Annotated in this window: 60 protein-coding genes (1 of these 60 running past the window's edge); 7 read left to right on the forward strand and 53 right to left on the reverse strand. The window is 37.1% G+C overall.

Annotation, left to right across the window (positions count from 1 at the left end; translation table 11 throughout):
* The first annotated feature begins 106 nt into the window (after positions 1-106).
* The 4 genes from FVQ77_03605 (at position 107) to FVQ77_03620 (ending at position 3415) form a co-directional block, all read left to right on the forward strand.
* Positions 107-670, forward strand: coding sequence for a guanylate kinase (locus tag FVQ77_03605; GenBank protein MBW8049423.1), 564 nt, complete (start codon positions 107-109; stop codon positions 668-670).
* Positions 671-762: 92 nt separating this feature from the next.
* Entirely contained in the window at positions 763-1383 is a 621-nt protein-coding gene (locus FVQ77_03610) for a nicotinate-nucleotide adenylyltransferase (protein ID MBW8049424.1), read from the forward strand.
* Positions 1384-1584: 201 nt separating this feature from the next.
* Positions 1585-2067 (forward strand): hypothetical protein, encoded by a 483-nt coding sequence (locus FVQ77_03615; protein ID MBW8049425.1) that lies wholly within the window; start codon positions 1585-1587, stop codon positions 2065-2067.
* Between the two features lie 142 nt (positions 2068-2209).
* A complete protein-coding gene (locus FVQ77_03620) occupies positions 2210-3415 on the forward strand; it encodes a T9SS type A sorting domain-containing protein (protein ID MBW8049426.1) in 1206 nt (401 codons plus the stop codon).
* Positions 3416-3453: 38 nt separating this feature from the next.
* On the opposite strand, the gene FVQ77_03625 is transcribed toward FVQ77_03620, so the two are convergent.
* From FVQ77_03625 to FVQ77_03635, 3 genes are all read right to left on the reverse strand, one after another.
* Positions 3454-4017 carry a ribosome recycling factor gene (locus FVQ77_03625; protein ID MBW8049427.1) on the reverse strand — a complete coding sequence of 188 codons (564 nt, stop codon included), beginning with the start codon at positions 4015-4017 and terminating at the stop codon, positions 3454-3456.
* 77 nt (positions 4018-4094) lie between these two features.
* Entirely contained in the window at positions 4095-4805 is a 711-nt protein-coding gene (locus FVQ77_03630) for a UMP kinase (protein ID MBW8049428.1), read from the reverse strand.
* 331 nt (positions 4806-5136) lie between these two features.
* Positions 5137-5637, reverse strand: a complete 501-nt coding sequence (locus FVQ77_03635; protein ID MBW8049429.1) for an acetyl-CoA carboxylase biotin carboxyl carrier protein subunit — start codon at positions 5635-5637, stop codon at positions 5137-5139.
* 648 nt (positions 5638-6285) lie between these two features.
* Between FVQ77_03635 and FVQ77_03640 the strand changes: the two genes are divergently transcribed.
* Positions 6286-9042, forward strand: a complete 2757-nt coding sequence (locus tag FVQ77_03640; protein ID MBW8049430.1) for a M1 family metallopeptidase — start codon at positions 6286-6288, stop codon at positions 9040-9042.
* A 182-nt stretch (positions 9043-9224) separates the two neighbouring features.
* Here FVQ77_03640 and FVQ77_03645 read toward each other — a convergent pair whose 3' ends face one another.
* The 5 genes from FVQ77_03645 to FVQ77_03665 all read right to left on the reverse strand — a co-directional run bounded on the left by FVQ77_03645 (position 9225) and on the right by FVQ77_03665 (position 15700).
* Complete coding sequence (locus FVQ77_03645; protein MBW8049431.1) at positions 9225-9611, reverse strand: DUF1987 domain-containing protein; 387 nt, start codon at positions 9609-9611, stop codon at positions 9225-9227.
* A 65-nt stretch (positions 9612-9676) separates the two neighbouring features.
* The gene (locus FVQ77_03650) at positions 9677-12955 is read right to left on the reverse strand and encodes a SpoIIE family protein phosphatase (GenBank protein ID MBW8049432.1); all 3279 of its coding nucleotides are present in this window, start codon (positions 12953-12955) and stop codon (positions 9677-9679) included.
* A gap of 75 nt (positions 12956-13030) precedes the next feature.
* On the reverse strand, positions 13031-13417 hold the full coding sequence (locus FVQ77_03655; GenBank protein ID MBW8049433.1) for a hypothetical protein: 387 nt from the start codon (positions 13415-13417) through the stop codon (positions 13031-13033).
* Positions 13417-13728 carry a hypothetical protein gene (locus tag FVQ77_03660; protein MBW8049434.1) on the reverse strand — a complete coding sequence of 104 codons (312 nt, stop codon included), beginning with the start codon at positions 13726-13728 and terminating at the stop codon, positions 13417-13419. The genes FVQ77_03655 and FVQ77_03660 overlap by 1 nt, the downstream gene beginning before the upstream one ends.
* A 43-nt stretch (positions 13729-13771) precedes the next feature.
* The gene (locus FVQ77_03665) at positions 13772-15700 is read right to left on the reverse strand and encodes a hypothetical protein (protein ID MBW8049435.1); all 1929 of its coding nucleotides are present in this window, start codon (positions 15698-15700) and stop codon (positions 13772-13774) included.
* Positions 15701-16037: 337 nt separating this feature from the next.
* Here FVQ77_03665 and FVQ77_03670 point away from each other — a divergent pair, with 337 nt between their 5' ends.
* Positions 16038-17555, forward strand: coding sequence for a cysteine--tRNA ligase (locus tag FVQ77_03670; GenBank protein MBW8049436.1), 1518 nt, complete (start codon positions 16038-16040; stop codon positions 17553-17555).
* A 143-nt stretch (positions 17556-17698) separates the two neighbouring features.
* The gene (locus tag FVQ77_03675; GenBank protein MBW8049437.1) at positions 17699-18715 is read left to right on the forward strand and encodes a M28 family peptidase; all 1017 of its coding nucleotides are present in this window, start codon (positions 17699-17701) and stop codon (positions 18713-18715) included.
* A 262-nt stretch (positions 18716-18977) separates the two neighbouring features.
* On the opposite strand, the gene FVQ77_03680 is transcribed toward FVQ77_03675, so the two are convergent.
* The 45 genes from FVQ77_03680 to rpoB all read right to left on the reverse strand — a co-directional run.
* Positions 18978-24575, reverse strand: coding sequence for a T9SS type A sorting domain-containing protein (locus FVQ77_03680; GenBank protein ID MBW8049438.1), 5598 nt, complete (start codon positions 24573-24575; stop codon positions 18978-18980).
* Between the two features lie 29 nt (positions 24576-24604).
* Positions 24605-25036 (reverse strand): hypothetical protein, encoded by a 432-nt coding sequence (locus FVQ77_03685; GenBank protein MBW8049439.1) that lies wholly within the window; start codon positions 25034-25036, stop codon positions 24605-24607.
* 171 nt (positions 25037-25207) lie between these two features.
* Complete coding sequence (locus FVQ77_03690; GenBank protein ID MBW8049440.1) at positions 25208-25498, reverse strand: septum formation initiator family protein; 291 nt, start codon at positions 25496-25498, stop codon at positions 25208-25210.
* A gap of 79 nt (positions 25499-25577) precedes the next feature.
* Positions 25578-26855, reverse strand: a complete 1278-nt coding sequence (locus FVQ77_03695; GenBank protein ID MBW8049441.1) for a phosphopyruvate hydratase — start codon at positions 26853-26855, stop codon at positions 25578-25580.
* Positions 26852-27751, reverse strand: a complete 900-nt coding sequence (locus tag FVQ77_03700) for a hypothetical protein (GenBank protein MBW8049442.1) — start codon at positions 27749-27751, stop codon at positions 26852-26854. The genes FVQ77_03695 and FVQ77_03700 overlap by 4 nt, the downstream gene beginning before the upstream one ends.
* Positions 27752-27870: 119 nt before the next feature.
* Positions 27871-28260, reverse strand: coding sequence for a type II toxin-antitoxin system VapC family toxin (locus FVQ77_03705; GenBank protein ID MBW8049443.1), 390 nt, complete (start codon positions 28258-28260; stop codon positions 27871-27873).
* Positions 28250-28474: a hypothetical protein gene (locus FVQ77_03710; protein ID MBW8049444.1), complete on the reverse strand. Its 225-nt coding sequence runs from the start codon at positions 28472-28474 to the stop codon at positions 28250-28252. The genes FVQ77_03705 and FVQ77_03710 overlap by 11 nt, the downstream gene beginning before the upstream one ends.
* A gap of 74 nt (positions 28475-28548) precedes the next feature.
* Positions 28549-28899, reverse strand: coding sequence for a hypothetical protein (locus tag FVQ77_03715; protein MBW8049445.1), 351 nt, complete (start codon positions 28897-28899; stop codon positions 28549-28551).
* A 14-nt stretch (positions 28900-28913) separates the two neighbouring features.
* The gene (locus FVQ77_03720) at positions 28914-29279 is read right to left on the reverse strand and encodes a hypothetical protein (GenBank protein ID MBW8049446.1); all 366 of its coding nucleotides are present in this window, start codon (positions 29277-29279) and stop codon (positions 28914-28916) included.
* Between the two features lie 2 nt (positions 29280-29281).
* Complete coding sequence (locus FVQ77_03725; protein MBW8049447.1) at positions 29282-29782, reverse strand: 50S ribosomal protein L17; 501 nt, start codon at positions 29780-29782, stop codon at positions 29282-29284.
* Positions 29783-29864: 82 nt separating this feature from the next.
* Positions 29865-30854 carry a DNA-directed RNA polymerase subunit alpha gene (locus tag FVQ77_03730; protein ID MBW8049448.1) on the reverse strand — a complete coding sequence of 330 codons (990 nt, stop codon included), beginning with the start codon at positions 30852-30854 and terminating at the stop codon, positions 29865-29867.
* Positions 30855-30873: 19 nt separating this feature from the next.
* The gene (gene rpsD / locus FVQ77_03735) at positions 30874-31479 is read right to left on the reverse strand and encodes a 30S ribosomal protein S4 (GenBank protein ID MBW8049449.1); all 606 of its coding nucleotides are present in this window, start codon (positions 31477-31479) and stop codon (positions 30874-30876) included.
* Between the two features lie 72 nt (positions 31480-31551).
* The gene (gene rpsK, locus FVQ77_03740; protein ID MBW8049450.1) at positions 31552-31944 is read right to left on the reverse strand and encodes a 30S ribosomal protein S11; all 393 of its coding nucleotides are present in this window, start codon (positions 31942-31944) and stop codon (positions 31552-31554) included.
* Positions 31945-32196: 252 nt separating this feature from the next.
* A complete protein-coding gene (gene rpsM / locus FVQ77_03745) occupies positions 32197-32580 on the reverse strand; it encodes a 30S ribosomal protein S13 (protein MBW8049451.1) in 384 nt (127 codons plus the stop codon).
* Between the two features lie 80 nt (positions 32581-32660).
* Positions 32661-32777, reverse strand: coding sequence for a 50S ribosomal protein L36 (locus FVQ77_03750; protein ID MBW8049452.1), 117 nt, complete (start codon positions 32775-32777; stop codon positions 32661-32663).
* Between the two features lie 109 nt (positions 32778-32886).
* The gene (gene infA / locus FVQ77_03755) at positions 32887-33108 is read right to left on the reverse strand and encodes a translation initiation factor IF-1 (GenBank protein ID MBW8049453.1); all 222 of its coding nucleotides are present in this window, start codon (positions 33106-33108) and stop codon (positions 32887-32889) included.
* Between the two features lie 101 nt (positions 33109-33209).
* The gene (map, locus tag FVQ77_03760; GenBank protein ID MBW8049454.1) at positions 33210-34022 is read right to left on the reverse strand and encodes a type I methionyl aminopeptidase; all 813 of its coding nucleotides are present in this window, start codon (positions 34020-34022) and stop codon (positions 33210-33212) included.
* Between the two features lie 81 nt (positions 34023-34103).
* Positions 34104-35429 carry a preprotein translocase subunit SecY gene (secY, locus tag FVQ77_03765; protein MBW8049455.1) on the reverse strand — a complete coding sequence of 442 codons (1326 nt, stop codon included), beginning with the start codon at positions 35427-35429 and terminating at the stop codon, positions 34104-34106.
* Positions 35430-35719: 290 nt separating this feature from the next.
* On the reverse strand, positions 35720-36175 hold the full coding sequence (locus FVQ77_03770; GenBank protein ID MBW8049456.1) for a 50S ribosomal protein L15: 456 nt from the start codon (positions 36173-36175) through the stop codon (positions 35720-35722).
* Between the two features lie 12 nt (positions 36176-36187).
* Positions 36188-36367, reverse strand: coding sequence for a 50S ribosomal protein L30 (rpmD, locus tag FVQ77_03775; GenBank protein MBW8049457.1), 180 nt, complete (start codon positions 36365-36367; stop codon positions 36188-36190).
* 164 nt (positions 36368-36531) lie between these two features.
* On the reverse strand, positions 36532-37050 hold the full coding sequence (locus FVQ77_03780; protein ID MBW8049458.1) for a 30S ribosomal protein S5: 519 nt from the start codon (positions 37048-37050) through the stop codon (positions 36532-36534).
* An 11-nt stretch (positions 37051-37061) separates the two neighbouring features.
* Entirely contained in the window at positions 37062-37412 is a 351-nt protein-coding gene (locus tag FVQ77_03785; GenBank protein ID MBW8049459.1) for a 50S ribosomal protein L18, read from the reverse strand.
* A gap of 91 nt (positions 37413-37503) precedes the next feature.
* On the reverse strand, positions 37504-38049 hold the full coding sequence (locus FVQ77_03790; GenBank protein ID MBW8049460.1) for a 50S ribosomal protein L6: 546 nt from the start codon (positions 38047-38049) through the stop codon (positions 37504-37506).
* A gap of 77 nt (positions 38050-38126) precedes the next feature.
* Positions 38127-38522, reverse strand: a complete 396-nt coding sequence (gene rpsH, locus FVQ77_03795; GenBank protein MBW8049461.1) for a 30S ribosomal protein S8 — start codon at positions 38520-38522, stop codon at positions 38127-38129.
* A gap of 70 nt (positions 38523-38592) precedes the next feature.
* Positions 38593-38862: a 30S ribosomal protein S14 gene (gene rpsN / locus FVQ77_03800; GenBank protein ID MBW8049462.1), complete on the reverse strand. Its 270-nt coding sequence runs from the start codon at positions 38860-38862 to the stop codon at positions 38593-38595.
* A 78-nt stretch (positions 38863-38940) separates the two neighbouring features.
* Complete coding sequence (rplE, locus tag FVQ77_03805; protein ID MBW8049463.1) at positions 38941-39486, reverse strand: 50S ribosomal protein L5; 546 nt, start codon at positions 39484-39486, stop codon at positions 38941-38943.
* 21 nt (positions 39487-39507) lie between these two features.
* Positions 39508-39852: a 50S ribosomal protein L24 gene (locus FVQ77_03810; protein ID MBW8049464.1), complete on the reverse strand. Its 345-nt coding sequence runs from the start codon at positions 39850-39852 to the stop codon at positions 39508-39510.
* Positions 39853-39888: 36 nt separating this feature from the next.
* Entirely contained in the window at positions 39889-40257 is a 369-nt protein-coding gene (gene rplN, locus FVQ77_03815; GenBank protein ID MBW8049465.1) for a 50S ribosomal protein L14, read from the reverse strand.
* A gap of 137 nt (positions 40258-40394) precedes the next feature.
* On the reverse strand, positions 40395-40664 hold the full coding sequence (gene rpsQ, locus FVQ77_03820) for a 30S ribosomal protein S17 (GenBank protein ID MBW8049466.1): 270 nt from the start codon (positions 40662-40664) through the stop codon (positions 40395-40397).
* On the reverse strand, positions 40619-40852 hold the full coding sequence (locus FVQ77_03825; GenBank protein ID MBW8049467.1) for a 50S ribosomal protein L29: 234 nt from the start codon (positions 40850-40852) through the stop codon (positions 40619-40621). Before FVQ77_03825 ends, rpsQ begins: the two co-directional genes overlap by 46 nt.
* A gap of 20 nt (positions 40853-40872) precedes the next feature.
* Positions 40873-41292 carry a 50S ribosomal protein L16 gene (gene rplP / locus FVQ77_03830; GenBank protein MBW8049468.1) on the reverse strand — a complete coding sequence of 140 codons (420 nt, stop codon included), beginning with the start codon at positions 41290-41292 and terminating at the stop codon, positions 40873-40875.
* A 35-nt stretch (positions 41293-41327) separates the two neighbouring features.
* Positions 41328-42056 carry a 30S ribosomal protein S3 gene (rpsC, locus tag FVQ77_03835; protein MBW8049469.1) on the reverse strand — a complete coding sequence of 243 codons (729 nt, stop codon included), beginning with the start codon at positions 42054-42056 and terminating at the stop codon, positions 41328-41330.
* On the reverse strand, positions 42056-42466 hold the full coding sequence (locus FVQ77_03840; protein ID MBW8049470.1) for a 50S ribosomal protein L22: 411 nt from the start codon (positions 42464-42466) through the stop codon (positions 42056-42058). Before FVQ77_03840 ends, rpsC begins: the two co-directional genes overlap by 1 nt.
* Positions 42467-42578: 112 nt before the next feature.
* A complete protein-coding gene (gene rpsS / locus FVQ77_03845; protein ID MBW8049471.1) occupies positions 42579-42875 on the reverse strand; it encodes a 30S ribosomal protein S19 in 297 nt (98 codons plus the stop codon).
* A gap of 107 nt (positions 42876-42982) precedes the next feature.
* Positions 42983-43804: a 50S ribosomal protein L2 gene (rplB, locus tag FVQ77_03850; GenBank protein MBW8049472.1), complete on the reverse strand. Its 822-nt coding sequence runs from the start codon at positions 43802-43804 to the stop codon at positions 42983-42985.
* Between the two features lie 191 nt (positions 43805-43995).
* Positions 43996-44283, reverse strand: coding sequence for a 50S ribosomal protein L23 (locus tag FVQ77_03855; protein ID MBW8049473.1), 288 nt, complete (start codon positions 44281-44283; stop codon positions 43996-43998).
* 73 nt (positions 44284-44356) lie between these two features.
* Positions 44357-44983 carry a 50S ribosomal protein L4 gene (gene rplD, locus FVQ77_03860; GenBank protein ID MBW8049474.1) on the reverse strand — a complete coding sequence of 209 codons (627 nt, stop codon included), beginning with the start codon at positions 44981-44983 and terminating at the stop codon, positions 44357-44359.
* Between the two features lie 126 nt (positions 44984-45109).
* Positions 45110-46057 carry a 50S ribosomal protein L3 gene (locus FVQ77_03865; protein ID MBW8049475.1) on the reverse strand — a complete coding sequence of 316 codons (948 nt, stop codon included), beginning with the start codon at positions 46055-46057 and terminating at the stop codon, positions 45110-45112.
* A 214-nt stretch (positions 46058-46271) separates the two neighbouring features.
* On the reverse strand, positions 46272-46577 hold the full coding sequence (gene rpsJ, locus FVQ77_03870) for a 30S ribosomal protein S10 (protein ID MBW8049476.1): 306 nt from the start codon (positions 46575-46577) through the stop codon (positions 46272-46274).
* A 134-nt stretch (positions 46578-46711) separates the two neighbouring features.
* Positions 46712-48850, reverse strand: coding sequence for an elongation factor G (gene fusA, locus FVQ77_03875; GenBank protein MBW8049477.1), 2139 nt, complete (start codon positions 48848-48850; stop codon positions 46712-46714).
* A 17-nt stretch (positions 48851-48867) separates the two neighbouring features.
* A complete protein-coding gene (gene rpsG / locus FVQ77_03880) occupies positions 48868-49335 on the reverse strand; it encodes a 30S ribosomal protein S7 (protein MBW8049478.1) in 468 nt (155 codons plus the stop codon).
* A gap of 41 nt (positions 49336-49376) precedes the next feature.
* Positions 49377-49754 carry a 30S ribosomal protein S12 gene (locus FVQ77_03885; GenBank protein ID MBW8049479.1) on the reverse strand — a complete coding sequence of 126 codons (378 nt, stop codon included), beginning with the start codon at positions 49752-49754 and terminating at the stop codon, positions 49377-49379.
* Between the two features lie 123 nt (positions 49755-49877).
* The gene (locus FVQ77_03890; protein ID MBW8049480.1) at positions 49878-50243 is read right to left on the reverse strand and encodes a DUF3467 domain-containing protein; all 366 of its coding nucleotides are present in this window, start codon (positions 50241-50243) and stop codon (positions 49878-49880) included.
* A gap of 65 nt (positions 50244-50308) precedes the next feature.
* Positions 50309-54727: a DNA-directed RNA polymerase subunit beta' gene (gene rpoC, locus FVQ77_03895; protein MBW8049481.1), complete on the reverse strand. Its 4419-nt coding sequence runs from the start codon at positions 54725-54727 to the stop codon at positions 50309-50311.
* A 49-nt stretch (positions 54728-54776) separates the two neighbouring features.
* Positions 54777-57671, reverse strand: partial view of a DNA-directed RNA polymerase subunit beta gene (rpoB, locus tag FVQ77_03900; GenBank protein ID MBW8049482.1) — the 3' portion only. 990 nt of this gene lie beyond the right edge of the window; only the last 2895 of its 3885 coding nucleotides appear in the window; its start codon lies beyond the right edge, outside the window; it ends in the stop codon at positions 54777-54779.

Genomic DNA, 57671 nt, shown 5'->3' on the forward strand with positions numbered 1-57671 from the left:
GAATTACAACGAGTTACAATTGAGTTACAGCCGAATGAAAGCAAACAATTGAGAAGTATAATTGAGTGTCATAATTACTATTACTTTTGCAACTAAGTACTAGTTTATGCAAGGAAAGCTGATCATTTTTTCTGCCCCTTCCGGTTCAGGTAAAACTACAATCGTTAAACACCTCGCTGAAAATAACGCCAACCTGGATTTTGCCATTTCTGCTTGTACACGGGATAAAAGAGGCAGAACTGAAAAAGATGGTGTAGATTACTATTTTTTAACGCCCGAAGAATTTAAAACCAAAATTGATAACGATGAGTTCGTTGAATGGGAAGAGGTTTATGACGGTGCATTCTATGGTACATTGAAATCTGAACTTGAAAGACTGTGGAATAAAGGCAATCATGTTTTATTAGACCTGGATGTGAAAGGAGGATTGAATGTAAAAAAATATTATTCGGATAGAGCATTGGCTGTTTTTGTTAGGCCCCCTACACTTCATGTACTCGAAAAACGTTTGAATTTCAGGAACACTGAATCTGAAGAGAGCCTTTCAAAAAGACTATTTAAGGTGAAATTTGAAATGACATTTGAAAACAAGTTTGATGTTACCCTGGTTAATGATGTTTTGGAGGATACCCTGATAAAAGCGCAAAAGTTGGTTGATGAATTTCTGTAAAATGGTTGATATTTTTTCCTGTTCCAAACTGTTTAGAAATTTAGCCATTAGAATTTAAAGGGATTTTATTTGTAATGTAGCTACAAGATATAATGAAAGTAGGACTTTTCTTTGGTTCCTTCAACCCCATCCATATCGGTCATCTTATTATTGCCAATATGATGGTTAATATCACTGATCTTGATGAAGTTTGGTTTGTGGTTTCACCGCAAAATCCTCTTAAGAAGTACGATCCAACGCTTCTTCCTGCATCTGAAAGACTATTAATGGTTAAAAAGGCTATTGAAGGTAACAATAAACTGCATGTTACTGATATAGAATTTAATATGCCCAGGCCAAGCTATACCATTAATACCTTAATGCTTCTTAGAGAAAAATATCAACAGCACACTTTTTTTTTAATAATAGGTGAAGACAATTTAATTTCTTTTGGAAAATGGAAGGAGTATGATAAAATCATAGAGAATTTTCAAATATATGTTTATCCCAGAATTAAATCAGATTCTGATAATCAGTCTAAATCAATGAAGTATGAAGTATCATCAGCCCCATTAGATAAAAGAAATCTAATGAGGTCAAACATCAATATCATTGACGCCCCTATGCTTGATATCTCCTCTTCATTAATAAGAAGGTATGTAAAAAAAGGTGAATCAATAAAGTATCTCGTCTCTGAAGCAGTAGAAGCGTGGTTATTAAAAAAAAAATTATAACATTGAGTCCACTCTAAAAAATCCAAGAAATAAAAATGCCACTAAATCCTACAAAACCCTGAAAATAAATTAGTTAATTTTTAGTGGGATTTAGTGTTTTTGTGCTTTTGTGGCAAAAAAGACTTTTTAGAGTGGACTCAACATTTGTTTGGTAACTAAGTTGCAATATACTTAATTTGTGATAATTAAACATTTACTACTATGAAATCAATACAAGTTATTACGCTTATCCTTTTTACACTTCTTCTTGCATTTAACAGCTCATTGGGCCAGCAAAAAAGAACGTGTGGGACAATGGCATATCTGCAACAGCAAAAAGCTGCCGATCCTGGTCTTGAACAAAGAATGGCTCAAATTGAGCATCAAACTCAGCAATGGATACAAAGTCATGCAAACTTAAAAAATACAGGCATAGTCATTACAATTCCTGTGGTTGTTCATGTTGTATATAACACGGCAGGCCAAAATATTTCAGATACACAAATTCAGTCTCAAATAGATGTTTTGAATGAAGATTTCAGGAGACTCAATGCAGATACTTCAAATACTCCCGTTGGTTTTCAGGGTGTAGCGGCAGATTGTGAGATAGAATTTTGCTTAGCACAACGCGACCCCTTCCGGGATTCCAACTACGGGTATTACAAGAACGCAAACAGCAAATACTTCATTTTCAGATGTTGCTAATGATGTTAAATTTAATTCAACAGGTGGGAAAGATGCCTGGCCCAGGGATCAGTATCTTAACATTTGGGTATGTAAACTTGCAGGAGGTCTTTTAGGTTATGCTCAATTTCCGGGGGCTGGATCGGCTGCTACTGATGGTGTTGTGATTCTTTATTCTGCATTTGGTAAAGATGGCTCTGCCCAGGCACCTTATAATAAGGGGCAAACAACAACACACGAAATTGGCCACTGGCTGAATCTGAAACATATATGGGGAGATGAAAACTTATGTGCTTTAGATGATGGGGTGAATGATACTCCTCTACAAGAAGTAGCAACCTATGACTGCCCTACTTTTCCTGTCACTGATACCTGTACAACTAACTTTCCAGGCATTATGTTTATGAATTATATGGACTACTCAAATGATGCCTGCATGAACATTTTTACTCAGGGACAAAAGACAAGAATGGTACTTACCTTAAACGGTTTCAGATCTTCGTTAAAAACTTCTCAGGGGTGTCAGCCTGGTAGTTGTGATACCTTGTTCTATGCCCCCTTGCCATCTTACTGGATAAACCCTACGGATGCAGGCAGCTTTGTTTTTAATACAGAGGATAACGATGGATTAACTCCACATCCAAATTTAATGGGTATGCCCACAACCTGGGTCACCATCTTTAATATAATAGCACCGGGAGACACTAACTTCATGCAGGGTGCCACTTCATGGTTTGACCCGGCAGGTCAGGCAGATAACTGGATTGAATTTGGACCCATCACAATACCTGCAGGAGGCGGTAAATTATCATGGCAGCATCTCATAGGTGATAATAATTGGAGAGATGGATACAGAGTTTTAATTACTACTACAGGTATGACGATAAATGACTTTACAACAAGTGGTGATACTTTGTTTAGTGTTACTGATAATGATCCTCAAACTGATGGTGATACTATATGGACATCTCAATACGCGATTATTAATGGAGGAACTTTTGGCGGCCAGCAGGTTTATATAGCTTTCAATCATAATGCATACGATATGAATGTATTGTACCTTGATAATTTTCTAGTGGATAATTGTCCAACAGTAGGAATAGCCAAAGAAACTTTTATTAATAATTCGGTTTCTATATATCCGAATCCATCTTCAGGAGTGTTTTTCTTAAGAACTGATCTTAAAAATGCAAATGAATTGAATGTATCGGTACTTAATATATTAGGGGGAATAGTTTATTCAAAAGAATATAAACAAGCTCAAAACAATATTTACAAAATAGATTTAAGCAATAATCCTAAAGGTATCTATTTTGTAAGAATTAGTAATGACAAGTTTAGTGTAACAAAAAAGGTTGTGTTTTATTAGTAAAATAATATACTAACCAATTAACCGATAATTCCGAATCACACCGTCATTATTTCTTCCTCTTTTTTGCTAAGCGATGTATCAATTTTACCAATAAAGCTGTCGGTAAGCTTTTGCACTTTTGCTTCTGCCTCTTTTATTTCATCTTCTGAGGCGCCTTCTTTCAGCAGCTGTTTTAAAAGGTCATTGGTATCTTTCCGGATGTTTCGTATGCGTATCTTTCCATTTTCTGCTTCATTTTTTACCTGTTTAACCAACTCCATTCTTCTGTCTTCAGTCAAAGCCGGTACATTGATCCTGACTGTTTCGCCCTCACTTTGCGGATTGAGTCCAAGACCACTGTTTTGAATGGCTTTTTCTATTTCAGGTATCACAGATTTTTCAAAAGGTTTTATTACAATTGTATGCGCATCAAGGGTAGTGATTGAAGCAAGATGATTAAGCAGGGTTTGTGTACCATAATAATCAACTTTCACGCCTTCAACCATAGAAGGCGCTGCTTTGCCCGCCCTGATCTTTGAAAATTCAACCATGGTATGCTCAACTGCCTTTTCCATTGAATTTTCAGATTCATCGATGTAAAATTTTATTTCTTCCATAATTAAAAATTATGCATTTTGCAACGTTAGTTTAAACTAAAGCCAATATAAATTGCCAATATCCAGCGCCCAGTACCCAGCTACATACTCACCAACGTCCCAACTTCTTCCCCTTCAATTATTGCCAGAAGATTACCCTTTTTATTCATATTAAAGACCACGATAGGCAGCTTATTTTCTTTACAAAGCGTAAATGCGGTCATATCCATCACATTAAGGTCTTTTTGATAAACTTCATTGAATGTGATATTGGTAAACCGTTTTGCAGAAGGGTCTTTTTCAGGGTCAGCCGAATAGATACCATCTACGCGCGTTCCTTTTAGCACTGCATCAGCCTCAATCTCAATAGCTCTGAGGCTGGCTGCCGAATCGGTCGTGAAATAGGGATTTCCTGTGCCGGCACCAAAGATCACTACCCTGCCCTTTTCAAGGTGCCTGATAGCTCTTCTCCTGATAAATGGCTCACAGACCTGCTCCACATTTATGCTTGACATGAGTCTTGTATGAACCCCTCTTTTTTCTAATGAACCCTGCAATGCCATTCCATTGATCAACGTAGCAAGCATGCCCATATAGTCTCCCTGTACCCTGTCTATCCCTGCCTCCTCTGCATCAGAACCTCTGTAAATATTACCCCCACCTATCACAACAGCAACCTGTACACCTTTATCAACTATTGCTTTGATATCTCCGGAATATTGTAAAACCATATTGGGGCAGATCCCATACTTCTGATCACCCAAAAGGGCTTCACCGCTTAGTTTGAGGAGTATGCGTTTGTATTTAAACACAGATTATACAGGTTTTTAACACAGATTGAAGTACAGGGGCAAATATAATGCAGGAATTTGTGAATAGCCAAATGTTTCACTGAAAATTAAATTTTGTGGCATTACTTTTTTTGTTTTTGTTTAAATGATTTAGATTTGCGGTAATGAAAGAGTATTTTAAAGAAAAAAAATGATTGAAATAATTCAAATAATAGCTTCTGTTTTTATTGGGGGTGTAATGATAGCCTTTGCTGTTTTTTTATTAATTCAGGATATCAGGGAGGCAAAAGAAGATTAAAATTTATCCTGTACATAATCTTATACAGTTATATTATGTGCCAGTTTAATCTTCTCACTCAAACTCCACCAACACCTGCCCCTTTTCCACCCCTTCACCTTTCCTCACTTTCACAGATTTAATCACCCCATCCCCGGGAGACTTAATTATATTCTCCATTTTCATAGCTTCCAGGACGATTAATGTATCATCTTTTTTTACATTATCCCTTTCTTTTACTTTTATATCAAGTATTGAACCGGGCATGGGGGCCTCAACAACATTTTTTTTAGGGGCGGCACGCTTGTTCATACCAAGCTTTTCGAGCAGAAGGTCAAACTGGTCATGCACTTCAAGGTCATGTTTAATGCCGTTTACTTTTATCACAAATTTTTTCTGTACTAAATCCGCTTCAACCACTTCAGCATTATAGGAGCGGTTGTCTTTAATGATATGAAACATGTTGTTTTTTATCTCAATAATATCCCAATTAATCTCTTTATTATTGATAAGGGTTTTATTTTTGTCCTGGGTAAATACCAGCGTTTTGCTATTGTTGATCTTAATTTTTAACATGTCCGATACTAATATACTAAATTTTTTCCAAGACTTCGCTTGTAAAAAAAGCCTTTCGGGGAAATCTATTGTGAACGTACTAAATTACGTGTAAAGTCTTAGAAAAAATTTAGTTATTGGTTTATTTAGTTAATAGTTTTAGTTAGTTGGTTACTGGTTTTGGTTAGTTAGTTTTATCGTCTCATAATTACAACCCAATATTGCTCAGGTTTTGAATTTGGATATTATTGTTTGCAAAATCAAAAACTAAAATAACTATTAAACTAAAACTAATAACCAAAAAACCATAACAAATAAACCAACAAACTAAGAACTAAAATTACTTGAATTTCAAAAAAATCATCAATAATTATAGACAACATGTTGGTTATAATGCTCTTTTAAGAGCCTAATCACCGATGCCAATATACGAATATTAGGTACTGCTTCTTAGTATATACTAATTTATAATGCTAATATACTAATTGATACTAATTATACGAATATTTTTACTCTGCTTCTTAATATAGATTTCATTATTAGTATCATTAGTCCCGAGTACTCGGGATTAGCATTTTTTTATTCGTATATTTGCATTAAATTAGTATTTCACCCTACGGATGATTACCCTTTGGGGAACATTCGTATATTTGCAATCAGTTAATTAGTATGTCAAAACTTTTCCTACATTTTATTTTGCTCTCTCTACTGTCTTCATGCATGATGGTACACAAGCCAAACAAAGGTTCATCTGCAAACAGCAAACAGCAAGCATCCGGTATTCAACGTTCAATATCAAAAACCCAATATCCAAAAAGCGAATATCATGCCTCAAGAACTAAAGATTTTGATTTGCTTCACACCAAATTAGAAGTTAGCTTTGATTGGAAAAAGCAATATTTACATGGCATAGCTGCCCTCTCCATTAAACCATATTTTTATCCGCAAAATATTTTAGAATTAGACGCAAAAGGGTTTGATATCCATTCTATTACCCTCGTCAGACCACTAAGCGCTGGCAAAGGAGCAGGCAAGTGGTCTGACGAATATAACTCAACTAACACTGAGGAATTAAAATATGAATATGATAGCCTTATCATAAAAATATTTTTGGATAAAACTTACACAAGGGATGAAACATTGCTTGTCCGGATTGACTATACTGCAAAACCCAACGAATTACCTGAAGGTGGTAGCGTTGCAATTCATTCAGATAAAGGCCTTTATTTTGTAAATCCTGACGGAAAGGAACCAAACAAGCCAAGACAAATATGGACACAGGGTGAGCCGGAGTCAAATTCCTGCTGGTTTCCGACTATCGATTCTCCGAATGAAAAGATGACACAGGAAATTTATATCACCATTGATACAAGTTTTACAACTTTATCAAACGGGAGCCTTATTTATTCAAAGATCAATGAAGATGGAACAAAGACTGAATACTGGAAACAAGACCTCCCCCATTCACCTTATCTCACGATGATGGCTATCGGAGAGTTTGCAGTTGTAAAAGATCACTGGCAGGATATAGAAGTGAATTATTATGTAGAACCCGAATATGCCCGGTATGCAAAAAACATATTTGGCAATACACCTGAAATGATTGAATTTTTTTCAAATAAGCTGGGGTATAAATATCCATGGGATAAATATTCGCAGGTGGTGGTGCGTGATTATGTTTCAGGTGCAATGGAAAATACTACGGCCACTATCTTAATGGAAGACGTCCAGGTTGATAACAGAGAGCTATTGGATCATAATTGGGACGATATCATTGCCCACGAGCTTTTTCATCATTGGTTTGGTGACCTGGTAACCTGTGAATCGTGGGCAAATCTTCCATTAAACGAGGCATTTGCGACTTATTCTGAATATCTGTGGGCTGAATATAAATATGGAACAGATGAGGCTGATTATATATTACAAAATGAATTGAAACATTATCTGTATGAAGCAAGAAGAAAACAGGTGCCATTGATCAGGTATCACTATAGAAGCAAGGACGCCATGTTTGATGGCCATACTTATGCAAAAGGATCCAGGATACTGCATATGCTAAGAAAATATGTTGGAGATGATGCCTTTTTTGAATCTCTAAAGCTCTATTTACACACGCATAAATTTACCGATGTAGAAATTCATGATCTCAGAATTGCATTTGAAAAGGTGACAGGTGAGGATCTGAATTGGTTTTTCAATGGTTGGTTCTTCTCTCCCGGCCATCCGGTCATCAGAGTAGAACATCAATTTGTAGCTGGTAGGGGAGCTATCGGGGACAATCCGACCACTTCTAATGGAACACTGGTACTAAAAGTCTGGCAAAACCAGGATTCTGCTAATACTCCAATTTACAGACTACCTTTAGTCGTTGATATATGGGTTGATGGTAAAAAACAACGACACGAGATTGAAATTACAAAAGCTTACCAGGAATTTGAATTTGAAGTTGATGAAGTACCCGACCTGGTGCTGTTTGATGGGGAACAGCAATTGACAGGCGAGATCACACATCCTAAATCAACTGATGAACTAATATTTCAATATTATAATTCGGATAAATACCTCGCAAGGAATGAAGCTATCAAACTTGCCCTACCTCCTACATCTAACTCGTACCGACCTGCCCCAAACCAGAGGTCGAGAAGACCGGGGAACACTTCAGGGAATAGTAATGGAGGGGTTGGAATTGATAACCCTGATATTCGAGCGATGATAGTAAAGGCCTTGAATGACAGGTTCTGGAGGTTAAGAAAGATGGCGGTAAGCTTTTTTAAAGATTATTCCGGAGAAGACGCCCCTGTTATCTATAATATCATTAAAAACCTTGCGCTCTCTGACTCTGCATCAGGGGTAAGGAGTGAGGCAATTTCTGTTCTTGGATCAATACCTATCCTCCCTGCCGGAGCCCAGGCAGACGATTTGAAAGATATTTTCATTAAAGGAATGAAAGATAGCGCCTATTCTGTAGTATCAGCTTCTTTAAGAGCTTATGTAAATACTGATGCGGTAGATATCGAAGATAAGCTAATTGAATTTGAAAAGTACAAACAGGAAGATATTGTTGAAACTATTGTTGAATATTACGCAAAACAAGGTGAAGCATCAAAATATGAATGGTTTATCGAAAAAATTGAAAAAAATGAAGAGGAACTTTATACAATTGTTTCTTATTTTGGAAACTATTTAGTCAATCTTTTTGAAGACGGGGTCACGAAACCCAACCTTCAAAAAGATTCACTCCAAAGGTCAGGAATTAAAATACTCGAAAATATTGCCAGAAATAGTGATCTGATCTATTTAAGATTAACTGCATATCAATCATTGGGCTTTCTTAAAGAAGTGGAAGGTGTAATTGAATTACGAAATAACATTAAAGAGGACGAATCTAATGAGCATTTAAGGTTGCTGTATAATCTGATACCATGATTTTTCTAATATATTACTGAGTCCACTCTAAAAAGTCCAAAAAATAAAAATGCCACTAAATCACCAAAGCACTAAATCCCACAAAACCCTGAAAATCAATTAGTTAATTTTTAGTGGGATTTAGTGTTTTTGTGCTTTTGTGGCAAAAAAGACTTTTTAGAGTGGACTCATTACTGTTTGTATCAATCTGGATCTTCAACCTCAACTACCTCAAATGGTAAGCTCAAAATATCTCTAAAATCTTGTCCATATTCCATACTATCCTCATCCTCTTTTTCATATTGCCATTCTACTTTTACTTTAAACCCTTTTTTATATAATGCCTCTAACTTTCTCAAAATATCCAATATATACATTGCAGTACCAGTGTTATAGTAATAGAATTTTAACCTTATTAAAGTTTCTTCATGGGGCTTTTTACTGTATTCATCAATCCATTTTAATACAGGCTCATAAAATTCTTTGGTGAATTTTGAGATCGAATAGCCGGAAATTTCAAGCAACCCTTTATCCGGGTCCAGATTGATACCAGGCGTTTTACTTGTCTTTTGTATTGTTAATTTTTCCATTGATTGTAGTTATTAATTATTCTATAAACTTTGAGCACAAAACATTGAACTTTTTACATTATGCATCATATCCTGACTCCCATCACCAGAATATCATCTGTCTGCTCCTGTTTACCCATCCATTTTTCAATGTTTTTATCAAGAGCTATTTTCTGTTTATCCAGAGATAAAGAGGAAATCTCAAGCAATAATTCTCTGAAACTACCTTTCATAAATTTCCTGTCATTTTTTCCTCCAAGTTGGTCCTGGTAGCCATCTGAAAAAATATAGATCATATCGCCTTTTTTTAGCGCTCTTTCATGATTGGTGAAACGATGATCCTTGATCTTAAGAAAACCACCGATTGAAAATCTATCAGCTTCTGTTACTATAAGTTCCCTATTTCGAACAATATATAAGGGATTATAGGCACCGGCATATTTTATGGAATGGGCACGTCCATTCACTACATCTATACTACAAAGCGCTATATCCATGCCATCCCTGATCGTCTCTTTATATTTAAATGTCTCCTGTATCACGCTGTCCACATCATTCAGGATATCTGAGGGTTTAATAATACCATGTTCCCTGACTGCCTGATTTAAGCTATCATGACATAACAAACTAATAAATGCTCCGGGCACTCCGTGACCCGTGCAATCAACTGCCGCAAAAATTATATTTTGATCTACTTTTGTCAGCCAGTAAAAATCACCGCTTACGATAGCCTGTGGCTTAAGATAGATAAATGAATTGGGTAACAACTTTTTTACATAGCTATCTGGAGGAAAGATTGCCTGCTGTATTTGTTGAGCATAGCGGATGCTATCGGTAATATCTTTGTTTTTTTCTTCTACAATTTCTTTTTGCTCTTGTAATTGTTTTGTTCTTTCCGCTACCCGCTGTTCTAATAACTTCTTAGACCTTGTGAAATTTCTTTCACGTACTTTTATAAAAGTGATCACACCACTTAAAGCAGCTACAGCACAAAGTGAATAAAACCACCACGTTCCCCAAAACGGTGGCGTTATTGTAAAGCTGTAAGAGGCAGGCTCTTTATTCCAAACCCCATCGTTATTGCACGATCTTACCATAAATGAATATGCTCCCGGTGGAAGATTGGTATAGGTTACAAAGTTTTCTTTAATCTCATGCGACCAATCTTTGTCAAAACCTTCTAATTTGTATTGATACCGTACTTTATTGGGATTGGTTAAGCTCACCCCGATAAAATTAAATGTAAGCTGGTTTTGGTCATAGCTGAATTGTGCATCCGGTTGAAATTCAATATCTTTATGGAAAAGCTGCAGTTTGTTAACAAAAGTTTTGGGCTCTGTCTTGTTCGGTATATCTTTTTCAGGTGAGTATTTTACTGCTCCCATGATCGTGCCGAACCAGATATTACCTTCGCTATCATTTAAAACAGCATTTTGATTGGTTTCTACACCCAGGAATCCTTCCTGTTTCCCATAAAAAGTAAAAACGTTTGTTTGCTGGTCAAATTTTACAACACCCTGGCTAATGCCGATCCAGATATTGTTTTCTTTATCACAGGTAATTAACCATGGAAAATCAGAACCTTTTACTCCCCTGATTGTGTAATTTGTAAAATTTTGTCCATCATATTTGTATAAGCCATTAGCATAGGTGGCAAACCATAAATTGTTGTTCAGGTCTTCAGTAATACATTTGACAAATCTATGTTTTATTCCATCTTTTTCGCTGAATTTTTGAAATTTGGTACCATCATATTTTGTCAGATCACCACCTACAATTCCAAACCATAAATTGCCTTTACTGTCTTTAAATGAGGTATGTACTTTATTACCCCCTAAACCGTTTTCAATGGTATAATTTGTATACTTCTGCTTTTGAGGATTAAACCTGGTAGCTCCTTTATAGGTAGCAAACCAAATATTACTATCATTATCTTCTATAATTGAACTTACAACATTGTCTATTAAACCATCATTTGTATTATAATTTCTGAATTTTTTTCCATCAAACACGCATACACCTTTCCTAACTGTACTAAACCACAGGTTTCCTTTACTGTCCTCATAGATGCACACTACAAAATCACCTGATAAACCATTACCGGATGTATAATTTTTGATTTTAAAATTTCCTGATAACCTCTTTTTGTCTTTAATTTTTTCAAAAGTGAATCTTGAGACACCTCCATCAGTTCCCATCCATATATTACCTTTGCTGTCTTCAAGTATAGACCAAACTATATTATTGATCAATCCGGTTGATTCATCAAAGGTGACAAATCTGTCACCGCGGTATTTATCCAGCCCCATATCAGAAGCAATCCAGATATTGCCCTCCCTGTCCTGTAAAATATCATCAACAGCATAAGAAAACAAACCCTTTTTCATGCTAAAGATTTTATAAGTACCTTTGGCAGCATCTTGCTTTCTTTCAGAAGAACTTGCGGGTAAATATCGGGTTATACCTTTGGAAAGTGATCCTACCCAGATATTGTTATCCTTGTCTTCATAAATGGATAAGACATTATTAGATGCCAAACCATCTCTTTCTTTTATATTGCTAATAATATCTGCACTGAGGGCCTCTCCTTCACTTTCAGATGCTTTGATCAGATCATAAATGTTATCAGTAGTTCTGATAACGATAATGCCTGAAGTCCAGGTTCCGATCCATATTTCATCATTCAATACTGATTTTATAGAGAATATGACGTTAGCCGGCAAACCGTTTTTATCATTCAAATAAACAAAAGCATCGGGTGAATTAATGTCGTATTTTGGATTATAAATGGTAATACCTTTATTGGTTCCAAACCACAGGTTACCAAACTTATCTTCACAAATTGAATATACATTTGGACTGTTCAACTGTGGAGTGTCACTTACAGCGATGATAATATTTGAATCCGGTTCATATTTATATATGCCCGACCCTTTTTTGGCAAACCAAAAATTACCTGCATGGTCTTCCAGAATATCTGTAATTGGATTGAACTGACTATATTGTTTGAAATGTACATCTTCAAATATCTTTTTTTCGTAATTGTATTTAGTGACGTTGCCTCCGTAGTGTCCGAACCAAATATTGCCTGAGCGGTCTGTATAGGATGTTGTGATCCAGTCTTCAGCCAGGCCATCTTTTTTGGTGTAGGTTTTAAATTCTTTTCCATTATATTTGGATAAACCGGCAAGTGTACCTATCCATAAATTGCCGTCTTTATCCTGTTCAATAGTTGAAACCTGAGATTGTACCAATCCATCAGCGACACCGTAATGGATGAAGTTTGAGGTTTGAGAAAAACAGTTGGCAGTAAGCAGTAGGCAGTAGGCAATAAAGAAAATAGCCGATAAATAAATTATTCTCATTGTTATATTGTTAAATAGCCCTTTCAAATATACTATATTTTCCGGTTTTTTTATATTGAATGTTAAAATTCGTTTTCAATCTATTTCATCTTCAATTTCCAAAAGAATTTCCAATATGTTTGGAACAGATGTATTTGATTCTACTCTATCATTAATATAATGAATATGATGTGGAAAATTAGGTAAATCTTTGTAATGAGGTGCATTGTCCCATCTTCTTTTTAGATTGCCATTGTCATCTTGCCAATGAACACTATATTTTTGAGGAATTAATTTTGAGGATTTTTCAATAGCATATTCAAATAATTCAATTATATCTCCATTTCTCATATAGATTTTTATTCTAATTTTCCCTTCTTTCAACAGAATATTTTTTCTTAATATTGAGTAATCGAGGATTTTTGGACTCTGCAATAAATGTAATTCTATCTCTTTGAAATATTGATTAATATCTGTAGTCATTATTTGCTTTCAAGAATATCCAATTGTTTTTCTGCATTATTTATCATATCAATTGTTGCAGACCATTCAATAAAATCAATATTATCCCCAAGCTTACCATTTTTATAATCAATTTCAAATTTCTCCGAACCTAAATTATACTTTTTCTCAAATTCCTTAAGTTGAGTATTCAAGTCATGAATTTGATTTTTCAATTTAGTTTTTTCTCGTGTAAGAATTTTATCTATTGTTATATCTATTACATTATCTGTCGTGTTGCTACTAACAATTAATTGTTCTAGCTTTTTTATTTTGTTCAACGTTGTTTGCATTTGGATTTATTTTATTTATTCAAATATATAAATTAAATTAATTTTATATTTCAAATTTCTCTAATTCTTTAAAGAAAGTTTTTTCATCAATTTCAACATCATTTTTAAAATAATCAACATTTCCCCAAATATAATTAATTTTTTGCAGTTTAACTTCCCGGTGAGGAAATTTAATAATAGTGGTATACTTCGTTTTAAAAGCATCTTTTTCTGTCCGTGTAATGATCTCTGGTCTGATCTGATATTGTAATGTGTTGGTTCCAATTTTTTTGGGAAGTACAGGCTTTGATGATCTTTGCTCTTTTATCTGTTCAGCTTCTGCCAACGCAAGTATAATGGTTTTTTCGTATTCGTCCTTTCTCTGTTTGTTTTTTATTGTTTGAATAGATTTTTCTTTTTCATTTTTTCTGTACGCTTGTTGTATTTTAGTTGCCTCTTTGTTATGTTTCAACTGCTGTAAGGCTGCAATTTCTTCACCCTCAGCCATAGTACTTTCCAGCTTTTTTTTATTTTCTTCTTCAGCCAATGCTTTCAGTATTTCTTTTTCATATTCACTTTTTCTGAGTAGATTTTTTTTAGCTTCTAATTTTGTATCTCTATCCTTTTTATGCATTAAAGCAGCAACTTTACTCTTAGTGAGAGCGTCATCATCTTTATTAGTTCCTTTCTTAATTATTTCTTTTTTTACTTTTGATAATGATTTTTCTTCAGCCTTTATAGCTGCAATTATTTTGTCAATTTCTTTTATTTTTATTTTAGGATATTTTTCATTTGGTTTAATTTCTAATGCTAATTTGTAGGATTTTTTAGCGGTTTGGTAGTCATAGCTTTTGAACGCTTTATCTGCTGTTTTTATCGTCTGCTGATATTTTTCTTCTGTTATTTTAGCTTTTTCGAGCTTCTTCGTACGTAGTAGTTCTTTCTTTGCATATTTTTCTGAAAAGTGGATAAATTGTTTTCCATCATATTTAGTTATACCTCCACCTTCTGTACCAAACCATAAATTACCTGCTCTGTCTTCCAGCATGGTAAGAATAATATTATGACTTAGTCCATCATTAACAGAATAATGTTTGAAGTTATTTCCATTATAGCATGATATGCCATCCCCATCAGTACCAAACCAAATATTTCCTGATCTGTCTTCCAAAATAGAAAGTATTTTATTACTATTCAATCCATCTTTTTTATTTAGAAAAATAAATTTTGGTAATGAACTATTAACCTGGTTTGCAGCAAGTTTGTTTATTCCCCCGCCCTGAGTGCCAATCCATATATTTCCTGCTTTATCTTCCATAATGACAGATATTTCATTATGAGATAATCCATTTTCAGTAGTGAAGTGTTTAAATTTTAAAAGTACTTTTTTATCAGCTAAATTTTGACCAGCAGTAAGAATACTAATACCTCCTCCACGTGTGCCAAACCACATGTTGCCATTTTTGTCTTCATAAATTGCCTGAACATAGTTGTTATTCATACCCCTGTCTTCAGTGATTTGAATAAATTTTTTGGAAATTTTATCTAAGAATGTTACTCCACCACCAATACAACCAAACCACAGGTTGCCTTTCTTATCTTGAAAGATTGTATAGATCTCATTATTGCTCAAGCCTTCTTTATTAGTAAAATGGGTAAATTTTGGTTTATAATAATTCCAGCCTGAGAGAAAACTCACACCCGCATCAAATAAACCAATCCATATATTGTCAGAATTATCTATAAGTAGTGATTGTACCATGTCACTGTTCAAACCTCCCTCTTTTGTAAGATTAAAAATTGACTCGCCATCAAATATAACTATCCCATTGTAAAAGGTACTGAACCATAGAGCTCCTTTTTGATCTTCACATATAGAATAAACTGTTGCCTGATCAAAAAAACCGAGTCTGGCTGATTGCTGTCCGGTAGCCGAAAGAGCATACAGATAACTGATTGTAAATAAATAGATAAAAATACAGGTGTGTTTCATCGTACAAATATAAATATTAATTTTTTGATTACTAATCCGGGCTACATTTTACATTTTACGTTTGATTTCGTAATTTTGCGCTCATGCAGCACACTTTTTAGTTTTTGGTTGTTAGTTTTTGGTTATGGTTTGATAGTTTATGGTTATAGTTTTTTAGTTTGTTGGTCGTGCCATGAGTCCGGCATTAGCAAACTATTGAACCAATGAACTAAAACTAATAACCAAATAACTAAAACTAATAACCAAAAACCATGAACTAAAATAAAGATCCATAACACATTATCCCGCAAAAAGGGAATTTTTAATTAACATAGCATAATTTATAACTTTGTAGGCTATGCAGCATAATATAAAGATCTACAACACACTTTCCCGTAAAAAAGAAACCTTTAAGCCCATCAATCCGCCTCTTGTTGGCATGTACGTCTGCGGGCCCACAGTATATGGAGATCCTCATCTGGGGCATGCCCGGCCCAGCATTACTTTCGATGTATTTTACAGGTATTTAAAGCATGTAGGTTATAAAGTAAGATATGTAAGAAATATTACCGATGTCGGGCATATGGAAGGTGATGCTGATGAAGGGGAAGACAAGGTCGCTAAAAAAGCCCGCCTCGAGCAATTAGAACCAATGGAAGTGGCACAATTATATACGGATCGCTTCCATGATATTATGCAAAAACTCAGTGTGCTTCCACCAACCATAGAGCCACGCGCTTCAGGGCATATTATTGAGCAAATACAGATGACAGAAAAAATAATTAAGTTTGGTTTTGCCTATGAAGTAAATGGTTCAGTCTATTTTGATTTGGAGAAATATGTGAAATCAAACCCGTATGGAAAACTTTCAGGCAGGGTGGTTGAAGACCTGTTAGCCGGTACAAGGAAACTGGAAGCACAACAGGAGAAAAAAAGTCCCCTTGATTTTGCTCTCTGGAAAAAAGCCAACTCCGGTCATATCATGCAGTGGCCTTCACCCTGGAGTGACGGTTTTCCCGGGTGGCATTTGGAATGCTCTGTTATGAGCAGTAAATACTTAGGCGCCCCATTTGATATACACGGTGGAGGTTTAGACCTGTTATTCCCACATCACGAATGTGAAATTGCTCAATCGCGGGCAGCCAATAATACCGATCCTGTTAAATACTGGATGCATAATAATTTAATAACCATCAACGGACAAAAAATGGGGAAATCTCTGGGTAATTTTATTACTTTAGAACAGCTCTTTACAGGCAATCACGACCTATTGGAAGAAGCCTACAGCCCCATGACCATCCGGTTCTTTATTTTACAGTCACATTACAGGGGGACTTTAGATTTTTCCAATAAAGCATTAAAAGGATCACGAAAAGGATTTATAAAGTTAATGAACGGGCTTAGAGTGCTGGAAAACTTGTCCCGAGCGGTAGTGAGGGAACCCCATTTTAGTACAAATGAAAAAAAACCTCATAAATCCGAAACACTTGATACAGAGATCAATCAAATCTGCGATGCCTGTTATGAAGCAATGAACGATGATTTCAACACTGCCAAAGTAATTGCCGCACTATTTGACCTGCTTAAGAAGATCAATGGCTTTTACCAGGAGAGCCTTGATTTGTCACAAATTTCCAAGACGACCTTTGGGAAAATGAAAGATACATACAGAACTTTCGTTAATGATATCCTGGGTTTAACTGAAGAAAAACCTGACAGCTTTGATGCTATGCTTTCTCTTTTACTGAATATATATTGGGAGGCTAAACAAAATAAAAACTATGACAAAGTGGATGAAATAAGAGCACAGATGAAAAAACAAGGGATCATTCTCAAAGATTTAAAAGGTGGTGTTGATTGGGCGTATGAAGAATGATTGACAGTTGACAATTGACAGTTGACAATTGACAACTGACAATTTGAGCTAGCAATAATAATAAATAAAGAATTTAATAACCATGGTAGGTAATTTTAAACAATTGACAGTATACAAAAAAGCATTCAAAATTTATTACACAAATGTACCATATAAAAAAAGTTTTTATTATAAATTTTTTCTTAATTTGTATAATATTAAGCTGTGATAACCTTAATAAAGAAGAAGAATCTGAAAAGGCTGCAAAATCAACACCAATAGTTGTTCCCACATTCAATGCTGACTCAGCATACGTTTTTGTAAAAAATCAGGTTGATTTTGGGCCAAGGGTACCCAACACGCCCGAACATTTTGCCTGTGGCAAGCACTTAATTAAACAATTAGAAAGCTATGGCGCTGTGGTAACGGTTCAGGAGTTTAAGGTTAAAGCATACGATAATACCATTTTAAATCTTCGCAATATTATTGGTTCATTCAATCCCAAGGCAAAAAAAAGAATACTTTTGGCTGCACATTGGGATACCCGTCCTTTTGCAGACAGGGAAGTAAATCTTTCAGCATCCTTGGAAGATCAATTGACGGACTCGCCCATTGACGGAGCAAATGACGGGGCAAGTGGTGTTGGTGTATTGCTCGAAATTGCCCGTTTAATAAATGCCCGTTCACTACAATATGGAATTGATATAATTTTCTTTGACGGGGAGGATTATGGCCAGCCTAACGATGAGACCCCAAGAAAAAAGGATACTTGGTGCTTAGGATCACAATATTGGGCTCGAAACCTGCATAAAAAAGATTATTATGCCAAAATTGCGATCCTTCTGGATATGGTAGGTGCAAAGGGGGCCAAATTTGCTATGGAAGGCACCTCAAGGCACTTTGCACCCAATGTTGTAAAAAAAGTCTGGGGTACAGCCAACAGGTTAGGATATTCAGACTATTTCTGGTATTACGAAAGTCCTGAGATTATAGATGACCATACATACATTAACCATCTGACCGGGATCAAAATGATAGATATTATTGAACATGATCCCGAAGGCGATTCCTATTTTGGCTCTTACTGGCATACCCATCAGGATAATATGGACATTATTGATAAAAGGACGTTGAAAGCGGTGGGGCAGACGTTGGTGGAGGTGATTTATAGGGAGCGGTGAATGATGAGTAGTGAATAGTGAGTAGCGAGTTGATATTGGACCCGCCTGCCATAGGCCTTTGGCGGGCAGGTGTTGGATGTAAACTTCGTCATGAGAGCTTATATCTATCAATATTTAAAAGATATTATTGAGCAGATTAAAAATTTTCGATCAGGTAAAAAAGTAACTGTTATTGATTTTGATAAAAAGAAATAATATTATGGAAGGTATAAATGGAATATCACCTGTTATAAAGAAACTTAGTTAATTTAAGGATATCGTTTTATTCGATCACCACTTTTTTATTTACTATCACTTTATCTGTTATAATCTGCAAGTGGTATATGCCTGACTGATAATCCGATATATCTATTTCAGATGTACGGTTTACGATTTTCGTCTTTGATATAATAGATCCCAACATATCGTATATTGTCAATTCCACTCCGCCAGCTGACAGGGATAAATCATCAATCGTCAATACAAACACTCCCCTGCTGGGATTCGGATAAATATTAAACCTGAAACCGGAATCCTTAAACTCGTTAATAGCCGTACTGCCAATATTAACTATCAGTATAACGGGATCCCCTGTACACCCTATACTGTCTGTTTCAGCAACGATTACTTGACCGATGCCTGCCGTAGTCCACTGGACAGAGATGAAATTGGTTTGACCTCCGCTTATTTGATTTCCACCAATTACCGTCCAATTATATATTGATCCATTATTAAACGGAACAGAATAATTCGCTGTATCGGAAACGCTCATATTGACAGGGCCAATTATAGCTCCTGTTTGAGGAATGCTGGTACATACCATTATTTGCATCATTATTTGTGCAATACAACCTGATGCATTGGTAACTGTTAATACAACGGTATAAGTGTTCGCTGACATATAAGCATGGAATGTATTTTGATTGGTTGAGGAAAAGCCATCTCCAAAATCCCAGCTCCACGAATTGGCTCCAATGCTATTATCAAAAAAGTTCACATTCTCACCTATTCCCACCGTATTACTACTTACGGTAAAATCAGCCACTAAAGAGGTTATTACAACCTGCTGGGTTATCGTATTACTGCCCCAAGGATTGGTTACGATTAATGTAACAGTATATGTGCCCGGTAAGCTATATGTGTAAAAGGGATTTTGCGAAGTTGACAGCCCGCTGTTATCACCAAAATCCCAGAACCAGGAAGTTGGATTGTATAATGACTGATCGGTAAAGCTCACGATGCCCTGGCACGTATCCAATACAGTGATGTTAAAATCAGCTACCGGAGGTATTGTATTGGGCAAAACGATGACCGTATAATCTTCAAACTGTCCATATTGAACATTATTACAGGGTGCGGGTGGGGAATTTAAATAATAATCAGAGCCCACGCGCATACGCAACGGTGTGTTTATCACTGCCGAAAAAGGAATGGTTACCGTACCGGAATGATTAGTTAAAATATTGTTTGACCAAAAGACAAGTTCTGTCGTAGAATCGTTAGCAAAAACACCATTGTTATTGTAGTCAATCCACACCCTCACATTTTCCTGCAGCCCTGTCCCTGTTTGTATAGAAATAGTATATGTCTGATCAATAATTACGTTTGTTGCATTCGTACAACTGTAATCCTGGTATCCCTCAATGCCATCGGCAGTGGTATTGTTTATGGTATTAAAAGTAACATTGTAAATTCCCATTCCACAGCAATAGCCGGTTGTAACGGGTGTACAGGAAGGCGCTATGGGCCCTGTGCCTACAGTTATCAAAATAGAATCCACATCAGTGCACGATCCGGATGTTGCAGTAACATAATACATGGTTGTTGAAGGCGGGCTTGCAAGTGGAGCGGGACAATTTGTGCAACTTAATCCCGCAGCAGGGCTCCATGAAAAAGAAGCTCCACCAATATTTGCCGTGACATCTAATTGTGCCGTATCCCCTGAACAAATAAGGGGTGTATTGGCATTGGCAGCAACATCCAAGGTCGTTGTATAAATCGTTATCGTATCCGTTGATGAACAACCGCCACCTGAGGCAACAACGATATATGATGTGGTAGTAGTGGGGCTTGCTACAGGGTTATAAATATTTGGATTTGACAGGCTCCCGGCAGGAGACCATGTGTATGAGAGGGTAGTATCAATTCCAACACAGGCAGTGCCTATTTGAATATCATCGTAATAGGAAGTAAAATTATTAACGTTATATAAATGTATTTGAGATATATTATTTGATGTTTGGGATCTGAAAGGAAAATTAGATGCAATTAATATTCCATCTGCATAAAAATCCAACGATTTATTAACATAATCAATATTCTTAAATTCAAAATGATACCATTGGCCAATATTATATGGCACCAGTTCCTGATTTGTAAAATTTGCATATAATGTATAATTTCCTTGATTTGCATAAAGAAAAATGATACCAAAATTAGATGTGATGTTAGAATCGCCAACTGAGAAATAATTATTCCATGTACTATCTTGTTGGGTTCTCATATAAACACTTATATAGTCGGAAGTATCTGCAGCAAAAGAATAATTCAATCCATCATAGAATCCCCCACTTCCTGTTTGTTCCAAACTATAAACCCCATTTGCCGAGGTTGTATTAGTAACAGTATAGGTATAATTAACACCAGTTGACCAGTTATTATAAGTACCATCTTCAAATCCATCATAAAAATCTCCGAAAGAGGCGCAGGTATATGCTGCTAATTGAGTAGTATCACCCGCACAGATGGAATCCCTGGCAGTGACTGTAAAAATTGGAGCGCCATTCACAGTAACCGTTACACTATCAGTAGGAGCACAACCGGCAGGAGTGGTAACATAATAAGTCGTGGTAGCAGTTGGGCTTGCATAAGGGCTTTGACAACCGGTACAGCTTAGTCCCGTGGATGGAGACCACAGATATGCTCCACTTCCGGTTGCAGTTAATTGTACGCTATCTCCAAAGCAAATAGCAGTATCGGGGCTGGCAACGATAAAGTTTACGGTATCCACATATATCGTGATGGTATCAAAGCTTGAACAAGTACCAATAGCTGCTTCTACCACATAAGTGGTGGTGGAAGAAGGGCTGGCTAACGGATTGGAAATATTTGGGTTGGATAAACCGGTTGAAGGATTCCATGTAAAGCTCAAAGTAGTATCTACTCCACTACAGGCGATATTTACATCATCAATAGCCCAGTGGTCACAGCAGGAACCAGAAAACGTAATCTGTTTAAATCTGAATTGTGTACTTGCAGTTTGAGCACCGGCAGGCATATTTTCACTGATGGCTGTAAAAGTGACATATCCACCGGTAAAATATGTATTGATATTGTTCCAGGTAATACCGTTATCGGTTGAATATTCAAGCACGATATCCTCACCGGCATCAGCTGTTTCACAAGGAGGAGCGCCTGATCCGATTTTGAGGTAAAAGTTGATGTTACCGCCCGCCAATACATTCAGGTTTTGTGTTATCGCTTCGCGCGTTGTGGAACCATTAAAATATAAAGCAAAACCACTTACCGATCCGCAATCAATAGTTGCCGCTCCACCTATAATGCCCGTCCAAAGAGCAAAATCGATATCCGGGTCAAAATCATCATTCATCGGTGTACATGAATTTGCAAATAATTGAGTAGTATCCCCCAGACAAATCGTATCTTTATCAGCCATAGCAACTATTTGAGCGACACTATCTACCACTACAATAACAGAATCAAAATTGACACAACCAGAGCCAGAAGTAACAGCAACAATATAAGTAGTTGTAACAGAGGGACTTGCTATTGGATTTGCAATATTAGGATTATCTAATCCGGAAGTTGGGCTCCACGAATATGAAACACCTCCACTCGCAATTAATTGCACGCTGTCTACAGGACAAATGGTGGTATCAGAAGAGACTGTGATAATGGGCAATGGATTAACAAATACCGTTATTGAATCTATATCACTGCCACAGGCATTGATTGCTGTTAGCGACCAGGTCGTTGTTGTTGAAGGATTTGCTAATGGGTTAGCTATTATAGAATCACTTAATCCTGTACCGGGGTCCCATAAATAGGTTGCTCCACCTAAAGCATTTAATTGTATTAAATCCCCTTCGCAGATGGTTGTATCCGTTCCGGCATCAGCAACAGGAGCAGAAGAGAAAACAGTAACAGTAACAAAGGCAGAATCCTGAGTGCCGGTAGAATCGGTTACCATTACCATATATGTAATAGTAGAAGAAGGACTTGCTAGTGGACTTTGACAGGTATCACAGCTTAAACCCGTTGAGGGAATCCATGAATAGCTGTAAGGAGGAACAAAAGTATTTGAATCAATTATAGAAACACTTAACAATACAGAGTCACCAATGCAAATGCTGGTATCAGTGGTAACTTCAATAGCTGTAAGTAAAGAACATTGAATTTGAGAATAAACTGTCGCAGTATAACCGGCTACTGCCATATTAACATTATTATGTTGAACACTCAGCGTATTTGTATCACTCCATGCAGCGTTTAAAACAGCCGTATCAGTGATGCTAAATATGTATGGGTAAGTTCCCAATGATGGAGAACATACACATTCCAGGATTGTATTTGTGAATGTACCAATTTGTGCACCATTCAGATAAAATGTAAAATCGTTTGTGCCAAATGAATCACAATCAGTATAATATAAATAGAAGGTTATGGAATCAACGGTTGGGGTACTAATGAAAAATAAGGGTGATGTTTTTAGTGTGATATCTCCAAAATCATTACCGTCATTACATAGATCATTGGAAAAGTTGCAGCTACCTGCTCCGCCCGGAGCATCATGTATACAAATATTTTCTACAAATATAAAAACAGAGTCACGTATTACCTGATAATTTATAGTGCTGTCGTTGAAATTATTGGTGTCTCCGGCCAGCGTTGTCCATGCATCAAAATTATACGTACCGAAAGTACCCAAATTAGCTTGTGAAGCAAATGTATAGGTAAAGTTGTTGCCCGGAAGAATAGTAGTACTTACACTTTCGGTAACAGGTACTCCACCATTGACAGTATAAGATGCGTCAAGTGTGAAAATGGTGTCTAATCCGAAGTTATTAATAACTACTGTGACATCTTCATAAACAGCTAAGCCGCACCCTGAAAACGGGGATATTATTTGAGACACACCTGCGTCAATATCAGATGAATTACATATCTCCAAATATGAAAGGATGTTTTGTCTGAGGTTTGTTGCTTCCGGTTGTGTATTATGAAAATTGGTTGTAGTCATTCCCCCAAAAATGACCTTTCCGGCACCCCAGCTTTTTTCAGCCGCCAAAATTTTGGAAGCATCGGCAATATCAACTATCAAGGGTGTAATTCCAGGACCACTTAACCATGAATGAGCAAATGAACTTCCGGTCCAATTAGTACCGACAGGGGTATACGGGCCATTAAAAATAGGATGCCCGCTGGCACCGGAAGCAATAACACCTTGAGCAGTTGTTGGCTGATAAGTTAATAGTACGCCTCCAAATCCAAAATTTATTGTAAGCACGCTCCACCCCGCAGAATTTATAAACAAGTTGCCACCTGCGCTTACCCAGTTTTCAATAGCAGTCATATTTGCAATCAGAAAAGTTTCTAAAGGAGCATCATTATCAGCTCCACCTTCCATGAAAATGAAGCAAGTAGAAGGTGACAATAAAGCTCCTGTATTCACGGTCTCGTATTGAAGGTTTTGCCAGTTTCCGGCTCCGAATACTGTATCCATAGCTGTTTCGTTAGAAGTGCTGCCCCAAGGTGGACCAACGGTTGAACGTAGATATACTTTATCCTGTGAAAACAAAAAACTTTGATTAAGCAAGATAAAAACTATTGATAATGTAATTTTTAGTGTAAACTTTTTCATAATTGTATGATTTATTTAGTATTAAATATTTATTTATTGACTGAAAAATTATAAGGTCTGAACTTTATAACCTTTACATATGGTGGAAAGCTAACCTTGTTCTTATAGTGAATTATAAGTTGAGGATTAGTGAGCTCATTACATTGAGCATTGATTATTTCACCCGCTTTAATAACAATTGAATTTTGTGCTTCACTACCATTTTCCAGGTTACTTCTATAATGAAAATTGCTTTCAAACAACAATTCATTGTCCCATAATACCTTTACATCAAAATTGTTTGCATTAATGAATTTTAATATTACCACCTCCTGATCATTACAATTTATTACTTTATAATAAAGTTCAACTCCATTGGTTTTGGATTGTAACAACCAATCAACGTTGTATTGTGCGTAGAGATTAGCGTTTAATAAAACCGTTAAAAATAGCATGCCCGTAAATATTGTTAATTTTTTCATAATTTTTTCGTTTATTCTATGATTATTTTAAGGCAAAATTATATTAAAGGTTTTTAAAAACCTAATTTTCATTTAAGATTTTTCTATCTAAAACAAAACTATGAGCAAGAAAAAAGCGTATGGAACTTAGCGGGGGAACTCTATGCCCCGCCAGTTGGCGGGGCTATGCGCTTACTCTTTCACGATCACAAACACGTCTTCCCCTTTTTTCTTCATCAGGTATTTTTCACGTGCAAATTTTTCAAGCAATTCGGGATTGTTTAGCAGCTCTTCGCGGTCTTTTTTTACTTCTTCAATTTTTTTTATGTAATACTGTTTTTGATCTTTTAAATTTTTCAATTTACTTTTCAAGCGGTACTGACTGATAAAATCGTTCGCATCAAAAAACAGCATCCATATTAAGAAGCAAAGGGCGAAGATGAAGTAGAAGCTTTTAGTAAATTTAGGGATACGTATGTTCATTGATAATTGATTATTTTTGAGGAATGTTGAGACGCCCAATTTGGGCGTCTGTACGTTCCGTGTTTGTTTAAATAATAAATTAAAAATTCTTCCCTGGATAATAAGCCTCTTTCCCCAATTCTTCTTCAATCCTAAGCAACTGGTTATACTTTGCCATTCTATCTGTGCGTGACGCAGAACCTGTCTTTATTTGCCCGGTATTTAATGCTACTGAAAGGTCTGCAATGGTAGTATCTTCAGTCTCTCCTGAACGATGTGAGATGATACTTTTGTAAGCATTTCTTTTGGCAAGGTTCACCGTGTCAATCGTTTCGGTGAGCGTACCAACCTGGTTGACTTTGATCAATATGGCATTGGCAATGCCTTTATCAATGCCCTGCTGCAACCTTTTTACATTGGTAACAAAGATATCATCCCCAACAATTTGCACTTTATTACCCACCAGATCTGTAAGCTCCTTCCAGCCTTCCCAGTCATCTTCGGCCATACCATCTTCAATGGATATGATGGGATATTTGTTTACCCAACCTTTCCAGTAATCAGCCATTTGAGATGGTGTAAGCTTTTCACCCGTAGATTTTTTAAAATAATACAACCCTGATATAACTTCATAAAATTCTGAGCTTGCAGGGTCTAAAGCAATGAAAATATCTTCTCCGGGTTTGTACCCGGCTGTCTCAATGGCTTTTAATACCATCTCAATTGCCTCTTCATTGGAAGACAGATTTGGCGCAAAACCACCTTCATCACCCACGTTGGTTGACAATCCTTTATCTTTAAGTACTTTTTTTAAATGATGAAAAACCTCCGTTCCCATCCTGATTGCTTCAGTGAATGATGGTGCACTGACCGGCATGATCATAAATTCCTGGAAATCTATGGCATTATCTGCATGACTTCCGCCATTTAAGATATTCATCATCGGAACCGGTAATGTTTTCGCTTCCGCTCCTCCCAGGTATCGAAACAAGGATTGCTTCGTCTCTTGTGCAGCAGCTTTCGCTGCAGCCAATGAGACACCCAGGATTGCATTGGCGCCCAATTTTGATTTGTTATCAGTTCTGTCAAGCTCAATCATTGTTTTATCTATAAGATCCTGATCAATGACAGAAAAGCCTGTTAATTCTTTAGCAATTATTTCATTTACATTTTCTATTGCTTTCAATACACCTTTTCCCATATAACATTTTTTATCACCATCTCTAAGCTCTACTGCTTCATGTTTACCCGTTGATGCCCCGGAAGGAACGGCAGCTCTTCCCAGAGATCCATTTTCAGTAACAACATCTACTTCAATGGTGGGATTGCCGCGTGAATCGAAGATCTGGCGGGCGTGGATTTGGGAGATTAGGCTCATCTTAATTTCATACGATCTGAAAGTTGTTCATTCAGCACCTGTTTTAATTGCGTTTTAGCCTTATCAGAAAGAAATTCTTTAATTCCTGCCTCTATTGCTGTTGGATCTGTTGTAATATCAGGAGCTTCTTTTATTAATTGAAATCTAAATTTTTGTGCGCGTTCCTTGGCTTTATATGCTACTATCAGACCAATATTAAATACATTGGATATATCCCAAATTTCCAAATCGCGCAATTTTGTCAAATGCTCATCAACATTTTTTCCTTTATAATAAGAATCATAATAACAGAGATAGGATGAATTACAAAATCTTAAATAACTTGCTGCCTGTTGAATGTGAGTAATATTAGGAAACTCTCTTTTGACCTCCACCGCGGTTAACTTTGGATAAATACCAAAATGATAAATTAATTTATTGTATTTTACACAAATAATATCCATGTTTTCCCATTTGCGACCAGCGCGTTTATCTCCTTTTATTTCAACTAAATCAAACATTCCAGTATCTTCTAAATAAGCTTTTAATGCAGGATATATATCCTTTTCTAATTCATTTGCTCTTTCTTGTTTGAGTATTTTTCTGTTGGGTTGCGGTTGTTCTAAATCTAACTCTTTAAAATATCTTTCTAGTTTTTTGATATTGTCTTGTACCAAATCCCCTTGGATTCCTTGGACATATCTCCATTCTATACCACCTGTTCTACCTGATCTTTTAGTTATTTTTCCTATATGAGCAATTGCACTCACAATATAACTGTAATATGGCTCAAAGTCTTTACCTAGAATTTCAGTAATATTTGATCGAGAAAGCGTACCGGTTTCGCTCTTTCTTAACTTAGCTAATACTTTTTTTACTTTATCAATCAAAATAACCTGAATACTTTTGTTTTTCATTGATATATATTATTAATGAAATTGGTATCTGCGACACCTTTCTTACTTTTCTGGTGTCGTATCAGTCAACGAATCAAATTTTTATTGTCATTTTCACCATTGATTTATTTCAGTTCAAATTACCACTTAATCCATTTTAAATTTTCTACATATTTAAAATGCTCATCCCTGCTTACCAATTCTATATTGTATTGTTGTGAAATTGCTGCTATCCAAATATCATTATCGGGAATAGGTGTACCTTGAAGTCTTAAATTCTTTTTTATTTCAGCATAAAATTCGGCAGTTTCAATAGTGCAATCTAATATTTCAGACTTATTACAGAAGTCACTTATTCTGTTCAGATTAGCTTCCCTTTTTTTGGAAAGGATAGCTCCAAGATATAACTCTCCAATAACTATAATGGGAAGAAAAATTTTAGGCTTTTCTCTAATTTTATTAACTACTTTTGAGTCATCATCAAAATAGTCAATCACGATATTAGAATCCAAAACATATTTACCATCCATCTCTATCAATATTTTCACATTCTTCTTCTATTACTTTTCTCATTATCTCTAAATCCTCTTTATCAATTGTTCCTACAAGATTAAGCAAATCATCTTTATCCTTTTTTTTAGGTACAATTAGCGATTTAACAAATGCCAACAATTTAATTTGTTGAGCTTTGTTTAAGTAACTAAGCGTAGTTACTATTTCATTATGTATTTCCAATCTTTTCATGGTTCAAATATAGAAAAATAATTTGAACAGAGAACACCCTCTTATTCCTAAGACGTATTCCCTCCACTGTATTATCATTCAGTTAGAATACTTTTCTTCACGCCAAGATCAAGTACAGCAACTTTGTATGATGCATTTTTATCTCCCTGATCGTATATTTTTTTTGTAGATATTTTTGAGGCTAATTCCAATCCCTTCATGGAGGGTAGCTGTTTTAATTCTTCTTTAAGAAAATTCAGATCGGTAGTTTCTGATGAAATAACAGCATTCATAGCTCCCTTATTTCGAATATGCCTCACAATAGACCTGGTATCCACGGTACTAATTCCAACAATACCTTCTTTTTGAAAACAGATTATAAGAAAGGGATAATGCTGAATACTCAGGACTATCCCTAAAAATGAAGTATAATACCATAAACTGATTAGTTACAAAAGAACTAAAGGGCTGCTTTATTCAGTATTTCTTTTAGTTCAGGGCTTGTTTTTGCAAATTCGTAGAGGATTTCTTTTAATTTTTTGTTGTCTCTTGTTACCGGGGTTAGGGCGGTTCTGCGGTCGTAGATAACGAAGCCGATTAATCCGAAAACGCCACCCAATACAAAATACATCAATGTGTAAAGTTTATTTATTTTATCGTCTATTGCTTCAAAGCGGACATTCATTTCATTTTGTAATGCTTTTATTTGTTCTTCAACTCTGATGAGACGGTCACGGTCGTCCAAGGTATAAGAAATTTCTTTTATTTGCGCTTGAGCGGCAATGAAGAAAAGAAAGATAATTGCCGTAAAGAATATATTTTTCATTTTTATTTTTTATCAGTTTCCATTTTACTTTCTTTTTCTTCTTTAGCAGCAGCTTTTTTTACCTGAACCGGTTCATCAACAGGTTTCACTTTACCCCTTCTGGTTCTTTTTCTCGTTGTTTTGCTTGTGTCAGCCAAAAGGTTTTCATTATAATCAACCAATTCAATAAGGCACATAGAAGCATTATCACCAAGTCTGTTTCCGGTTTTAAGGATCCTGGTATATCCACCGGGCCTGTTGGCTATCTTCTCTGCAATTTCATTAAATAATATACTCACTGATTCTTTATCTTTCAGATAAGAGAATACAATCCTTCTTGAATGTGTAGTATCAGTCCTGGATTTAGTCATCAAAGGCTCAATATATTTGCGGAGCGCTTTTGCCTTAGCTAATGTAGTAGAAATTCTTTTATAAAGTATCAGCGATGATGCCATATTAGACAACATTGCTTTACGATGAGAAGGCGTTCTTCCAAGATGATTAAATCGCTTTGCGTGTCTCATTTTTAAGTACGAAGTACGAATTCGTTACGCAGAGACGCCCAAATTGGGCGTCTCTGCGTGACGAATTCGTCATTCGTCATTTTTATTCACCTTTAAGCTTATACTTAGCTACATCCATGCCAAAAGTCAGGTTTTTGTCAGCGACCAATTGTTCAAGTTCTGCGAGTGATTTTCTACCAAAATTCCTAAACTTCATCATACTGGAAATGTCTAATTGTACAAGATCTCCCAGTACATACACTTTTGCAGATTTTAAGCAATTATAAGCCCTTACAGAAAGGTCCAGGTCAGCAAGTGGGGTTTTGAGCAACTTTCTCATATGCAGTGTTTCTTCATCAACAGATTCCTCCTCATCTGGCAATTCTTCCTCTAATGAAATAGTTTGATCAGAGAATAACATAAAATGCTGAATGAGTATATTGGCAGCGCCTTTCAATGCTTCTTTAGGGTGTATAGAACCATCTGTTTCCAGGTCTATTATTAGCTTTTCATAATCAGTTTTTTGCTCTACACGGGTATTTTCTACGCTATATTTGACATTTTTTATTGGTGTAAATATGGCGTCTATTGGTATATAGCCAATAACCTGTTCAGCAGGTTTATTCTCATCAGCTGGCACATAACCCCTTCCTTTTTCAACTGTCAATTCAATATTAAAATTGATATTTTTATTTAAAGAACAGATCACATGATCAGGATTGAGTATCTCATAATCAGAAGTAAATTCACTAATTTTAGCTGCTGTAAAAACCTCTTTATTTTTTATAAGCACATTGATCGTGCTACCATTAGCGCTGGAAACATTCTTAAACCTGACCATTTTAAGGTTTAAGACGATCTCTGAAAGGTCTTCAACAACACCCTCAATGGTTGAAAACTCATGGAGTATCCCCGGTAGTTTAACACCGGTAATGGCAATACCTTCTAATGAAGAAAGAAGTATCCTTCTTAAAGCATTACCTATTGTAGTCCCATAACCTGGTTCAAGCGGTTTAAATGTAAATATACCATGGAAATCGTCTGCATTTTCCATTACCACATTTTCAGGTTTTTGAAATGATAAAATTGACATAGATTTTTTAGTTTAATTTTTATTTAGAATACAATTCAACTATCAGATTTTCTTTAATTTTTTCAGGGATCATATCTCTTTCAGGATAAGAGGTAAATTTACCCTGCATCAAACTTCCGTCCCATTCTAACCATGGAAACTTTACTGTTCTATGAACTGTCAGGCTATAAGTAATCACTTCTAATGATTTTGACTTTTCACGAACGTTAACCATATCACCCGGTTTCAAGTTAAAGGATGGAATATTAACAATAGAACCATTTACCTGAATATGTTTATGAGAAATTAGCTGCCTGGCGCTTCTTCTTGTAGGTGCAATACCCAATCTATATACTGTATTATCAAGTCTAGCCTCCAGTAGTTGGAGTAAAACTTCACCGGTGATACCCTTTTTCCGCACAGCTTTGTGAAATAAATTAGAAAACGGCCTTTCAAGTAAGCCATAAGTATATTTTACCTTTTGTTTCTCCATAAGTTGGACCGCATATTCAGATTGCTTTCTTTTCCTGCTGCGACCGTGTTGTCCAGGAGGGTAATTTTTCTTTTGGAGCGCTTTACTTTGCCCCAAAACAGGCTCTTTAAACCTACGGGATATTTTTGATTTTGGTCCTGTATATCTTGCCATATATATTTGGTGATTTTTTGATTTGGAGATTTAAATCAACAAGTCACTAAATCACTATATCAATAAATGAATTTAGACTCTTCTCCGTTTTGGCGGCCTGCACCCATTATGAGGCAGCGGAGTTACATCTTTTATCATTGTAATCATAATGCCTGAATTCTGAATAGACCTTATTGCCGAATCTCTTCCAGACCCTGTTCCCTTAACGAATACCTCTGCTTTTCTCAATCCGAATTCATAAGCTTTCTTAGCGCAATCTGTGGCTGCTGTCTGCGCAGCATAAGGTGTATTTTTCTTAGATCCCCTGAAACCCATTCTTCCTGCTGACGACCATGCAATTACCTGCCCTGCAGTATTTGTCATAGAAATAATGATATTATTGAAAGTTGCCTTAATATGAACCTGGCCAACTGCTTCTACTATAACTCCCTTTTTTTTAGCTTTACCTTTTTTCTTTTCTGCCATAATAATTTGTATCGGAATTTCAATGTTTAAATGAAATTTATATTTCAATCTATTCTTTATGCTCTTAATGAACAGCTACTGGGCACTGGTTACTGGGTTCTAGGTTATTTGCTTTCGGTAGGCAGGTTGGTAATTCTTTCTGACATTATTCACTACCATCACCCAGTACCCAGTACCCAGTAACTAACTTATTATTTTTACTTCACTTAATTTTAGCTAATTTCATTTTAATTAACTTACTTTATTATGTTCTTATCTCCTTTCCGGAGCACTTTTCTTGCCTGTTACTGTTTTTCGTTTTCCTTTTCTGGTGCGGCAATTATTTTTTGTTTTTTGTCCTCTTACAGGCAACCCTTTCCTATGCCGGATCCCTCTGTAACTGCCTATATCCATTAATCTCTTTATGTTCAACTGCACTTCTGAACGCAACGATCCTTCGAGTTTATATTCTGCCCTAATGATCTGTCTAACAGCGCTGGCTTCTTCATCATTCCAGTCTTTGATTTTTTTATTATAATCTACCCCAGCTTGATTAAGTATTTTCAGGGCTGTAGAACGACCTATTCCATAAATATAGGTGAGCCCTATCTCTCCACGCTTATTATCAGGTACATCTACTCCCGAAATTCTTGCCATTATTTAAGAAAATTTTAAAATGTTAGAAGTAAGTCATTAACCTACAAAACCATTATCAAATCATCAAATTAGCTCATTGGTTACCCTTGTCTCTGCTTATATCTTGGAGTTTTTTTATTTATTACATACAACTTACCCTTCCTGCGAATAATTTTACATTCAGGACTTCTTTTTTTTATTGATGCTTTGACCTTCATGTTAAGAAAATTTGAAAATGTGATAATTTGGTAATTTGATCCGCAGAGACGCCCAATTTGGGCGTCTCTACGGATCAAATTACCAAATTAACAAATCATCTATCAACTATCAACTTTTGTACCTATAAACAATTCTACCTTTGCTTAGGTCATAAGGTGACATCTCTAATTTTACCTTATCACCGGGCAATATTTTAATATAATGCATTCTCATCTTTCCTGAAATATGAGCGATAACCTCATGGCCATTCTCTAATTTAGCCCGAAACGTTGCATTAGATAGCGCTTCAGTAATCAATCCGTCTTGCTCTATAGAGGGTTGTTTTGCCATATATTAAAATAAGTTTTTGGTTTATCAAATCGTTTAATTTCAAAAATATAATACATATTGATTTTTTAAAAACCTGCAAAGATAAAATTAGTTTCTGTTTTTCACAAACTTTCAACCTGTTTTTCGATATTTATCCCGTTTTCAATGTATTCAAACGTAGTAAGTATATCTGCTTTTCCTTGTTTTATTGCAACTGTATGTTCAAAATGAGCTGAAGGTTTACGATCTGCTGTTCTTACCGTCCAGCCATCATTTTCCTGAACCACCTCTTTTAACCCTAAATTAATCATTGGCTCAATGGCCAATACCATGCCTTCTTTGAGCTTGGTACCTTTCCCCTGTTTGCCGTAATTTGGTACTTCAGGGGTCTCGTGTAAGCTCCTTCCTACACCGTGGCCAACCAACTCTCTTACGACAGAATAATTTACACCTTCAACGTACTGCTGAATGGCATTGCTAATATCCCCTACTCTTTTGCCTGGCAGAGCAAACTCTATTCCTGTATATAAAGATTCTTTGGTTATCTTAAGTAAATGGGCCACTTCATCGCTAATAATTCCTACGGGATATGTATAAGCGCTATCGCTGTGAAATCCATTTAAAAGAATACCGCAGTCTATAGATACAATATCACCCTCATTCAATTGATTTTCTGATGCTATTCCATGCACAACCTGATCGTTAACAGAGATGCACAAACTACACGGAAAGCCTTTTCTATGACCTTGGGTTTTATAACCTTTAAAGGAAGGGGATCCACCATGATCTCTGATAAACTCCTCAGCATACTGATCAAGCTTAATAGTAGTAACACCTGGCTGGATCAATCTTGCAAGTTCTGCATGGAGCCTACCCAGCAGATCACCGCTTTTCCTGATTAGCTCAATCTCTTCATCAGTTTTTAAAAAAATCATACAATTTACAATTAGCGCAGAGCACGTAGAGCATAGCGCATGGCGTTCTACGCTTTGCACTATGCACCATGCGCTCGAGATTTATGTTCCAGCAACGTTTTGTGTACGTCCTTTTAATCTACCTGATTTCATCATACCTTCATAATGCCTCATTAACAAATAGCTTTCTACTTGCTGCAATGTATCCAGGATCACTCCTACCATGATCAACAAGGAAGTGCCACCATAAAATTGTGAAAATTCCCGGCTTACTTCAGAAAGACTGGCAAAAGCCGGCATTATGGCAACAATCGCCAGGAATATTGATCCGGGAAGTGTGATGCGGGTCAAAACTGTATCAATAAATTCTGATGTTTGTTTACCAGGTTTAACACCCGGAATAAATCCGCCATTTCGTTTCATATCGTCTGCTATCTGATTAGGATTAATAGTGATTGCAGTGTAAAAGTATGTGAAGACGATGATTAAGATACCGAACGTTAAACTATATTGCCAGGAAGTAAAGTCACCAAAAGCAGCCCCGATAGAGCCTGCAATATCACTGGTATCTGCCCATATTCCGGCAAGCATCACGGGCAAAAACATTAATGCCTGAGCAAAGATAATAGGCATTACACCGGCAGCATTCACTTTCAGAGGGATGTATTGTCTTTGACCTCCATACACCTTGTTTCCAACTACCTGTTTAGCATATTGAACCGGGATTTTTCTTGTAGCTGTTGTCAATAGTACAACTGCCATCACTACGAAAAAAAACGCAACCAGCTCAATAACAAACATTAAAGCCCCATCTAAACCTCTTGTAGCACCTTCGGCAACTATAGCTCCCGGAAACCTTGAGATGATCCCAATCATTATGAGCATTGAAATACCATTTCCGATACCCTTATCTGTAATCCTTTCACCGAGCCACATACAAAACATGGTACCGGAGGTCAGAATTATCATAGATGAAAAGCTGAAAAATGCCCTGTTTTCTATCAATATTGCCTCTTGTGGAATTGTGGCGGTAATATAGCCAACAGACTGCATTAAACATATACCAATTGTTAAAATACGTGTAATTTGTGTAATTTTTCTTCTTCCGGACTCCCCCTCTTTTTGTAATTTCTGAAAATAGGGCACAGCAACGGTGAGCAATTGCATTACGATTGAAGCTGATATGTAAGGCATGATGCCTAATGCAAAAATGGAAGCCCTGTTAAATGCACCACCTAAAAAAGTATCTAAAAATCCCAGGATCCCTTCTGCCGGACCTTGAGCCGCAATAACACTCGGATCTATTCCTGGTAAAACAATAAATGAGCCAAGCCTGAAAATAGCCAAAAACCCTATAGTATTAATGATCCGACCTCTGAGTTCTTCAATCGTAAAAATGTTTATTATGGTAGTTATGAACTTCTTCATAAATCAGGCGCTTATAATAATAAGTTGACAATTGACAATAGGCAGTAGACAATAGACAGTAGACAATAGACAGTAGACAATGGACAATAAGACAATAGATTAATTGTTTTTTTTACGTGTATATTTTTCAGGATAATTTATCATATGATTTAACATTTTACCAATCTCGTGTTCTTTTTCAAACCAATCATTTTTAGTTTTTTCAGAAATATATTTACATAATATTCTATTATAACTTGATTGCAATTGTCTTGTTTATTGTCTATTTGTCTTTTGTCTATTGTCTACTGTCAACTTTTTTGGATTTTGGTTACTTTACCTCCGGCTTTTTCGACAGCAGCTTTTGCAGAAGTTGAAAATGCATGGGCTTTTACATCAATTTTTGCACTTATATTACCTCTTCCCAAAATCTTGATCAAGTCATTGGATGACATAAAACCATGCTGCTTTAATAATTCAGGGGTGACCTCTTTAGCTGAAGTTCTATCAATTAGTTCTTGCAAGGTATCCAGGTTTATCACTTTATATTCTATCCTGTTAGGGTTTTTAAAGCCGAATTTTGGAATTCTTCTTTGAAGAGGCATTTGACCGCCTTCAAATCCTCTCTGCCGGGAGTAGCCAGACCTTGATTGAGCGCCTTTATGCCCCCTGGTTGAAGTACCGCCTCTGCCAGACCCCTGCCCTCTTCCTATTCTTTTTCTTGTTTTAACAGAGCCTTTAGCCGGTTTTAATGTGCTTAAATTCATTTTATAAATATTCTAATTCCCTTCAACTTTAATTAAATGGGCAACTTTATTTATCATGCCCGCAATTTGTGGTGTATTCTCAACTTCTACACTTTTGTTGATTTTCCCCAAACCTAATGCTTGAATGGTTCTTTTTTGCCTTTCGGTCCTGCCAATAATGCTTCTTATTTGAGTAATTTTTACTTTTGACATCTTATAAAGTACGAAATACGAATGACGAAGTACGAATTACGAAGTACGAATGACGAATTACGAAATACGAAACTCGAAATACGAAACTCGAAATACGAAACTCGAAATCCGAAAATCGAAATCCGAATTACGAAGTACGAATTTCGTCATTCGTAATTTCTTATTTAGCCGTCAAATAACTTACTGAACGAAATGCCTCTTTGCTGTGCAATGGTATAGGGATCTCGCAGCTTGGTCAAGGCTTCAAATGTTGCTTTGGACACATTATGCGGATTGGATGAGCCTTTGGACTTTGCCAGGCAATCTTTAATCCCGGCACTTTCAAGCACAACCCTCATCGCGCCTCCTGCAATAACACCGGTACCAGGCGAAGCAGGTTTCAACATTATTTTTGCACCACAATATTTACCATCCATAGCATGTGGTATCGTTCCTTTCACTACAGGAATTTTGACCAGGCTTTTCTTGGCGTCATCTATACCTTTGGTGATAGCATCAGCAACTTCTCTGGCTTTTCCCAGGCCATATCCGACTACGCCATTTCCATTACCCACAACCACAACGGCAGAAAATCCAAATCTTCGTCCGCCTTTTACTACTTTGGCTACACGTCTAACAGCAACAACCTTATCTGTAAGGTCTATTTCGCTTGCTTTTACTTTTCTGATGTTAACAATTGACATAAAATAAATTTTTAAAATTTAAGCCCTTCTTCCCTGGCTCCTTTAGCCAAAGCTTTTACTCTTCCATGGTAAAGATACCCTGCTCTGTCAAAAACAGCTTTAGATATTCCTTTTTTGACAGCTTTTTGGGCTAATTGTTTACCCGTAGCTTTTGATATTTCCGTTTTCGTACCCTTTTTTGACGACAATTCTGTTGAAGAAACACTAACAAGAGTACGACCGGCAACATCATCAATTAGCTGGACATAAATATCCTTATTACTTCTAAATACAGAAAGTCTCGGAATATCAGCCGTACCTGATATTTTCTTTCTGATCCCCTTTTTTATTCGTAATCTACGTAACTGTTTTTTAACCGGCATCCGTTTAATTGATTTATAGAGCGCAAAGCACATAGCATAAAGAACTTTGTTCTTTTCTTTGCTCTATGCACTATGCTCTTTTATGTGCTATTTAAGTCTTACCAGCTTTTCTTTTCACTTCCTCACCAACATACCTTATCCCTTTACCCTTATAAGGTTCTACTTTTCTCAGTGATCTGATTTTGGCAGCGATCTGTCCGAGTAATTGCTTGTCAATGCTTTCGAGTGTAACTATTGGATTTTTTCCTTTTTTGGTAACTGCATTGACCGTAACTTCTTCAGGCACAGCAAAAATGATACTATGCGAATAACCCAGGCTCAATTCTAACACATTTCCCGTACACATTGCTTTATAACCAATTCCTACCAATTCTAATTCTTTTTTATAACCTTCAGTTACTCCAACAACCATATTATTGATAAGCGAACGATACAGGCCATGCATAGCTTTATGCCGTTTCTGTTCAGTGGGTCTTTCTACTACGACCTCACCGTTATTAACATTAACCTTCATATCTCTATCTACAACCTGGCTTAAAGTACCTTTAGGGCCTTTTACAACTACCTCATTGTTTGCAGAAACAGAAAGTTCTACATCTTCGGGCATTTTAATGAGTTGTTTTCCAATTCTTGACATCGTAATAGGTTATAAACAAGGGATTACTACTCCTGATATAAATCGGGAGTGCAAAATTAATAAAAATTATTATTATGTCAATACACATAACACAATACTTCTCCCCCAATCTTCAGTTTTCTTGCTTCTTTATCACTGATAACACCTTTGGAAGTAGAAAGAATAGCAATACCAAGGCCATTGAGCACCCGGGGTAATTTGTCAGCATTTGTATATTTTCTCAAGCCGGGCTTACTGATCCGCTTAAGGCTGGCAATTGCCGGCAATTTTGTCAATGGATCGTATTTTAAAGCTATTTTTATACTACCCTGCGGAGGGGCATTTTCAAATTTAAAGTTTTGGATATACCCTTTATCATGCAATACTTTTGTCATCTCCTTCTTCAAATTTGAAGCGGGGATTTCAACAATCCTGTGATTAACCTTGATGGCATTACGGATTCTGGTTAAATAATCTGCTATTGGATCAGTCATGGTTTATAGTATCGGAATTTCAATGTTTAAATGAAATTTGTATTCAAATCATAAATCACTAAATGAATGTTCACCAGCTTGCTTTAGTAACACCAAGGATCTTACCTTTACTTGCCAGGTCTCTGAAAGCAATACGGGAAATGCCGAATCTTCGTAAATAACCTCTTGGCCTGCCTGTAAGCTGGCACCTGTTATGTAATCTCACGGCTGAAGAATCACGGGGTAATTTATCAAGCGCTTCCCAATCGCCTTTTTTCTTTAATTCGGCTCTTCTGGCTGCGTACTTTGCAACCATTTTTTCTCTTTTAATCTGACGTGCTTTTACTGATGTTTTTGCCATAGTGGTTGATTTGGTAATTTTTAATTAATAATTATACTTAATTAATTAATATTCGCTTTTTTAGTTTCATGCTCTGATTTACTTCTCAAACGGCATCCCCATTTCTTTCAATAATTCCATACTCGCTTTATCATCATTGGTAGATGTAACAAAGGTGATATTCATACCTGTAATCCTGTTTACTTTATCAATGCTTATCTCGGGAAATATTATTTGCTCTTTCACACCCAATGTATAGTTGCCCCTCCCGTCAAATCCTTTGGCAGATATGCCCCTGAAATCTCTGACACGGGGCAGGACAACCGTGACAAGCCTGTCCATAAACTCATACATTTTATCACCGCGCAATGTTACCTTGGTACCGATTAGCATGCCATCACGCAGTTTAAAATTTGAGATCGATTTTTTAGCTGCTGTAGGAACCGCTCGTTGTCCGGTTATTTGAGATAATTCTTCAACTCCGGCATCAATAAGCTTTTTGTCAGCAACAGCAATGCCAATACCTTTATTGATACAGATCTTCTCTATCCTGGGAACCTGCATGTGGGTTTTATATTGAAACCTCTCTTTCAACGCAGGCACAATTTCTTTATAAAATTTCTCTTTTAACCTTGGGGCGGCCATTTTTAATTGAATTATGTTCTTTTATTCTTTAATAAATTCTCCGGTTTGTTTGGAATATCGTTGTAGTTTACCGTCTTTATTGATTTTACGACCTACCCTGGTTGGGTCTCCCGAGGCAGGGTCAATAAGCATTATGTTACTAATATGAATTGGCATTTCTTTTTTAACAATTTTGCCAACAGGATTATTTTCACTTTTTTTCATATGCGCTGAAACCATACTAATTCCTTCAATGATCGCCTGCCTTTGTGCTGGAAACATTTTAAGTACCCTGCCGGTCTTTCCCTTATTATTACCGGCAATGATCTTAACATTGTCATCTTTTTTAATATATAACTTAGGTTGTTTATTTTTTTTTCGTTTCATAATCTAAAAGCATAGCGCAGAACGCATTGCGTTTTTTTATAGTACTTCAGGCGCTAAAGAAATAATTTTCATAAAATTTTTTTCACGTAATTCACGTGCAACAGGGCCAAAAATACGCGTACCTCTTGGCTCATCAGCCTGACCTAATAAAACGGCTGCGTTATCATCAAACCTGATATAAGAGCCATCTTTTCTGCGAATCTCTTTTTTAGTTCTTACTACAACAGCTGTTGATATCGTGCCTTTTTTTAAATCACTGGTTGAAAGAGCAGATTTTACCGTAACAACGATCTTGTCGCCCACAGAAGCATATCTTTTGCGGGTTCCTCCCAAAACACGAATACAGAGCGCTTCTTTTGCCCCACTATTATCTGCGATTTTTAATCTTGATTCCTGCTGGATCATTATTTAGTTTCTGGTTTTGAGTTTTTAGTTATAGTTATTTGGTTTTTGGTTTTAGTTTTTAGTTTACCAGTTAACTGAATAACTAAAACTAACAACAATTCAACTATAACTTTTAACTAACAAACCAATAACTGTTTTTATTTAGCTTTTTCCATTATTTCTACCAATCTCCAACGCTTTCTTTTACTGAGAGGTCTTGTTTCCATGATCTTTACTTTGTCTCCCACAGTACACTGGTTCTTCTCATCATGAGCCAATAGCTTTGTAGATTTCTTCACAAACTTCCCATACATAGGATGTTTTACCCTCCGTTCTATATGAACAGTAATGGTTTTTTGCATTTTATTGCTTTTAACAGTGCCTACTCTTTCCTTTCTAAGATTTCTTGTTGGTTTGTCTTTTTCCATTTTAGTTGTTTTGTGTTCAATTCGGTCTTAAGTTGTGCTATCAATCTTTTAGTTACTTTTATTCTCATAGGGTTTTCTATTGGAGTAATAGCATGAGAAAATTTTAGCCTTTGCAACGTATCTTGTTCGGTGATAATCTTTTCCTTTAATTCTTCTAACGTTAGCAGCCTTATTTCAGAATTTTTCATCTGTTTATATTTAAAACGTTTTATTCAACGTAATCTCTGCGAACCACAAATTTTGTTCTAACCGGTAATTTTTGTGCAGCAAGGCGCAATGCTTCTTTACCGAGCTGAAGAGTAATCCCATCGATCTCAAATAAGATTCTTCCGGGTTTCACCACCGCCACCCATGATTCAGGTGCACCTTTACCTTTGCCCATACGCACTTCAGCAGGTTTTTTCGTTAAAGGTTTATCAGGGAATAACCTTATCCAAACCTGTCCTTCTCTTTTCATTTTCCTTGTCACTGCGATACGGGCAGCTTCAATCTGTCGTGCAGTGATCCAGGCAGGTTCCAATGTTTTTATCCCAAAAGAACCAAAAGCAATGGTATGCCCTCTTTCCGCCAAGCCTTTTATCCTCCCTTTTTGTTTTTTTCTATACTTTGTTTTTTTTGGTTGTAACATCTCTCGTTTGTTAACATGTAACTTTCACAATTCAATTATCTATGCTTTCCTCTTCTTCTTCCACCTCTTTCTCTTTTACCTCTATGGCCCTCTGCTCCTGATGCAAAGGGAGCACCTTCATTAGATGACAAGTCTCTCTTTCCAAATATCTCTTTCTTATAAATCCAAACTTTAATCCCAATTGTCCCATAAACGGTATGGGCAGGAAAAACTTCATAATCTATATCAGCCCTTAATGTATGCAGTGGTATTCTTCCTTCTTTATACTCTTCGGTGCGGGCCATCTCAGCACCGCCTAATCTGCCTGAAACTTTTATCTTGATCCCTTTAGCTCCAACTCTCATTGAAGATGCAATAGCCTGTTTCATCGCTCTTCGGTATGAAATACGAGAAGTTATTTGCTGAGCAATAGATTCGCCAACTAATCTGGCATCTAATTCAGGCCGTCTTATTTCAAAGATATTAATATGAATATCCTTTTTTGTCAGACGCTTTAACTCCTCTTTGATCTTATCTACTTCTGTACCTCCTTTACCAATTACAACACCCGGACGGGCGGTATTAATTGTTAAAATGACCTTTTTTAAAGACCTTTCAATAATAATTTTAGAAATAGCGCCCTTAGGCAATCTTGCATAAATATACTGGCGAATCTTCTCATCCTCAATCAATTTCTCGGCAAAATTTTTGCCGCCATACCAAGTAGATTCCCAGTCTTTAATAATACCCAATCTATTTCCGATCGGATTAGATTTTTGTCCCATTATTTCTTATTTTTTTCAATTTTTTCCTTATTATCTTTTTGCCCGTTATTATCCTTTTTTTTATCCAAAGCCAAACTATCAATTACCAAGGTGACATGGTTAGACCTTTTCCTTATTCTATTCGCTCGCCCGTGAGGTGCAGGTCTGAATCTTTTCAGCATCCTGCCACTATCTACACTGATTTCTTTTATATAAAGTTCCGCATCTTCTAATTTGATATCACTATTTTTTTGCTGCCAGTTTGCGATAGCCGAAAGCAAAAGTTTTTCAAGTCTTTCTGTACCCTGTTTTGGCTCAAATTTAAGAATATTCAAAGCCCTGTTGACCTGCTCTCCTCTTATAAGATCTGCAACAAACCGCATCTTACGGGGAGATGTAGGAACTTTTCTCAATCTGGCAACGGCTTCCATTTTTAATTTTATATTTTAAATTGATAATCCAATACCAACTACCACTTTTCCCCGGTTATCATCGGGATTTCTGCTCAACAATCTTCATCATCCCACCCGACAGGGTGACATCTTACTTCTTTCTTCCCTCTTTTCTTACACCCTTATCCTTTTTTGCAGAATGAGCCTTAAAATTTCTGGTAGGTGCAAATTCACCTAGCTTATGACCAACCATATTTTCGGTCACATATATCGGAATAAATTTATTACCATTATGAATGGCAAACGTATGTCCAACAAAATCAGGTGAGATCATTGATCTCCGTGACCACGTTTTGATCACAGATTTTTTACCCGACTCTTCTATTTTTTGTATTTTTTTAAGAAGTCTGTAATCAATATAAGGTCCTTTCTTTAAAGAGCGTGCCATTTTAATTTAACGTATTGGAATTACAATGTTTTAAATAAACTGATATTTAAATCTATCCTTTGTACTCTTAATGAACAGTTACTGGGCTCTGGTTACTGGGTTCTGGTTTATTTTCTTTTCTTAATTATAAGCCTGTTGGAATATTTTTTCTTATTCCTGGTTTTAAACCCTTTGGCATATAAACCCGTTCGTGAACGCGGGTGACCGCCAGAGGCTTTACCTTCACCCCCACCCATAGGATGGTCAACAGGGTTCATAGCAACTCCCCTGGTACGGGGTCTTCTGCCTAACCATCTGTTTCTCCCTGCTTTTCCCAGGGTAATATTCATGTGGTCAGCGTTTGATGCCGACCCAATAGTAGCAAAGCAAGTTATTAAAACCATCCTCATTTCTCCGGAGGGTAGCTTAATAGTTGCATATTTCCCCTCTCTCGCTAATAATTGTGCATAACTGCCAGCACTCCTGGCTAATGCAGCACCTTTACCAGGTTTTAATTCAATATTGTGAATAATTGTACCTAAAGGTATTTCAGACATAGGCAAAGCATTACCCAAATCGGGTGCAATGCCTTTGCCAGACACCACAGTTTGTCCGGTTTTTAATCCCTCCGGAGCAATTATATATCTTTTTTCACCATCAATATAGTTTAATAATGCTATTCTGGCCGATCTGTTCGGATCATATTCAATAGTATTTACAACAGCTGGAATATCAAATTTATTTCTTTTAAAATCAATGATCCGGTATCTCCTTTTATGTCCTCCGCCACGGTTTCGTACTGTCATTTTACCGGTATTGTTTCTACCACCACTACTTTTGATAGGAGCCAACAGAGACTTTTCAGGAATTACAGAGGTGATCGTATCAAATTGCGGTGCAATCCTGAATCTCTGTCCTGGTGTAACCGGTCTTAATTTCTTTGCAGCCATAACTCGTGCTTAGTTGCATAAATAAAGGTTACATGACTGTCCCTTTTTTATACCTAATAGTTTTACTTAGCATGATTGCATGGTTGCATGGATGCATGCATGCATCCATGCAATCATGCAGCCATGCAGTCAATAAAACAGTTAGGTATAAACAAACGGATACTCATTATGTTAATTTATGCAATTAAGGATTAAATTGTGCTATAAAAATCTATCATCTCACCTTTTGTAAGCATTACATAAGCTTTCTTGTAAGATGGTGTTCTTCCAACAGTATTTATCGTTTTTGTTTGTCTTGTTTTTTTCTTTCCATGGTGATTGACAGTCCTTACTTTTTCAACCGTAACTCCATACATTTTTTCAACTGCATTCTTGATCTGTATTTTATTAGCATTCTTATCTACCATAAAGCTGTACGTACCGCTTTCAGTTAATGCAGTAGCTTTTTCAGTAATCATTGGTTTTAGCAGGATATTCATAATGAAAATGTGTTCAAGTGTTCATGAGTTCACGTTGATTCCCATGAACACATGAACACCTTTTTTCGGTTTTTTACTTTAATTTTTCTTCAATTTTCTTTAAAGAGCTTTCACTGATCAATAAATTGTCTGCATTAAGCAGATCATAAGTATTAAGTTCATTCACTGTAGTTATTTTTGCCTTTTGTAAATTTCTGCCAGAGAGACAAATATTGCCATTGTTCTCTGGTAATATTAGTAAGGTTTTTTTATCTGCTAACGATAAGTTGTCAAGAATTTTCATGTACTCTCCTGTTTTTGGCTCATCCATTTTAAATTCCTCAATCACAGCTATTGATTTTTCTTTCGCTTTATGTGAAAACACAGACTTTTTTGCCAATCTTACCATTTTTTTATTGAGCTTAAAGCCGTAATCGCGTGGTTGAGGTCCAAATGCCGTGCCGCCACCCCTGAATATGGGCGATTTGATGCTTCCTGCACGGGCCGTTCCTGTCCCTTTTTGTTTCTTTATCTTTCTTGTAGAACCTTTAATCTCACTGCGCTGCTTGGTCTTACTATTTCCCTGCCTTTGATTAGCACGGTATAGCCTTACATCTAAATAAACGGCATGATCGTTTGGCTCAATGTCAAAAACGGACTTGGACAGCGTGACATTTCTGCCTGCTTCTTTTCCTGATATTTTTAAAACCGGCAACTGCATCTTTTTTATATGATTAACCTGTGTTTTGTTTTTTATGGGCATCTCTAAAAACTACACCATACATTCCCCTCTATCAAGAGGGGCAAGGGGTGTGTTTTAAAAAATATGTAGTTTTTAGAGACGCCCTTATGTTTTCTCCTCTTTTTGATTTGCATCTTCGTTTTCAGCTTCAACCTCTTTTGATTTCCCCTCTTCTATATTATCATCCATTACTTTTGATCCTTTAACTTCTTCTTTAGCTTCATCTTTTACTTCCTCTTGAACTTCACCTTTTTCTTCTTCTTTAACTTCTCCTCCCATTTGCTTTGGTTCAGTTTTACCTTCCTCTTTAACTTCAGACTTTCCACTGGCAACTTCTATTTCGCTTGTTTTTTTCTCTTCTTTTATTTCAATATCTTCCCTTTGTAGAGACGTTGCATGCAACGTCTCTACAAAGGAAACTCTTGATTCCTGATCTTTCTCCAGCAATACTATTGAATTTATTGCTCCCGGAATTGCACCACTTATCAATATTACATTTTTATCAGGGATTATTTTTAAAACTTTTAGATTTTGAACTTTAACCCTTTCATTACCCATTCTGCCCCCCATACGTGTCCCCTTAAATACCCTTGAAGGGTCTGATCCGGCACCAATAGACCCGGCATGCCTTTGACGGTTGTGCTGTCCATGCGTCTTGCCACCAGATCCGTGAAAACCATGTCGTTTTACAACGCCCTGAAAACCCTTTCCCTTTGAAATACCAACCACATCAATAACTTCACCTTCTGAAAAGATCTTGTCAACGGAAAGCACCTCTCCTAACTTTACTTTCTTTTCAAAACTTTTAAACTCAACCAGTTTCCTTTTGGGCGTAGTTCCAGCTTTTTTGAAATGCCGCAATAAAGGCCTTGTAGTGTTTTTTTCTTTTTTATCTGCATAGGCAATCTGAACCGCCTGATAACCGTCTGTTTTGTCAGTCTTAACCTGCGTAACAACGCATGGCCCTGCTTCAACCAACGTACAGGGTAAATTTTTCCCCTCTTCATCAAATATGCTGGTCATTCCTATCTTTTTACCTATTAAGCCTGACATGTTTTTTAATTAATAATTAAAAAGGTATTTATTTGTACTTCTTTATGAGTACTAAAAAAGGCTGCAAAGTTAATAAAAATTATATTTAATACAAACAATCATCCCAAACATAATTTTTTATATAGACAAAAAATGACAAAGAACCAATGCTAAATCGTTGGTTCTTTGTCATTACCAATATTTTTTTCAAATTGTTAAACCTTCCTGGCTTTTTTTAAACCTTGATCTCCACATCCACCCCGCTTGGCAGCTCTAATTTCATTAAAGCATCTACGGTTTTGGGGCTGGTAGAGTATATATCCACGATCCTCTTATAGGTACAAAGCTGAAATTGCTCACGGGATTTTTTATTAACATGCGGCGATCTTAATACGGTAAATTTTTCCTTTTTAGTAGGTAAAGGAATCGGCCCGCTTACTACAGCGCCCGTGAGTTTTACAGCTTTGATTATTTTCTCAGAAGATTTATCAACCAGGTTATGGTCGTAAGATACTAATTTGATCCTTATTTTTTGGTCCATAATTTATTAGTAATTAGTCATTGTCATTGTCATTGCCCCCCCTATTCATCGGATGACTCCAACGCACGATCTATCCAGTCATCAGATGATAGCCAACGCTTGTCATAGTCATTGTCATTGTCATTGTCTATTGCCTACTGGGTTACTGTTTCCCCTTTAACATTCATAATAATCTCCTCAGCTGTATTTTTAGGAACCTCGCTATAATGTGAAAAGGTCAATGAAGCGGTAGCCCGGCCAGATGTTAAGGTTCGCAGATCTGTAACATAGCCAAACAGTTCAGCCAATGGCACGTCTGACTTTACTATTTGTGCGTTGCCTTTTGCGTCCATACCTTTCATGATACCTCTTCGCTTGTTCAGATCACCGGTAACTCCGCCTGTAAACTCTTCAGGGGTTGTCACTTCAACGCTCATAATGGGTTCCAGCAGCTTGGGGCCTGCATTCTTAGCTGATGCTCTGAAAGCGATCTGGGCGCATAATTCAAATGACAATGAATCTGAATCTACATCATGGAAAGAACCGTGAAACAATCTTACTTTCATTGAATCAATTGGGTAACCAGCCAACACGCCATTTTGCATTGATGTCTTAAATCCTTTTTGAACAGCGGGAATAAACTCTTTTGGAATAGCACCGCCTTTAACCTTGTCTTCAAATTCAAGTCCTTGTTCACCATCTTCCCTCGGGCCTATCTCAAATACAATTTCAGCATATTTTCCACGGCCACCGGTTTGTTTTTTGTAAAGCTCCCTGTGTTCACAATTTTGGGTAAGGGTTTCTCTATAAGCGACCTGGGGCGGCCCTTGATTGATCTCAACTTTAAATTCACGTTTTAACCTTTCAATAATGATCTCCAGGTGGAGCTCCCCCATCCCTTTTAAGATAGTTTGGCCGGTTTCATGATCTACCTGAACTTTCAAGGTAGGGTCTTCTTCAACAAGCTTGGTTATTGAATTACTCAATTTATCCAGATCCTCCTGCTTTTTGGGTTCAATAGCATAAGCTATTACCGGATCCGGGAAGCTCATTGTTTCAAGTATTATCTTATGTTTTTGATCAACTACAAGGGTATCTCCGGTCTTAATGTCTTTAAATCCAATGGCAGCGGCAATATCTCCTGCCCGCACTTTGTCAATGGGATTCTGCTTGTTGGAGTGCATCTGAAGGAGCCTGGAAATACGCTCTTTTTTGCCTGTGCGCATATTAAGTACATAAGATCCGGCATCTAAAGTACCTGAATATGTCCTGATAAAACAAAGCCGCCCAACAAAGGGATCGGTCGCTATTTTAAAAGCCAGGCTTGCAAATGGAGCATTGTGATCAACCGCTCTTTCCTCTTCATTATCCGTGTCCGGGTTAATACCTTTTACAGGAGGCATGTCCAATGGAGAAGGTAAAAATGCAACCACGGCATCCAGTAATGCTTGTACGCCTTTATTTTTAAACGCAGATCCGCACATAACCGGGAAAATAGACATATCAATAACGGCTTTGCGAACGGCAGCCATAATCTCCTTTTCGGTTATAGCATCCGGGTTGTCAAAGAATTTTTCCAAAATAGTGTCATCATACTCTGCTACACTTTCAATTAATTTTGCTCTCCATTCTTCCGCCATGTCTGCAAGATCAGCGGGCATCTCTATTTCTTTATAAGTCATGCCCATATCTTCTTCGTTCCAGACAATTGCCTTACCTGTAATAAGGTCAACAACTCCTTTAAAATTTTCTTCTGATCCAATAGGTATTTGAAGGGGTACGGGATTAGCTCCGAGTTTTTCTTTGATCTCTTTTACTACATTAAAAAAATCGGCACCAGGCCTGTCCATTTTATTTACAAAGCAGATCCTTGGCACACGATACTTGTCTGATTGTCTCCAGACAGTTTCAGATTGAGGTTCTACCGCGCCAACGGCACAGAAAAGCGCAACGGCTCCATCCAACACCCTTAATGACCGCTCAACTTCAACGGTAAAATCAACGTGTCCCGGGGTATCAATAATGTTGATCTTGTATGATTCGCTCTTATCGGTTTTTTTGCCCTGCAAGGTAGGATAATTCCAGTTCGTAGTAGTAGCTGCAGATGTAATGGTAATGCCGCGTTCCTGTTCCTGGTCCATCCAGTCCATCACAGCTGTTCCGTCATGCACTTCACCGATCTTATGGGTAAGGCCTGTGTAATAAAGTACACGCTCGGTGGTAGTAGTTTTCCCGGCATCAATATGAGCCATGATGCCAATGTTTCTTAAAAGTTTTAAATCCTGTTCTGCCATGAATCTTGTTATTCTGTTTAGAATCTAAAATGCGAAAAAGCTTTATTTGCTTCTGCCATTCTGTGAGAGTCATCTTTTTTCTTTACTGCAGCGCCCGTACCTTTAGAAGCATCAATAATTTCACCAGCCAGCTTTTCTATCATAGTTTTTTCGCCTCGCTGTCTGGCATACTGGATTAACCATTTTTTAGCCAATGATACTTTTCTTTCCGGCCTTACTTCTATAGGAACCTGAAATGTCGCACCCCCTATTCTTTTGCTCCTTACTTCTACCGAAGGTCCAACATTACTCAACGCTTTTTTCCACGTTTTCAATCCATCATTCTTTGTCTTTTCTTCTACAATATCAATAGCGCTATAAAATATTGAAAAAGCAATGCTTTTTTTACCCGCTCGCATTATATCATTCACAAACCCCGTCACTAAAGGATCGTTGAATTTTGGGTCTGGAGATAAAATTCGTTTTTTTGCTTTGGATTTTCTCATATATAGTTTAAATTAAGGGCTCTTCTGAACACATTTTCATACTACTTCTTTTTGGAACCTTTGGTGCCATACTTACTCCTGCCCTGTTGCCTGTCTTTAACTCCGGCCGTATCCATTGAGCCCCTGATAATATGATACCTCACTCCGGGCAGATCCTTCACCTTGCCTCCCCTTATCAACACGATAGAGTGTTCCTGCAAGTTATGTCCTTCGCCAGGGATATAAGCATTGACCTCTTTACCATTTGATAATCTTACCCTAGCTACTTTACGCATAGCAGAATTTGGTTTTTTGGGCGTAGCAGTATAAACCTTTGTACAGACACCTCGTTTTTGCGGACAACCATCCAATGCAGGAGATTTTGATTTCTTTGTCTGTTTTTTTCTACCTTTCCTTATTAATTGCTGAATTGTAAACATCTGTGATTGATCTTTTTTACCATAAAGACATTAAAGTCCCATCCCAAGTATTTGGGATGGCATTTTTTCTGAGCCGCAAAGGTAGAATAAATTAATTCTATTACCAAAAAACAGTTGAGATACTCAGGCTTCCCCTACAGTTCCCCCAAAATTAATGGGAAATTTGGGCGCTTCATCGGTTTGTTTGATGGGGCCAAAGATGTCTTCGAATTTTTTGATGTTTTCCCCCAAGGCTGCAAGCAATCTTTTGGCGTGTTCAGGTGTAATAACGATACGGGCCTTCACTTTAGCTTTGGGCACTCCAGGCATTAAACGGATAAAGTCTATTACAAATTCACTGTTTGAATGTGCAATCATAGCAAGATTGGCATAATCACCTTCGGCAACCTCTTCAGATAACTCTATATTGATCTGATTCTGCTTGTTTGGCTGCTGACCTTGCCCCCGGGTAACAGGGGGAGCAGGTTTGTTTTTCTTTTCTTCAGGCATAATTTTCTATTTATTTATTATTGTTACTACACTCACTCAGCACCAAGCACCCAGTACCCAGTACCTTATTCTACTGCTACCTCTTCTTTCTTTTCTTTCTTTTCCTTTTTTTCCTCTTTCTTCTCTATCCCTTCTATCTCTTCTTTCTTTTCTTTTTCTTCTTTTTTCTCCTGGAACGCCTTTTTTGAGGCTTTCAGTTTCTCATATTCTTCTTTAGAACCAACAATATGATCTCTAAAAGACCTAAAGCCAGTACCGGCAGGTATCAGATGTCCGACAATAACATTTTCTTTCAGGCCCAGCAAATGGTCTATTTTTCCTCTGATAGAGGCATCGCTTAACACTTTGGTCGTTTCCTGGAATGAAGCCGCAGAAATAAAACTTTGCGTACCAAGAGAAGCCTGGGTGATGCCCTGTAATTTCGGTTTCGAAACTGCAGGTTGGGCATCTCTTATATTTACAAGCTTTAAATCTTTTCTTCTTAATGATGAATTTTCATCTCTTAAATTTTTTGCATTTACGATCTGTCCTGGTTTTAAAGTTTTGGAATCTCCGGCATCTTCCACAACCTTCTGATCTAATACCCCATCATTTTCTTTGCGAAATTTAAATTTGTCAACAAGCTGCCCTTTCAGGAATGTATTGTCTCCCGTATCAACTATTTCTACTTTTTGCATCATCTGGCTAACGATCACTTCAATATGCTTATCATTGATCTTAACCCCCTGTAAGCGGTATACTTCCTGAATTTCATTTACTAAATATTCCTGTACTGCGGTAGGCCCTTTTATAGCCAGGATATCTGAGGGTGTAATAGCTCCGTCAGAAAGCGGTTGACCAGCTTTAACAAAATCATTATCCTGCACCAAAATATGTTTTGACAATTGGACTAAATATTTTTTCTTAAGGCCCTCCTTTGATTCTATTAATACTTCACGATTGCCCCTTTTTATCGAACCAAAAGTTACAACACCATCAATCTCACTAACTACGGCAGGATTTGAGGGATTACGCGCTTCAAATAATTCGGTTACTCTTGGCAAGCCGCCAGTGATATCCATAGTCTTTCCAATAGCTCTTGGGATTTTAACAAGGATTTGCCCGGCTTTTATAGACTGGCCATTTTGAACTGCGAGATGAGCGCCAACAGGAATATTGTATGATCTTTGTGCTCCCTTATTTGAAACTACTGCAATAGCAGGGTTTTTAGTTTTATCTTTAGTTTCAATAATCACTTTTTCTCTATGTCCTGTCTGTTCGTCAGTTTCTTCACGATAGGTAATTCCTTCAACTACTGCTTCAAATTCAATTTTCCCATCAATTTCAGAAAGGATCACAGCATTATAAGGGTCCCAAAAACAAAGCTCATCGTCTTTATTGGCTTTATTTTTTTGTTTACACTTCAAAAAAGCCCCATAAGGAACATTGTAGCTTATTAATATTTTATTGCTGTCTTTATCAATAATTTGAATTTCACCGCTTCTTCCCATCACTACATCAACTTTTTCACCATCCTGATTAACGGTAGCAATTGATTTAATATCTTCAAAATTGATATTACCACCAAATTTTGCTCTAATGCTTGCTTTAACGGCAATATTTGAAGCGGTACCACCCACATGGAAAGTACGCAATGTTAACTGTGTGCCTGGTTCACCAATAGATTGAGCAGCAATAACACCAACCGCCTCTCCTATTCCAGTCATCCTCCCTCTGGCAAGATTGCGGCCATAACATTTAGCACACATGCCTCTTTCTGTCTCGCAGTTCAAAGCAGATCGTATTTCAACAGACTCAATACTGGTTTTAACAATGGCTGCTGCAATTTCCTCAGTAATTTCCTGACCAGCCTCTACGATCAGTTCATTTGTATTTGGGTCATAGACATCATGGACGGTAACCCGTCCTAATATACGTTCAGACAAAGGCTCTACAATTTCCTCACTATCTTTCAAAGCTGTTACCACCAATCCTCTCAGCGTACCACAATCTTCTTCATTTATTACTACATCCTGGGCAACATCCACCAGTCTTCTAGTTAAATAACCAGCATCAGCAGTTTTCAGCGCTGTATCAGCAAGTCCTTTACGGGCGCCATGCGTAGAAATAAAGTACTCAAGTACATCAAGGCCTTCCATAAAATTTGAAATAATCGGATTTTCAATAATTCCGCCAATAGCACCGTGTATATTCTTTTGGGGTTTGGCCATTAAACCACGCATTCCACATAACTGACGCGTCTGTTCTCTGGAACCCCTGGCGCCGGAATCCATCATCATAAACAAGGAATTAAAGCCTTGCTTATCGTTTTCCAGGCGATTCATTAAAGTACTGGTGATCTGGGTATTGACACGAGTCCAGATATCAATAACCTGGTTATATCTCTCATTATCAGTAATTAATCCCATCATATAATTTTTCCAAACAACATCAACTTCTTTTTTCGCCTGGTTGACCAAATTCAGCTTTTCATCAGGAACAATAATATCAAATAAGCCAATGGATAACCCTCCTTTATAAGCAGACTGGAAGCCCAGATTCTTAATATCATCTAAAAATTTAGCCGTTTTAGAGTTGCCGCACAATTTAAAGACTTCTGAAATAATTTGTTGAAGCTTTTTCTTGGTAAGCAGCTCATTAACAAACCCAAATTCTTCAGGAACATGTTGATTAAATAGAATTCTTCCGGCAACGGTTTCATTTATTTTAGTAACAAGCCCGTTATTCCCGTCTGACTTCTCTAAAGTTTCTTCAGAGATGGAGCGAACTTTTACCCTGACCTTAATATGTGCCTGCTGGGAGATTTTGCCCTCATTAAGCGCAATGATCACTTCCTGGGGATCATAAAAACTCATTCCCTCACCCAAAACCTTGTCTTTATCCGTACTTTTTCTGCCTTTTGTAAGGTAATAAAGTCCCAGCACCATATCCTGTGAAGGAACTGTAATAGGTGCGCCATTGGCAGGGTTTAAAATATTGTGCGAAGCAAGCATCAAAAGCTGCGCTTCCACGATTGCCTGGTGACCCAGGGGAACATGCACAGCCATCTGGTCGCCATCAAAATCCGCATTAAAAGCTGTACAAACAAGCGGATGAAGCTGTATAGCTTTTCCTTCAATTAGCTTGGGTTGAAAAGCCTGGATACCCAACCTGTGCAGTGTAGGTGCCCTGTTAAGCATTACTGGATGGCCTTTTAAAACATTTTCAAGAATGTCCCAGATCACAGCCTCTTTTCTATCTACAATTTTACGTGCAGACTTTACTGTTTTTACAATACCTCTTTCTATAAGTTTGCGAATAATAAATGGCTTAAAAAGTTCGGCTGTCATATCTTTTGGAAGTCCGCATTCGTGCAGCTTTAATTCAGGGCCCACCACAACTACTGAACGGCCGGAATAATCAACCCTTTTACCTAACAGATTTTGACGAAAACGGCCATATTTTCCCTTAAGCATATCTGTTAAAGACTTCAGGGCACGGTTGCCACTAGCTTTAACAGCATTAATTTTTCTTGAATTATCAAATAAAGAATCCACTGCTTCCTGGAGCATTCTCTTTTCATTTCTGAGGATCACCTCCGGAGCTTTGATCTCAATTAATCTTTTTAAACGGTTATTCCGGATAATCACTCTTCTATACAGATCATTTAGGTCTGAAGTTGCAAAACGTCCTCCATCCAATGGTACTAATGGCCTCAATTCAGGGGGTATTACAGGCACCATCCTGATGATCATCCATTCAGGCCTGTTCTCAATCCTGTTTTTTGAATCTCTGAATGCCTCAATAACTTTTAATCTTTTTGTTGCCTCTGCTTTTCTTTGCATAGAAGTTTCATTAGCAGCCGCATGCCTTAAGCTATAAGATAGTTCATCCAGGTCAAGGTTTGTCAACAGCATTTCGAGCGCTTCAGCTCCCATTTTAGCGATAAATTTCTGGGGGTCTTCATCGTCCAACATATGATTTTCTTTAGGAAGCTTCTCCATTATTTCGAGGTATTCTTCTTCGGTGAGAAAATCCATGACGTTAATATCCTCTTCTGCCGTTATTCCGGGTTGAACAACTACATAACGTTCATAATATATGATCTGATCGAGCTTCTTGGTCGGGAGGCCCAGCAGGTACCCAATCTTGTTTGGTAAAGATTTGAAGTACCAGATATGAACAACGGGGACAACTAAAGCGATATGGCCCATGCGGTCTCTTCTTACTTTTTTCTCAGTGACCTCCACACCACATCTATCGCATATGATCCCCTTATACCGTATCCTTTTATACTTACCGCAATGGCATTCCCAATCTTTTACAGGACCAAAGGTACGTTCACAAAACAAGCCGCCCATTTCGGGTTTATAGGTGCGGTAGTTAATGGTTTCCGGTTGGATGACTTCCCCATAAGAATTATCCAGGATAGACTCCGGAGAAGCTAAACTAACCGTAACTGAAGAAAAATCCCGGTTTAGTTTGTTGGGTCTTTTTAATATCATGGTTGTAGGTGGTTAGTGTATATTAATATTTATAGAGCCATTCATAGCCCTAATTCAACGTAATCTCCAGCGCCAGCCCCCTGAGTTCATGCACCAGCACGTTAAAAGATTCGGGGATGTTTGGTTTTTCCATATTCTCGCCTTTAACGATGTTTTCATAGGCTTTTGCTCTTCCTATCACATCATCAGATTTGATCGTTAAAATTTCCTGGAGCACGCTGGCTGCTCCAAATGCTTCTAAAGCCCATACTTCCATCTCACCAAACCTCTGGCCTCCAAACTGGGCTTTACCACCCAGGGGCTGCTGTGTTATCAATGAGTAGGGTCCGATTGACCGGGCATGCATCTTATCAACCACAAGGTGATGAAGTTTCATAATATAAATTACCCCTACAGTTACCTTTTGATCAAAAGGTTTACCTGTTAAGCCATCATACAGAAAAGTACTGCCAAATTCAGGCAAGCCGGCTTCCTTGAGTTCAGCAGCAACCTGCCGTTCGGTAGCGCCATCAAATATGGGGGTAATATATCTTTTATTTAACTTTAAGCCTGCCCATCCTAACACGGTTTCATAGATCTGGCCCAGATTCATCCTTGATGGTACGCCAAGAGGGTTTAATACAATATCAATGGGTGTGCCATCTTCAAGAAACGGCATGTCCTCTGCCCTGACTATTTTAGCTACAACACCTTTATTGCCGTGACGGCCAGCCATTTTATCTCCCACCTTAAGCTTGTGCTTTTTAGTAATATATACTTTTGCAAGCTGCACAATACCCGATGGAAGTTCATCGCCTATTTCCATGGCAAATTTATCACGCTTATATTTACCGGATATTTCATTTCTTTTCCTGTTATAATTTTTGATCAACATGATCAGCAGCTTATTGGTTTTCTTATCATTTGTCCAGTTATCAATAACCAGGTCGGTAAGTAAATTTGCTTCTTCAGGTACTTCGTAGAGACTCTCATCCTTATAAAGGTTTTTGTCAGGGAGCAGGACATTTGTTATATTTTTCTTTGTAAACTTTGTTCCTTTTTCCAGGATCTTGCCACCAAACTTATGTTTAATGCCCTGACACACTTTGCCTTCAAGCATTACGTTCATCCGGTCAATCATATGTTCTTTAATATTGAGCAAGTCCTGATTATACTTTGATTGCAGGACATTGACCTCTGCCTTTAACTTTACTCTTTCCTCTTTTTCTTTACGTGAGCGAGAGAATAATTCAGTATCAATCACTACACCATAAAGTGAAGAAGGCGCCTTTAAAGACGAATCCTTAACATCACCGGCTTTATCACCAAAAATAGCCCTCAGCAGTTTTTCTTCAGGTGTAGAATCACTTTCACCTTTAGGTGTAATTTTACCAATCAATATATCTCCTTCCGAAGCTTCAGCGCCGACCCGTATCATGCCATTTTCATCCAGGTTCTTAATGGCTTCTTCACTCACATTAGGGATCTCTGAGGTCAGCTCTTCTTCACCTCGTTTTGTATCTCTAACATCTAGCTCAAACTTCTCTATATGAATTGAGGTAAAAAGGTCATCACGTACTACTCTTTCAGAAATAACGATTGCATCTTCAAAATTATAACCCTGCCACGGCATAAAAGCTACCATCAGGTTTCTACCCAAAGCCAGTTCACCATTTTCAGTAGCAAAACCTTCACACAGAACCTGTCCTTTCGTTACCTTATCGCCTTTTTTAACAATAGGTTTTAGATTGATACAGGTGTTTTGATTGGTTCTTCGGAACTTTAAAATATCATAAGTTTTGGAATCAGAATCAAACATTACCTGTCGTTCATCTTCTGAAAGATCATACTTAACAATGATCTTATCAGCATCAACATATTCTACAACACCATTATTTTCAGCCACAAGAAGGGTGCGTGAATCCGTAGCAACTTTCTTTTCGAGGCCCGTAGAAACGATGGGGATCTCCGGCATCATCAAGGGTACTGCCTGACGCTGCATATTAGAGCCCATCAAAGCCCGGTTTGCATCATCATGTTCTAAAAATGGGATCAGAGATGCTGCAACCGATACGATCTGGTTTGGAGCTACGTCCATGAATTTTACTTTGTTCTGTTCAATAAGCGGGAAATCTCCTCCATATCTTGCCTTTACCTTAGGATTAATAAATTTGCCTTTATCATCAATTTTGGCATTAGCCTGAGCTATATAATGTGTATCTTCTTCTTCAGCAGTCAAAAATATCACTGATCCGGACATGTTTACCACACCTTTTTCTGCTTTACGGTAAGGAGTTTCAATAAAACCCATATTATTGATTTTAGCATGTACACACAGCGATGATATCAGACCAATATTGGGTCCCTCGGGTGTTTCTATTGTACATAGTCTCCCATAGTGAGTATAATGAACGTCTCTTACTTCAAATCCTGCTCTTTCGCGTGAAAGACCTCCGGGGCCTAACGCTGACATTCTTCTTTTGTGGGTTATTTCTGCCAGTGGGTTGGTTTGGTCCATAAATTGGGAGAGCTGGTTTGTTCCAAAAAATGAATTAACAACAGCAGAAAGCGTTCTGGCATTAATTAAGTCAATAGGCTGATAGTCCTCGTTATCCCTCACATTCATCCTTTCTTTAATAGTACGTGTCATACGGGATAAACCTAAACCAAACTGGCTGTAGAGCTGCTCGCCAACTGTACGAACCCTTCGGTTGCTTAAATGGTCAATATCATCTACAACCGCCTTTGCGTTTATCAGGCCTATTAAATATTTTACTATATTAATAATATCTTCATTCGTTAAAACACCAATATTGGGCTGAATATCTAAACCCAGCTTTTTATTTATTCTATACCTGCCAACTTCTCCCAGATCATATCTTTTATCTGAAAAAAATAAATTGTGTATAATATCCCTTGCTGTTTGTTCATCCGGGGCTTCTGTATTTCTGAGCTGTCTGTAGAT

This window comes from Cytophagales bacterium, from assembly GCA_019456305.1.
Lineage (GTDB): Bacteria > Bacteroidota > Bacteroidia > Cytophagales > VRUD01 > VRUD01.

What these genes read in the sequence shown, in the direction of transcription:
- FVQ77_03605 (MBW8049423.1), top strand. Translation starts at nt 107, where the DNA reads ATGCAAGGAAAGCTGATCATTTTTTCTGCCCCTTCCGGTTCAGGTAAA.
- FVQ77_03610 (MBW8049424.1), top strand. Translation starts at nt 763, where the DNA reads ATGAAAGTAGGACTTTTCTTTGGTTCCTTCAACCCCATCCATATCGGT.
- FVQ77_03615 (MBW8049425.1), top strand. Translation starts at nt 1,585, where the DNA reads ATGAAATCAATACAAGTTATTACGCTTATCCTTTTTACACTTCTTCTT.
- FVQ77_03635 (MBW8049429.1), bottom strand. Translation starts at nt 5,637, where the DNA reads ATGTTAAAAATTAAGATCAACAATAGCAAAACGCTGGTATTTACCCAG.
- FVQ77_03640 (MBW8049430.1), top strand. Translation starts at nt 6,286, where the DNA reads ATGTCAAAACTTTTCCTACATTTTATTTTGCTCTCTCTACTGTCTTCA.
- FVQ77_03645 (MBW8049431.1), bottom strand. Translation starts at nt 9,611, where the DNA reads ATGGAAAAATTAACAATACAAAAGACAAGTAAAACGCCTGGTATCAAT.
- FVQ77_03650 (MBW8049432.1), bottom strand. Translation starts at nt 12,955, where the DNA reads ATGAGAATAATTTATTTATCGGCTATTTTCTTTATTGCCTACTGCCTA.
- FVQ77_03655 (MBW8049433.1), bottom strand. Translation starts at nt 13,417, where the DNA reads ATGACTACAGATATTAATCAATATTTCAAAGAGATAGAATTACATTTA.
- FVQ77_03660 (MBW8049434.1), bottom strand. Translation starts at nt 13,728, where the DNA reads ATGCAAACAACGTTGAACAAAATAAAAAAGCTAGAACAATTAATTGTT.
- FVQ77_03665 (MBW8049435.1), bottom strand. Translation starts at nt 15,700, where the DNA reads ATGAAACACACCTGTATTTTTATCTATTTATTTACAATCAGTTATCTG.
- FVQ77_03670 (MBW8049436.1), top strand. Translation starts at nt 16,038, where the DNA reads ATGCAGCATAATATAAAGATCTACAACACACTTTCCCGTAAAAAAGAA.
- FVQ77_03675 (MBW8049437.1), top strand. Translation starts at nt 17,699, where the DNA reads ATGTACCATATAAAAAAAGTTTTTATTATAAATTTTTTCTTAATTTGT.
- FVQ77_03680 (MBW8049438.1), bottom strand. Translation starts at nt 24,575, where the DNA reads ATGAAAAAGTTTACACTAAAAATTACATTATCAATAGTTTTTATCTTG.
- FVQ77_03685 (MBW8049439.1), bottom strand. Translation starts at nt 25,036, where the DNA reads ATGAAAAAATTAACAATATTTACGGGCATGCTATTTTTAACGGTTTTA.
- FVQ77_03690 (MBW8049440.1), bottom strand. Translation starts at nt 25,498, where the DNA reads ATGAACATACGTATCCCTAAATTTACTAAAAGCTTCTACTTCATCTTC.
- FVQ77_03695 (MBW8049441.1), bottom strand. Translation starts at nt 26,855, where the DNA reads ATGAGCCTAATCTCCCAAATCCACGCCCGCCAGATCTTCGATTCACGC.
- FVQ77_03700 (MBW8049442.1), bottom strand. Translation starts at nt 27,751, where the DNA reads ATGAAAAACAAAAGTATTCAGGTTATTTTGATTGATAAAGTAAAAAAA.
- FVQ77_03705 (MBW8049443.1), bottom strand. Translation starts at nt 28,260, where the DNA reads ATGGATGGTAAATATGTTTTGGATTCTAATATCGTGATTGACTATTTT.
- FVQ77_03710 (MBW8049444.1), bottom strand. Translation starts at nt 28,474, where the DNA reads ATGAAAAGATTGGAAATACATAATGAAATAGTAACTACGCTTAGTTAC.
- FVQ77_03720 (MBW8049446.1), bottom strand. Translation starts at nt 29,279, where the DNA reads ATGAAAAATATATTCTTTACGGCAATTATCTTTCTTTTCTTCATTGCC.
- FVQ77_03725 (MBW8049447.1), bottom strand. Translation starts at nt 29,782, where the DNA reads ATGAGACACGCAAAGCGATTTAATCATCTTGGAAGAACGCCTTCTCAT.
- FVQ77_03730 (MBW8049448.1), bottom strand. Translation starts at nt 30,854, where the DNA reads ATGTCAATTTTATCATTTCAAAAACCTGAAAATGTGGTAATGGAAAAT.
- rpsD (MBW8049449.1), bottom strand. Translation starts at nt 31,479, where the DNA reads ATGGCAAGATATACAGGACCAAAATCAAAAATATCCCGTAGGTTTAAA.
- rpsK (MBW8049450.1), bottom strand. Translation starts at nt 31,944, where the DNA reads ATGGCAGAAAAGAAAAAAGGTAAAGCTAAAAAAAAGGGAGTTATAGTA.
- rpsM (MBW8049451.1), bottom strand. Translation starts at nt 32,580, where the DNA reads ATGGCAAGAATTTCGGGAGTAGATGTACCTGATAATAAGCGTGGAGAG.
- FVQ77_03750 (MBW8049452.1), bottom strand. Translation starts at nt 32,777, where the DNA reads ATGAAGGTCAAAGCATCAATAAAAAAAAGAAGTCCTGAATGTAAAATT.
- infA (MBW8049453.1), bottom strand. Translation starts at nt 33,108, where the DNA reads ATGGCAAAACAACCCTCTATAGAGCAAGACGGATTGATTACTGAAGCG.
- map (MBW8049454.1), bottom strand. Translation starts at nt 34,022, where the DNA reads ATGATTTTTTTAAAAACTGATGAAGAGATTGAGCTAATCAGGAAAAGC.
- secY (MBW8049455.1), bottom strand. Translation starts at nt 35,429, where the DNA reads ATGAAGAAGTTCATAACTACCATAATAAACATTTTTACGATTGAAGAA.
- FVQ77_03770 (MBW8049456.1), bottom strand. Translation starts at nt 36,175, where the DNA reads ATGAATTTAAGCACATTAAAACCGGCTAAAGGCTCTGTTAAAACAAGA.
- rpmD (MBW8049457.1), bottom strand. Translation starts at nt 36,367, where the DNA reads ATGTCAAAAGTAAAAATTACTCAAATAAGAAGCATTATTGGCAGGACC.
- FVQ77_03780 (MBW8049458.1), bottom strand. Translation starts at nt 37,050, where the DNA reads ATGTCAATTGTTAACATCAGAAAAGTAAAAGCAAGCGAAATAGACCTT.
- FVQ77_03785 (MBW8049459.1), bottom strand. Translation starts at nt 37,412, where the DNA reads ATGCCGGTTAAAAAACAGTTACGTAGATTACGAATAAAAAAGGGGATC.
- FVQ77_03790 (MBW8049460.1), bottom strand. Translation starts at nt 38,049, where the DNA reads ATGTCAAGAATTGGAAAACAACTCATTAAAATGCCCGAAGATGTAGAA.
- rpsH (MBW8049461.1), bottom strand. Translation starts at nt 38,522, where the DNA reads ATGACTGATCCAATAGCAGATTATTTAACCAGAATCCGTAATGCCATC.
- rpsN (MBW8049462.1), bottom strand. Translation starts at nt 38,862, where the DNA reads ATGGCAAAAACATCAGTAAAAGCACGTCAGATTAAAAGAGAAAAAATG.
- rplE (MBW8049463.1), bottom strand. Translation starts at nt 39,486, where the DNA reads ATGGCCGCCCCAAGGTTAAAAGAGAAATTTTATAAAGAAATTGTGCCT.
- FVQ77_03810 (MBW8049464.1), bottom strand. Translation starts at nt 39,852, where the DNA reads ATGAAACGAAAAAAAAATAAACAACCTAAGTTATATATTAAAAAAGAT.
- rplN (MBW8049465.1), bottom strand. Translation starts at nt 40,257, where the DNA reads ATGATCCAGCAGGAATCAAGATTAAAAATCGCAGATAATAGTGGGGCA.
- rpsQ (MBW8049466.1), bottom strand. Translation starts at nt 40,664, where the DNA reads ATGGAAAAAGACAAACCAACAAGAAATCTTAGAAAGGAAAGAGTAGGC.
- FVQ77_03825 (MBW8049467.1), bottom strand. Translation starts at nt 40,852, where the DNA reads ATGAAAAATTCTGAAATAAGGCTGCTAACGTTAGAAGAATTAAAGGAA.
- rplP (MBW8049468.1), bottom strand. Translation starts at nt 41,292, where the DNA reads ATGTTACAACCAAAAAAAACAAAGTATAGAAAAAAACAAAAAGGGAGG.
- rpsC (MBW8049469.1), bottom strand. Translation starts at nt 42,056, where the DNA reads ATGGGACAAAAATCTAATCCGATCGGAAATAGATTGGGTATTATTAAA.
- FVQ77_03840 (MBW8049470.1), bottom strand. Translation starts at nt 42,466, where the DNA reads ATGGAAGCCGTTGCCAGATTGAGAAAAGTTCCTACATCTCCCCGTAAG.
- rpsS (MBW8049471.1), bottom strand. Translation starts at nt 42,875, where the DNA reads ATGGCACGCTCTTTAAAGAAAGGACCTTATATTGATTACAGACTTCTT.
- rplB (MBW8049472.1), bottom strand. Translation starts at nt 43,804, where the DNA reads ATGGCTGCAAAGAAATTAAGACCGGTTACACCAGGACAGAGATTCAGG.
- FVQ77_03855 (MBW8049473.1), bottom strand. Translation starts at nt 44,283, where the DNA reads ATGAATATCCTGCTAAAACCAATGATTACTGAAAAAGCTACTGCATTA.
- rplD (MBW8049474.1), bottom strand. Translation starts at nt 44,983, where the DNA reads ATGCAGTTGCCGGTTTTAAAAATATCAGGAAAAGAAGCAGGCAGAAAT.
- FVQ77_03865 (MBW8049475.1), bottom strand. Translation starts at nt 46,057, where the DNA reads ATGTCAGGCTTAATAGGTAAAAAGATAGGAATGACCAGCATATTTGAT.
- rpsJ (MBW8049476.1), bottom strand. Translation starts at nt 46,577, where the DNA reads ATGGACCAAAAAATAAGGATCAAATTAGTATCTTACGACCATAACCTG.
- fusA (MBW8049477.1), bottom strand. Translation starts at nt 48,850, where the DNA reads ATGGCAGAACAGGATTTAAAACTTTTAAGAAACATTGGCATCATGGCT.
- rpsG (MBW8049478.1), bottom strand. Translation starts at nt 49,335, where the DNA reads ATGAGAAAATCCAAAGCAAAAAAACGAATTTTATCTCCAGACCCAAAA.
- FVQ77_03885 (MBW8049479.1), bottom strand. Translation starts at nt 49,754, where the DNA reads ATGTTTACAATTCAGCAATTAATAAGGAAAGGTAGAAAAAAACAGACA.
- FVQ77_03890 (MBW8049480.1), bottom strand. Translation starts at nt 50,243, where the DNA reads ATGCCTGAAGAAAAGAAAAACAAACCTGCTCCCCCTGTTACCCGGGGG.
- rpoC (MBW8049481.1), bottom strand. Translation starts at nt 54,727, where the DNA reads ATGATATTAAAAAGACCCAACAAACTAAACCGGGATTTTTCTTCAGTT.